Source organism: Gilliamella sp. X-46 (assembly GCF_057063525.1).
In genome coordinates this window covers 1-40,906 of the sequence record NZ_JBXSQH010000019.1, presented here as the reverse complement: position 1 = coordinate 40,906, position 40,906 = coordinate 1, and the positions used below count along the sequence as shown (strand labels likewise).

Annotated in this window: 40 protein-coding genes and 1 other RNA gene; 22 read left to right on the top strand and 19 right to left on the bottom strand. The window is 36.0% G+C overall.

The window, feature by feature from the left end; all coding sequences use genetic code 11:
* The first annotated feature begins 518 nt into the window (after positions 1-518).
* The 4 genes from ACYIAJ_RS10090 to ACYIAJ_RS10075 are packed head-to-tail and all read left to right on the top strand — an operon-like array spanning position 519 to position 2,298.
* Positions 519-995 (top strand): prepilin-type N-terminal cleavage/methylation domain-containing protein, encoded by a 477-nt coding sequence (locus tag ACYIAJ_RS10090; protein WP_483564738.1) that lies wholly within the window; start codon positions 519-521, stop codon positions 993-995.
* Positions 989-1,552, top strand: a complete 564-nt coding sequence (locus ACYIAJ_RS10085; protein ID WP_483558954.1) for a prepilin peptidase-dependent protein — start codon at positions 989-991, stop codon at positions 1,550-1,552. Before ACYIAJ_RS10090 ends, ACYIAJ_RS10085 begins: the two co-directional genes overlap by 7 nt.
* Entirely contained in the window at positions 1,536-1,976 is a 441-nt protein-coding gene (locus tag ACYIAJ_RS10080) for a DUF2509 family protein (RefSeq protein WP_483558956.1), read from the top strand. Before ACYIAJ_RS10085 ends, ACYIAJ_RS10080 begins: the two co-directional genes overlap by 17 nt.
* Entirely contained in the window at positions 1,969-2,298 is a 330-nt protein-coding gene (locus ACYIAJ_RS10075) for a type IV pilus modification PilV family protein (RefSeq protein WP_483558958.1), read from the top strand. The genes ACYIAJ_RS10080 and ACYIAJ_RS10075 overlap by 8 nt, the downstream gene beginning before the upstream one ends.
* Positions 2,299-2,319: 21 nt before the next feature.
* Here the strand turns inward: ACYIAJ_RS10075 and ACYIAJ_RS10070 are convergent, their stop codons facing one another.
* Complete coding sequence (locus tag ACYIAJ_RS10070; RefSeq protein ID WP_483564737.1) at positions 2,320-3,069, bottom strand: alpha/beta fold hydrolase; 750 nt, start codon at positions 3,067-3,069, stop codon at positions 2,320-2,322.
* A 136-nt stretch (positions 3,070-3,205) separates the two neighbouring features.
* On the opposite strand from ACYIAJ_RS10070, the gene ACYIAJ_RS10065 reads away from it, so the two are divergent.
* From ACYIAJ_RS10065 to ACYIAJ_RS10000, 14 genes are all read left to right on the top strand, one after another.
* Positions 3,206-5,152 (top strand): exoribonuclease II, encoded by a 1,947-nt coding sequence (locus tag ACYIAJ_RS10065; RefSeq protein ID WP_483564736.1) that lies wholly within the window; start codon positions 3,206-3,208, stop codon positions 5,150-5,152.
* A gap of 194 nt (positions 5,153-5,346) precedes the next feature.
* Positions 5,347-5,589: a YecH family metal-binding protein gene (locus ACYIAJ_RS10060; protein WP_483559012.1), complete on the top strand. Its 243-nt coding sequence runs from the start codon at positions 5,347-5,349 to the stop codon at positions 5,587-5,589.
* A gap of 196 nt (positions 5,590-5,785) precedes the next feature.
* The gene (locus ACYIAJ_RS10055; RefSeq protein ID WP_483558963.1) at positions 5,786-6,448 is read left to right on the top strand and encodes a hypothetical protein; all 663 of its coding nucleotides are present in this window, start codon (positions 5,786-5,788) and stop codon (positions 6,446-6,448) included.
* A gap of 14 nt (positions 6,449-6,462) precedes the next feature.
* Complete coding sequence (locus ACYIAJ_RS10050) at positions 6,463-8,025, top strand: glucan biosynthesis protein G (RefSeq protein WP_483564735.1); 1,563 nt, start codon at positions 6,463-6,465, stop codon at positions 8,023-8,025.
* Positions 8,026-8,049: 24 nt separating this feature from the next.
* Entirely contained in the window at positions 8,050-10,410 is a 2,361-nt protein-coding gene (mdoH, locus tag ACYIAJ_RS10045) for a glucans biosynthesis glucosyltransferase MdoH (protein ID WP_483564734.1), read from the top strand.
* Positions 10,411-10,473: 63 nt separating this feature from the next.
* Positions 10,474-11,448 (top strand): elongation factor P--(R)-beta-lysine ligase, encoded by a 975-nt coding sequence (gene epmA, locus ACYIAJ_RS10040; protein WP_483564733.1) that lies wholly within the window; start codon positions 10,474-10,476, stop codon positions 11,446-11,448.
* 2 nt (positions 11,449-11,450) lie between these two features.
* A complete protein-coding gene (gene rmuC / locus ACYIAJ_RS10035; RefSeq protein WP_483564732.1) occupies positions 11,451-12,812 on the top strand; it encodes a DNA recombination protein RmuC in 1,362 nt (453 codons plus the stop codon).
* A gap of 126 nt (positions 12,813-12,938) precedes the next feature.
* A complete protein-coding gene (gene xseB / locus ACYIAJ_RS10030; RefSeq protein WP_483558970.1) occupies positions 12,939-13,184 on the top strand; it encodes an exodeoxyribonuclease VII small subunit in 246 nt (81 codons plus the stop codon).
* Positions 13,171-14,046 carry a (2E,6E)-farnesyl diphosphate synthase gene (gene ispA / locus ACYIAJ_RS10025; protein WP_483564731.1) on the top strand — a complete coding sequence of 292 codons (876 nt, stop codon included), beginning with the start codon at positions 13,171-13,173 and terminating at the stop codon, positions 14,044-14,046. The genes xseB and ispA overlap by 14 nt, the downstream gene beginning before the upstream one ends.
* A gap of 27 nt (positions 14,047-14,073) precedes the next feature.
* The gene (dxs, locus tag ACYIAJ_RS10020) at positions 14,074-15,930 is read left to right on the top strand and encodes a 1-deoxy-D-xylulose-5-phosphate synthase (RefSeq protein ID WP_483558972.1); all 1,857 of its coding nucleotides are present in this window, start codon (positions 14,074-14,076) and stop codon (positions 15,928-15,930) included.
* 7 nt (positions 15,931-15,937) lie between these two features.
* Positions 15,938-16,222 (top strand): cell division protein ZapA, encoded by a 285-nt coding sequence (gene zapA / locus ACYIAJ_RS10015; RefSeq protein WP_483558973.1) that lies wholly within the window; start codon positions 15,938-15,940, stop codon positions 16,220-16,222.
* A 64-nt stretch (positions 16,223-16,286) separates the two neighbouring features.
* Positions 16,287-16,468: non-coding RNA, 6S RNA (ssrS, locus tag ACYIAJ_RS10010), on the top strand.
* Between the two features lie 29 nt (positions 16,469-16,497).
* The gene (locus ACYIAJ_RS10005) at positions 16,498-17,043 is read left to right on the top strand and encodes a 5-formyltetrahydrofolate cyclo-ligase (RefSeq protein ID WP_483564730.1); all 546 of its coding nucleotides are present in this window, start codon (positions 16,498-16,500) and stop codon (positions 17,041-17,043) included.
* 163 nt (positions 17,044-17,206) lie between these two features.
* A complete protein-coding gene (locus ACYIAJ_RS10000; protein WP_483564729.1) occupies positions 17,207-18,667 on the top strand; it encodes a catalase in 1,461 nt (486 codons plus the stop codon).
* Between the two features lie 56 nt (positions 18,668-18,723).
* On the opposite strand, the gene ACYIAJ_RS09995 is transcribed toward ACYIAJ_RS10000, so the two are convergent.
* The 14 genes from ACYIAJ_RS09995 to purH all read right to left on the bottom strand — a co-directional run bounded on the left by ACYIAJ_RS09995 (position 18,724) and on the right by purH (position 33,195).
* A complete protein-coding gene (locus tag ACYIAJ_RS09995; protein WP_483564728.1) occupies positions 18,724-19,335 on the bottom strand; it encodes an AAA family ATPase in 612 nt (203 codons plus the stop codon).
* Positions 19,336-19,346: 11 nt separating this feature from the next.
* On the bottom strand, positions 19,347-20,204 hold the full coding sequence (locus ACYIAJ_RS09990; protein ID WP_483564727.1) for a class II fructose-bisphosphate aldolase: 858 nt from the start codon (positions 20,202-20,204) through the stop codon (positions 19,347-19,349).
* Between the two features lie 11 nt (positions 20,205-20,215).
* Positions 20,216-20,623, bottom strand: coding sequence for a tetratricopeptide repeat protein (locus ACYIAJ_RS09985; RefSeq protein WP_483558982.1), 408 nt, complete (start codon positions 20,621-20,623; stop codon positions 20,216-20,218).
* 14 nt (positions 20,624-20,637) lie between these two features.
* Positions 20,638-21,927, bottom strand: coding sequence for a PTS sugar transporter subunit IIC (locus ACYIAJ_RS09980; RefSeq protein ID WP_483558983.1), 1,290 nt, complete (start codon positions 21,925-21,927; stop codon positions 20,638-20,640).
* Between the two features lie 21 nt (positions 21,928-21,948).
* Positions 21,949-22,251: a PTS sugar transporter subunit IIB gene (locus ACYIAJ_RS09975; RefSeq protein WP_091346064.1), complete on the bottom strand. Its 303-nt coding sequence runs from the start codon at positions 22,249-22,251 to the stop codon at positions 21,949-21,951.
* Between the two features lie 26 nt (positions 22,252-22,277).
* Positions 22,278-24,368 carry a BglG family transcription antiterminator gene (locus ACYIAJ_RS09970; RefSeq protein ID WP_483564726.1) on the bottom strand — a complete coding sequence of 697 codons (2,091 nt, stop codon included), beginning with the start codon at positions 24,366-24,368 and terminating at the stop codon, positions 22,278-22,280.
* Between the two features lie 923 nt (positions 24,369-25,291).
* Positions 25,292-26,053: a 23S rRNA (guanosine(2251)-2'-O)-methyltransferase RlmB gene (rlmB, locus tag ACYIAJ_RS09965; RefSeq protein ID WP_483558987.1), complete on the bottom strand. Its 762-nt coding sequence runs from the start codon at positions 26,051-26,053 to the stop codon at positions 25,292-25,294.
* 7 nt (positions 26,054-26,060) lie between these two features.
* On the bottom strand, positions 26,061-28,496 hold the full coding sequence (rnr, locus tag ACYIAJ_RS09960) for a ribonuclease R (RefSeq protein ID WP_483564725.1): 2,436 nt from the start codon (positions 28,494-28,496) through the stop codon (positions 26,061-26,063).
* A 179-nt stretch (positions 28,497-28,675) separates the two neighbouring features.
* On the bottom strand, positions 28,676-28,996 hold the full coding sequence (locus ACYIAJ_RS09955; protein WP_160403626.1) for a hypothetical protein: 321 nt from the start codon (positions 28,994-28,996) through the stop codon (positions 28,676-28,678).
* A gap of 5 nt (positions 28,997-29,001) precedes the next feature.
* Positions 29,002-29,229: a hypothetical protein gene (locus ACYIAJ_RS09950; RefSeq protein ID WP_483558992.1), complete on the bottom strand. Its 228-nt coding sequence runs from the start codon at positions 29,227-29,229 to the stop codon at positions 29,002-29,004.
* Between the two features lie 277 nt (positions 29,230-29,506).
* A complete protein-coding gene (locus tag ACYIAJ_RS09945) occupies positions 29,507-29,818 on the bottom strand; it encodes a hypothetical protein (protein ID WP_160403622.1) in 312 nt (103 codons plus the stop codon).
* A gap of 89 nt (positions 29,819-29,907) precedes the next feature.
* Positions 29,908-30,219: a hypothetical protein gene (locus tag ACYIAJ_RS09940; RefSeq protein WP_483564724.1), complete on the bottom strand. Its 312-nt coding sequence runs from the start codon at positions 30,217-30,219 to the stop codon at positions 29,908-29,910.
* Between the two features lie 22 nt (positions 30,220-30,241).
* Positions 30,242-31,540, bottom strand: coding sequence for a phosphoribosylamine--glycine ligase (gene purD / locus ACYIAJ_RS09935; RefSeq protein WP_483564723.1), 1,299 nt, complete (start codon positions 31,538-31,540; stop codon positions 30,242-30,244).
* Between the two features lie 62 nt (positions 31,541-31,602).
* Entirely contained in the window at positions 31,603-33,195 is a 1,593-nt protein-coding gene (purH, locus tag ACYIAJ_RS09930; RefSeq protein ID WP_483564722.1) for a bifunctional phosphoribosylaminoimidazolecarboxamide formyltransferase/IMP cyclohydrolase, read from the bottom strand.
* 262 nt (positions 33,196-33,457) lie between these two features.
* On the opposite strand from purH, the gene idnO reads away from it, so the two are divergent.
* The 4 genes from idnO to ACYIAJ_RS09910 all read left to right on the top strand — a co-directional run bounded on the left by idnO (position 33,458) and on the right by ACYIAJ_RS09910 (position 38,924).
* Positions 33,458-34,222, top strand: a complete 765-nt coding sequence (idnO, locus tag ACYIAJ_RS09925) for a gluconate 5-dehydrogenase (RefSeq protein ID WP_091346082.1) — start codon at positions 33,458-33,460, stop codon at positions 34,220-34,222.
* A gap of 127 nt (positions 34,223-34,349) precedes the next feature.
* Positions 34,350-35,603, top strand: coding sequence for an MFS transporter (locus tag ACYIAJ_RS09920; RefSeq protein WP_160404078.1), 1,254 nt, complete (start codon positions 34,350-34,352; stop codon positions 35,601-35,603).
* A gap of 130 nt (positions 35,604-35,733) precedes the next feature.
* Complete coding sequence (gene idnR, locus ACYIAJ_RS09915; protein WP_160404079.1) at positions 35,734-36,726, top strand: DNA-binding transcriptional regulator IdnR; 993 nt, start codon at positions 35,734-35,736, stop codon at positions 36,724-36,726.
* A gap of 1,010 nt (positions 36,727-37,736) precedes the next feature.
* Complete coding sequence (locus ACYIAJ_RS09910; RefSeq protein ID WP_483564721.1) at positions 37,737-38,924, top strand: MFS transporter; 1,188 nt, start codon at positions 37,737-37,739, stop codon at positions 38,922-38,924.
* 115 nt (positions 38,925-39,039) lie between these two features.
* Here the strand turns inward: ACYIAJ_RS09910 and ACYIAJ_RS09905 are convergent, their stop codons facing one another.
* From ACYIAJ_RS09905 to ACYIAJ_RS09890, 4 genes are all read right to left on the bottom strand, one after another.
* The gene (locus ACYIAJ_RS09905; protein WP_483564720.1) at positions 39,040-39,912 is read right to left on the bottom strand and encodes a LysR family transcriptional regulator; all 873 of its coding nucleotides are present in this window, start codon (positions 39,910-39,912) and stop codon (positions 39,040-39,042) included.
* Between the two features lie 91 nt (positions 39,913-40,003).
* Positions 40,004-40,099 carry a hypothetical protein gene (locus ACYIAJ_RS09900; protein ID WP_160404082.1) on the bottom strand — a complete coding sequence of 32 codons (96 nt, stop codon included), beginning with the start codon at positions 40,097-40,099 and terminating at the stop codon, positions 40,004-40,006.
* A 15-nt stretch (positions 40,100-40,114) separates the two neighbouring features.
* Positions 40,115-40,216, bottom strand: coding sequence for an IS3 family transposase (locus ACYIAJ_RS09895; protein WP_483564739.1), 102 nt, complete (start codon positions 40,214-40,216; stop codon positions 40,115-40,117).
* A gap of 579 nt (positions 40,217-40,795) precedes the next feature.
* The coding region (locus tag ACYIAJ_RS09890) for an IS3 family transposase (RefSeq protein WP_483564297.1) at positions 40,796-40,906 on the bottom strand (111 nt) is incomplete at its 5' end.

Sequence of the window (40,906 nt, the reverse complement as noted above, 5' to 3'; positions counted from 1 at the left end):
ACTACGGTGAAATTGAAAAAGATTTTGGGCGTAGGTTTGGCAGGCCAGATGCCAGATGCCAGATGCCATGCATGGTAGCGCATTTCGATAATCCTGTCAAGTAATTTATTGTTTTATTTTAATTTTTATAATTATCCGCTCAACTAATGAGCTTTTCCTTGCTTTGAAAGCGCTCAAATTATAGCCGATTGATTGATAATGCGCCAGTTTTTTGTTAAATATTCGTAAAGTTTTGTTAAGTTGATAAGGTTGAGCTTTTGGTGGCGTGTTTTGGGGAGTGGTTTTGGTGGTGTTTTGAATAAAAACCGCAAAATAAAAACTTCAATAAAATCAATACCTTTCCTGACCACTTTTTGGAGTAATTTTTAAATAAACCTTTCATCAAAACAAAAAGCAAAGTATTAACGAAAAAAACACAATTTATTTGAGCAATGTATCACAAATCTAGAACGTCAAATAACCAATTGTTTTATTAAAATATACTCTGTAACTATCGTGATAGTTACCAAGACAATATTATGCAAGATTTGGGATTTTCATTACTAGAATTATTAATAACCATCTGTATTAGCGCTATTTTAACCGCTATTGGCATTCAACATTGGAAAGAGCAACAACTTCGAAATGAGTTGGTATCCACAACTAAGCAGTTGGCTTATTTTATCTACGAAGTTCAAATAAAGGCTTCGAGCAAAAACGAAAATTATATTATCCATCAATTTACATCTCCTTGGTGCATCACAATTACTCACGATGAAAAACCTTCCTCATGCAATGAGGGCGTACTTTATTTTATGAAACCAGACAATTCTGTTGAAATTAGTGAACTATCAAACAATAAAAATGCTTTGATTGTAGGTCGCCGTAATTTAGCTCAAACAATGTCTTTTCAATTAAAAAATAAAATAGGCACCAGCAAGGTTCTCGTTTCTTTGCTTGGGCGAATTCGTTTTTGTGCAGAAAACAGTTATATAACAGGTTTACCACCATGTTAAAAATGTCTGGATTTTCCTTATTTGAAATGCTTATTAGTGTAATTTTATCTAGCCTTATTGTTATGGGAATGACATCTTTTTATATTCAATTGCAAACAAGTATCATGAAATATTACCAAAAGACACGCCTACAGCAAGCTATCGATCTTGGATTAGCTGGCATGAAAAAGGATATAAAACGAGCAGGTTTTATTGCTAACGATCCAAAAAAAATGACTGCCAAAGCAATTGAAATTAATGAAAAGATAAAATGTATTATCATTCGATATGACAGTGAAATCCGCAATTCTTGGGTTTGGAACATAGAGACCCCCATGAAGTCAGATGTTTTTACCTACCGTTATAAAGAAAATAATATAGCTTATAGAACAGGGTCATTAAACTGTTTTGGAAACAAGTGGGAAAACTTATTCGATTCAAACGAAATCAAAGTCACCTACTTTGCAATAAAACAGCTACCTGATGCAATTAGGTTATCAATTACGGCTGAATTGAGGAAAAACAAGCAAATTCAATATCACACAACTGAAATCATCAAAAATGAAAACCGATTTTAACCCAATGCCCGTCCAGTCAGGATTTAGCACGATTATGATGGTGATTATTTTGATGGTTGTGGGATCAGTGCTATTAATTGGCTTCAATCTACTTATTTACTCGTGGCAAAAAGCCATCTTAATGGAAAGCCAATACTATCAGCGATTTAATCAGGCTAATTCGTCTTTAACTTGGGCAATAACCCAAAATTGGCCAACACCAAAAGCCAATTGGCATTGTTTGACCGAACCTACTTATCAACTAAAAGCCTGTATAAAACAATCTTTATTAAAAGTCGATGAATATGTATTAGTCCGCGGCGAAGCCAAAGAGGAAGATTTCTATTTATATACACTTGCACATTTTGATAATAATCGATTAATTGTTGAAAAAGGACATTGGCTCGATTATTGCCCAGAAAAAAGGGCTATTTATTGTGAATAATAAAAATATAGCTGGCTTTAGTTTGATTGAAGTTATGATAGCAACGCTACTATTTTCAATTATTATGCTGGGATTTATTAACTACCAACAAGCGTTGTTCAATAAACACCATTACTTTGCAAACTATTTGCGCGCCAATAAAATTGCTTTTCAGCTACTTGATAACTATCCCTATACCACCAATCACATTATCCCTTCTGGTTGGCGTTATACGATCACCAGTAAAAGATATAATGCCCAGTGTAAAATGGTGGTAATAACGGTTAGTGCACCCAATAAACAAGTCGCCAAACAGCAACGTTTTTTTTGTGATTCACATTGATATTTAAGAGTTAAATATCATTTAGTCGCCTAACCAGTTATGTAAAAGTTGTAAAAGTTGCTGCGTTTTTTCAAAATGAACATTATGCCCAGCCCCTTCAACCACTTCGACTTTTGCATTAGGAAACTGCTCAAAAATAGCTTGATAAGCCTGATTGGTGATATAAGGTGAATTGCCACCACGTATAAATAACGTCGGTTTTAACCAAGGTGAAATCGCTTGCCAATCACAAATATGACCATACTGTTCGTTAATGGCTTGAATATTAAACAACCAATGTTCATTTTTAAACGATTTTAATAAAAAAAGAATGATTGCATCATCAATGCCTTCTTGTCGCATTAAATCCATGATCTGTTTTTTGTCGGTGATCTGGTTCGCAAGGCAATAAGTTAATACTCTTAGAATGATAACATTGGCTGAGCGCTGATATTTTATAGGAGCAATATCTATTACCACCATTTTTTCGATCGAATCAGAGATCACTTGCGACAATTGCAAAGCAACCTTGCCCCCCATTGAGTGGCCAATTAAAATCATATTTTTTAATTGTAAATCATGACAAAGTTCGGCCACATCTTCGGCCATGGATTGATAGTCCATCTTATCAGACCATGGCGAATGTCCATGGTTACGCAAATCAACTTGCACTGTTTGATAATGTTGCATAAAATCCTTTGCTAGCATATTTAAATTATCTAAACTGCCAAATACACCATGTAAAAACACGATCGGCTGTCCATCGCCCTGCAATTTATAGTTTAATTTCATACTCTAATTATACCCATTATTTTAAGTGGCACTATTATACGTCTATTTTCAATGTCATCACCGATTAATTCGATAACCATAATTTGTATAACTATGATAGAATTTAGCACTAATTTTTTAAAAAGTGTTAAGCCATATGTTTCAAAATAACCCTTTACTTGCACAATTAAAACAAGAACTCCATGAACAAACACCTCGAGTTGAAGGCATTGTTCGAGCTCATGAAAAAGGATTTGGTTTTTTAGATACCGATAATAAGAAAAGCTATTTCATCCCTGTTGCTAAAATGAAAACAGTTTGTCATGGCGATAAAGTCTCAGGGTCAATCATCACAAATAACGATAAAGAATCTTTTGATCCCGAATTATTAATCGAAAGTGCATTACAAAAATTCATTGGCAAAATAGGATTTCAAGATCGTGCAATGGTTATTTACCTTGAAAACATGCCTGCTAATTTTGCTATTCGCTGCAAAATAAACGAGCAAGTGAATGAAAAGCTAAAGGAAGGTGATTGGGTTGTTGCAACGCTGGTTTCTCACCCTTTACAAAAAGAAAGTAAACATTTCTTTGCCGAAGTGACTCGTTTTGTTGCTGACGGTAATTCACCTTATCAACTTTGGTTAAAAACCTTAGCACGCTATGATTTAGAAACCCATGCTCCACAAGCCGAAGCATTAACCATTAACGATGCAGAACTTGATAACCGTCAAGATTTAACCGATGTACACTTTTTTACTATCGATAGTGAAAATACTGAAGATATGGATGATGCCATTGCGGTTTCTAAAGATGAACACGGCTATTATCAATTAATGGTAGCTATTGCAGATCCTACCGCTTATATACTACAAAATAGCGAACTTGATAATATTGCCAAAGCTAGGAATTTCACCACTTATTTACCTGATTTTAATATCCCAATGCTACCCGAAGCGCTTGCCAATGAACTATGCTCATTAAAAGCCAATGAAAAACGCCCAGCAATGATATGTAAAATGTGCATAGACAACGCTGGCAATATCATTGCTGATGATACAACCTTTATGCCTGCTTGGATCGAATCAAAAGCGAAGCTAGCTTATAATAATGTTTCTGATTTTTTAGAAAATAATGGCGAATTAGCAACAAATGACCCCACTATTAAACAACAACTTATCTGGTTAGCTGACTTAGCTAAAATCCGCATCACATGGCGACAAACCCATGCATTGCTTTTTAAAGATAATGGTGATTATCGTTTTGAACTGGATGAGAACCGCCAAGTTAAATCCATAATTAAAGAGACTCGTCGAATTGCCAATCATATCGTAGAAGAGGTCATGGTTATCGCTAATCTCGCTTTAACTTTACAATTACAAACTAAAATTGGTTTTGGCATTTTTAATATTCATTCAGGTTTTGATAATAAATATATCGAACAAGCCATAAAATTTTTAAACGATAATGGAATAACTGAGTTTGATAAAGAGTCACTCTTATCTTTTGATGGTTATGTAAAATTGCGACGAATGATCGACAATGAGCCATTTCTAGCCGCCAAACTTCGCAAGTTCCAAAGCCCTGCAGATTTTTCGACTGAACCACAACCACATTTTGGTTTAGGATTTGAAGCCTATGCAACATGGACATCACCAATACGCAAATATGGCGATATGGTCAACCACCGATTAATCAAAGCGTATATCCGTTCACAAGAATTAACCTCGCCTGATAAAGAGCAACTAAAAAGCATGAATGAGAGGCGTAAAATGTTACGCTTTGCTGAACGCGATATGGCTGAAAATCTTTATGCTCAATACTTATCAGATAAAATCGATGAAACTTACTCCGCTGAAATTATTGATATTAATCGTGGCGGAGCTCGCGTTCGTTTATGTGATATAGGTGCTTTTGCTTTTGTACCGCTTTCAATGATTCATTCTGTCAAAGAGGAAATTGCTTCTTTCCCCGATGAAGGCGTTATCAAAATTAAAGGTGAAAGCTGCTATAAACTTGCCGATATAATTTCCGTTGTTATTCGCCAAATTAAAAGCGAAAATCAATCAATCATTGCAAAATTTGCCGATGACAACAAAGAATAAAACAAGTTTATTTTTGCTTGGATTTATTACTTTTATTATCTCTACTTGCCCCATTATAAATCAGGGGCAAGTCAAACAAAAATTAACAACATTTATTTAATCTTTCCCCTTTTTTTTATTAAAAATATCTGCTATCTTTCACTGCTCAAAATGACAAATATTGATTTTTAAATCAACAACAACTTGGGAGGCCCATAATGTCAATTCATGGACATGAAGTTTTGCATATGATGGATGGAAACAATTACACAGAAGCTTCCTTACTTAACGCTATCAATGACAAATTTGGTACCGATGCAAAATTTCATACTTGCTCTCAATCTGACATGAGTGCAGGACAACTCATCGCTTTTTTAAAAGCAAAGGGCAAATTTAAACCTTCTGTTGCTCATAAATATGAATTTACAGTAGATAATAAAAAAATATGTAAACATTAGAAAAAAAAGCATATGATAGTGTGCTTTTTTATAAATGTGATTTAATCTGCTAGTGTTTTTAAAACAATAAGAGTATATAATTTTGCGCTACAGCAATAATCCATTGTTACTAATAACATAATGCGATTAAATTAGCAGTACAGTTATTCACTTTAAAATTACATACACTCAAGAATACGTTCATGGAATTTGATAAATGAAAGTAAGTAATATCCTTATATGCGCCATCGTTTCTATTCTTGTCGCAAGTTGTGCTAAAAAGATTTCACCAACTAAAAGTAAAGAAGCGATTTCAGAGGCAGAACAGATATCTTTGTTAAAAGAACAAGCTGAAGCAAACAACCCTTACGTTGTTACAGCTAAAAATCAATTGCTTCAACTTATTGGTAGTAAAAACTTCGATAATTATGTTACCAAACACGGTATTTTAAATTGTGAAGGTGATAATAACCGATCATCTTGTGTATTGAGTTTCTATTTGAACGAATATTATAAATTAAATTATGATATGAAACTCAAAAAAGTAATTGAAGAAAACCAAGCGCAACTTGATATTGAGTTAAGCAAAATAAGAGCAACTGAATCGAATATTAAAAACTATTGTCAATCCTCGGCAGATTTTATTGCAGCAATTTATACAAAAGATACAGCTAAAATAAACCAATATTTTCAACCGAAATTTAGAATGTCTGTGCAAGATATATTATCCTTACAAGCAAAAATTTCCAAAGATAACTATTCTCAATTCCTGATCGAAGAAAACCCGAGTATTCTTCAAGAAATAAAAGTAGATTATGTTGAAAAGTGTTTGAATAATCCAAAAGATAATATTATCAATTACTTTAATATTTTTAGATAATAATGCGAGTCTTTATGTACAATTTATTACCCAATAATTCGTTTAATAAAATACTAATTTGCAAGGTGCTTTGTGTGGCTTGCGTTTCTTGCATTAGTTTTTCTTCATGGGCTTTTTCGTTTGACGATGTGGTTGCAAAAGCCGAAAAATTATCCAAAAAAGCCTATGTTCAGCCATCTAAAAACATTCCCAATGAATTGGCATCTTTACAATTTGCTGATTATCAGAAAATTCTATTCAATCATCAAAAAGCCTATTGGGGTGATCAAAAAAGCCGTTTCAAGCTTGAGTTTTATCATGAAGGCATGTACTTTGATGTTCCAATCAAAATCAATGAAATCGTCAATAATCAAGTTAACGAAATAAAATATGATCCAAGTTATTTTGATTTAAGCCCACTCAACCTTAATAAGATTAATAGTAAAGACCTTGGTTTTGCTGGTTTTAAAGTTCATTATCCAATTAATAACCCAACAAAAACTGACGATGAAATATTCTCAGCACTGGGGGGCAGTTATTTTCGTGCAGTAGGTAAAGAACAGCGCTATGGCCTTTCCGCTAGAGGTCTTGCCATTGATACTGGCGAAATGTCGGGTGAAGAGTTTCCACGTTTTAAAGAGTATTGGATTGAAAGACCAGAAGCCAACCAAAAACATTTAGTTATCTATGCGCTACTTGACTCACCAAGTGTGGCAGGTGCTTATAAAATAACACTTGTACCAAGTGTTGATACCACAATCACAGTGCAAGCGAAAGTATTCTTCCGCGATTCAGTAAAAAAATTAGGCATTGCACCATTAACCAGTATGTTTTTATTTGGTCCAAACCAACCATCGCCTTTATTAAACTACCGCCCTGCAATGCACGATTCTAATGGACTATCTATTTTAGCCAACAATAACGAATGGATCTGGCGCCCATTAAATAATCCTAAGCGTTTATCATTTTCATCATATAGCTTAGAAAACCCAAAAGCTTTCGGTTTAATTCAACGCGATAACGGTTTTGAAGATTATCAAGATCTGGATGATCAGTACGAAAAACGACCAAGCGTTTGGACCGAAATTTTAGGTGATTGGCACAAAGGACGCGTTGAATTAGTTGAAATCCCAACTGCTGATGAAACTAACGACAATATTGTTACTTTTTGGGTACCAGAAAAACAATATAAAGCTGGTGATATACTTGATATTAAATATCGATTACATTATTCGTTAAATGAAAAACAACGCTATCCTAATGATGTAGCAAGAGCAGTTAGTACTCGTTTATCACTAGGTGATATAAAACAAGCCAATTTAATTCGTAAACTTGATGGTTCTAATGCATATGTGATCGACTTTGCGGGTCCTGAATTATCAGAAACAGCACCAGTCAAAGTGATTTCAAGCATAAGCAATGGCACTATCTTAAGTTCTGACGTGCAATACAATTCAGAAATTAAAGGCTGGCGAGTTATTGTTCGATTTAACATTGAAGATAACAAAAAAGCGAGTGACATACGCGTACAACTAGCTTCTCAAGCAACCAATAAAGTCATTTCTGAAACGTGGAGTGGGCAATATCCCGCACAATAATCATTATAATAATATGATAAAAATATGAAAAAAGATTACTTTGCAAATCTTTCTGACGCCGAAGTTTGGCGTCAGAAATCTGAAAACAATGCAATACCACCTGACGATGTCGATTTTTTAAAATATCGTTTAAATCAAGTTGGTGATACTTCCTCTTTTATTGATGATCGAAGGCAACAGCCAAGTTATCCTGAAGTTGATCGTGTTTCGATTCAACCACAAATCTGGAATCAACGTTATACAGCCAAATCAAAACATGGCATAAATATTCTTGCCATCATTCGGCGCTTTATTATGTTTGCACTTATTTCCATACAAACATATTATGGAACCATTTATCTTGCGTCTTTATTACCTTATCAAAGTTGGCAAAAAATCAATTTTATAGCAAATTGGGATATCAATCCTGAATTAGCTATTTACAGCATAATCCCTTATATTATCCAAGGTGCGATTATTACCTTATTTGCTATTTTGTTTTTCTGGATTTCGATTGGTTTTTGGACCAGCATAATGGGACTAATATTGGCTGTAATGGGAAAAGACCGTTACACTATTTCTATTCCTAATGACCCTGCATCACATATTGACACTAAGCATCGAACCGCACTTGTTATGCCAATTTGTAATGAAGACGTTGCTCGGGTATTTGCTGGATTACAAGCAACTTATCAGTCCCTAGTTGAAACAGGCCACGCCGCTTGCTGTGATTTTTATATTTTAAGTGATACCAATGATCCCGATCTTTATGTGAACGAACTTAAAGCATGGGCAGAATTTAATGCAGCAAAACAACAAAATGGCTGCAATGTTTTTTATCGCCACCGCAAACGCCGAGTCAAACGTAAAAGCGGTAATATTGATGATTTTTGCCGCCGTTGGGGGCATCAGTACGAATACATGATGATCCTTGATGCCGACAGTATTATGACTAGTGACTGTATTTTAAAGATGATTGCCATGATGGAAATGACTCCAAAAGCAGGCATTTTACAATCTCCCCCAAAATCAGTCAGAATGACTACGCTTTACGGACGTATTCAACAATTTGCCAACCAAATTTATAGTGACATCTTCTGCTCTGGCACTCATTTTTGGCAACTAAGCGAAGCACAATATTGGGGACACAATGCAATGATTCGTTTAAAACCTTTTATTGAACATTGCATATTATCACCACTTCAAAAACGTAAAGGGCCAATTCATATCTTATCGCATGACCTAGTCGAAGCAACACTTATGCGTCGTGCTGGCTATGGCGTTTGGATTGCATATAATATGAACGGCAGTTATGAAGAGCTACCTGGTAATATGATTGAAGATCTAAAACGCGATAATCGTTGGTGTATGGGGAACTTAATTAATTTAAGATTAATCTTCAAAAGTGGTATTAAATTGACCCATCGCATAATGTTTGCAACCAGTGGCATGGCTTATATTTCGTCATTATTGTGGCTAGTGTTTTTAATATTCTCAACACTATTATTATTGGTGTTTAATATTTCTGAACCTCAATATTTCTTCCAACCTAACCAGTTTTATCCAACTTGGCCAAGGTGGGATGAGCAATTGGCCATACAGCTACTCTCAACTACGATGGTTTTATTGTTTGCACCTAAGTTTTTCAGCTATGGCATTATTATAGCTAGAACAGGTGCAAAAGATGTTGGTGGTATATTTAAGTTAACCCTATCAATCTTTATTGAAATGATTTGGTCAATGATCTTAGCGCCAATACGCATGATCTTCCATAGTAAATTTGTACTTAAAGCATGGATGGGCAGCAAAATTCAATGGAAATCACCATCTCGAAGTGACGATGCGCTAACATGGGGTGAATCCTTTTATTTTTGTTGGCCACTATCGTTGTTAGGTATTGTGTGGTTATGGGTGATTATCTGGTTAAATCCGCAATTTACTTATTGGTATATTGCCATATTGATACCTTTAACTATTTCGCCTTTAGTCATTCGAATATCAGGACTTTCAAGCATTGGTATGAAAGCAAAAAAAGCAGGGTTATTTTTAACGCCAGAAGAAACTCACCCCGCAAAAGCAATCACACTTACGGGTGAATATTTAGTTAAAACTGAAGCGGCATTTATTGAAAATGGCTTTGTTATGGCGTTGGTCGATCCTGTCTATAATGCACTTGCGTGTGCATTATCGACTTCACGACATCAAGTAAACACTAAAAACCAACAAAAACGCCATGAGCTTATTACGCAATATCAACAAATAGATTTAGAAAAAATCAGTAAAGAAAAGCAGTTAGCCATTTTAGAAGATCCCATTATTCTTTCCGCATTACATCGTCATATATGGCAACAGCAAGAAAAATACGACAATCTATTCACTTTATGGCAAAATGAACGCCAGCAATAAAAAATAGGGCTTTGGCCCTATTTTTCTTTTTTAGTAAATAATCAAATTCCATGGATATTTTTTATGACTTGGCAACCTTCTGCATCTATCAATAATTTACTTAAGCGCGCAAAAATTGTTTCTCAAGTACGTCAATTTTTTGCTGATCGCTGTATTTTAGAGGTTGAAACACCTACCTTAAGCCAATATGCAGTAACAGACGTGCATTTAAGCTCTTTTCACACTAAATTCTTAAAACCTGGGGAGCTCGAAGAGCAACAAGGGCAACAAATGTCATTAATTACTAGCCCAGAATATCATATGAAACGCTTACTTTCTGCCGGCAGTGGTCCTATTTATCAAATATGTAAATGTTTTCGTAATCATGAAGAAGTCAGCCGTTACCATAATCCTGAATTCACCATGCTCGAATGGTATCGAATCCAATTTGATATGATGCAAATGATCAATGAAGTTGATGACTTGCTACAAACTATTTTAGATTGTGAATCTGCTGAACGAATTTCTTATCAAAAGGTATTTCAACGTCATTTGAATATTGACCCTTTAGAAGCGGATCATGCAACTTTAGTCAATGCCGCAAATCAACTCGATATAGGACTTAATACAGACAATTACGATAAAGATGGATTACTCCAATGCTTGTTCACTTTTGGCGTTGAACCGCATATTGGTCAAGATAAACCTATTGCCGTATTTAACTTCCCGGCATCACAAGCTGCATTAGCTGCCATTAGTTCCGAAGATCATCGGGTAGCGAGCCGTTTCGAGTTCTATTACAAAGGTGTTGAACTTGCTAATGGTTTTAAAGAACTAACTAATGCTCAAGAACAACGAATGCGTTTTGAACAAAATAATTTAGATCGCGAAAATCAAAACTTACCGGCACAAAATATTGACATTGAGTTACTCGCCGCCATGGAAGCAGGTCTACCTGACTGTGCGGGTGTTGCCGTAGGATTAGATCGTTTAATTATGCTTGCTCTAGAGTGCAAAAGTTTAGATGAAGTGATGTCATTTACATTTGAAAGGGCTTAATTATGTTCAATGATTTAGGATTAGCCGAATGGATTGCAATTATTATTGGTATTACAGCCCTAATTTTATTAGTGTTAGCGATAAAATATCAACTAACAATTAATAATTTACATCAATTATTTGAGCTACAACTGATTCAAAAAAAGGAAGAAAACCAATCCTTAACAATTCAAATAAAACAGCTGGAGCATGAGTTAGATCAGTACCAACAACAGAATCTAGCGCAAAATGTCAAAATTAGTGAACTCAAAACGCGTTTAGAAGAAACGTTAAGTGCCACACAAGAACGGCAAACGATATTAGAACAGAGTGAACAACGGCTTACGACCCAATTTGAGAACCTTGCCAATCGTATTTTTGAACAAAGTGGCAAAAAGATTGAGCAACAAAATAAACAAAGTCTTGATTTTTTACTTTCGCCGCTCAAAGAACAGCTAGAAGGCTTCAAAAAACAAGTACAAGATAGTTTTGGTCAAGAAGCCAAAGAACGCCACACACTCACGCATGAAATTCGTAACTTGCAACAGCTAAATCAGCAAATGAGCAAAGAAGCAACCAACCTAACTAATGCGCTAAAAGGTAATAACAAAACCCAAGGGAACTGGGGTGAATTTATCCTAAGCCAAATTCTAGAAAATTCAGGATTACGTTCAGGTTATGAATACGAAACTCAGGTCAATTTAACAAACGAAAGTAATCAGCGATTACAACCCGATGTCATTGTTCACTTACCTCAAGGGGGAGATGTCGTTATTGATTCAAAAGTAACTTTAGTTGCCTATGAGCGCCATTTTAATAGTGATGATGAAACGATTAAAGCGAAAGCGATGACCGAACATTTAGCGGCTGTTCGTAACCACTTAAAGCAACTCAGCCAAAAAGATTATCATAAACTCATTGGCATTAATTCATTAGATTATATTTTGATGTTTATTCCTGTCGAGCCCGCATTTTTAAGCGCAATCGATAATGATCCAGCATTAATCAATGATGCCTTAAGAAGCAATATTATGATAGTCAGCCCAACCACATTGCTAGTTGCGTTACGGACAATTCATAATTTATGGCGATTTGAATATCAAAATCGTAATGCAGAGCTAATTGCAGATAGGGCAAGTAAACTGTACGACAAAATGCGTGGCTTTGTTGAAGATATGGAAAACCTTGGTAGTTGTTTAGACAAAGCTCAACAAACCTATCAAAATTCCATGAACAAATTATCAAAAGGTCGTGGTAACGTAATTGGGCAAATTGAACGATTTCGTGAAATGGGTATTGAAGTTAAAAAACCGATTAACCCAGATATTACCTTATTATCAATGGACGAATTGAATAACGAAGATGAGCATGAATCAACAAGTTAGCTAAATTAACTAAATCAAAGGTTAACAAGCATTAACATCTATTGCGCGGTTATAAATAAGTAAAAGCTATGATTCACGATTATTTGAAATAAGTGTATACTCATCAAACGTAAAGAGGAATTGAAGATGGCCAAAACACAAGACAAAGAACCGAGTTTCGAAGACACACTAAAGCAACTCGAAACCATCGTAGCTCAACTAGAAAATGGTGATTTACCATTAGATGAAGCACTAAATGAATTTGAAAAAGGAATTAAATTAGCAAAAGCAGGACAAAAACAGTTACAACAAGCCGAGCAACGTATTCAGATTTTATTGTCTGAAAATAGTGATGCCGAATTGTCAGAATTCTTAATTGATGATAATGAATAGTTTAAAACCATTACAAGAACGAATCGACTCGTTTTTAACTACCTATATTTCGGAAATGGAGGCATCCAAACTCCAACAAGCAATGGCTTACAGCTTGCTGGCCGGCGGCAAACGGATTCGACCTATTTTAGTCTATTTAACAGGGCAAATGTTCAATTGCCCGCTTTCTAAATTAGACGAAGCGGCTGCAGCAATTGAATGCATTCATACTTATTCATTAATTCATGACGACCTACCCGCCATGGATAATGACGATTTACGTCGGGGTAAACCAACCTGCCATATCCAATTTGGTGAAGATCAAGCAATATTGGCTGGTGATGCTTTGCAAACTCTAGCGTTTTCATTACTAGCAAAAAGCGAATTAATTGATGCTAATACTAAAATTAATATGATAAACGAACTTGCCCATGCCAGCGGTGTTACCGGAATGTGCCTTGGTCAATCATTAGATTTACAGGCCACACATCAGCAGATAGACCTTGAACATTTGCAAAAAATCCATTGTTATAAAACTGGTGCTTTAATCAAAGCGTCTGTTCGTTTAGGTGCTTTTGCTTGTAGTGAAATAGCCAAACCATACCACCTAATGCTCGATCACTATGCCGAGGCAATTGGACTGGCGTTTCAAATCCAAGATGATATTTTAGATGTCATTGGCGAGCAATCTATTATGGGAAAACCACAAGGTTCAGATCTTGCTCATGAAAAAAGCACATACCCAGCATTAATTGGACTAGATAACGCAATAAAACTCACTGAACAACTTTATCAACAAGCTATCGATAGTCTAAAACAAATACCCTATAATAGTCAGCCATTGCAGAATCTTGCTGGTTTTATTATTAATCGAAATAGTTAACAACTAACTAAAAGATAACATTATATAATGAATTTAGATAATTACCCTTTGTTAAAACAAATAAACTCGCCCGAGGATCTAAGACGTTTTCCTCAGTCACAGTTATCGGCGATTTGCCACGAGCTTAGGCAATATTTGTTAGCATGTGTTAGTCAATCAAGTGGACATTTAGCATCGGGGTTAGGCGTAGTTGAATTAACCGCAGCGTTACATTATGTTTATCACACGCCGTTTGATAAAATCATCTGGGATGTAGGACACCAAGCCTACCCCCACAAGATATTAACTGGTCGTCGCGATCAGATGCTTTCTATCCGCCAAAAAGGTGGGTTACACCCATTTCCTCATCGTAATGAAAGCGAATATGATGTGCTAACCACAGGACATTCTTCGACCTCGATTAGTGCGGCGCTTGGAATTGCAATTAGTGAACAAAAAAAACAATCGGGACAAAAAATAGCGGCCATTATTGGCGATGGCGCTTTAACAGCAGGTATGGCATTTGAAGCGATGAATCATGCTGGTCATGTTAAACCTGATATGCTAGTGATTGTTAACGACAATGACATGTCGATTTCAGCAAATACCGGCGCACTAAACCAACATCTTACTCAAATCTTATCAAGTAGAGCCTATACGTCTTTTCGGGAAAGTGGCAAACGTGTATTAGCAAATATTCCGCCATTAAAAGAACTGATTAAAAAGACTGAAGAACACTTAAAAGGCTTAGTCACACCCGCGATCTTATTTGAAGAGCTTGGTTTTAATTATATAGGTCCTATTGACGGACATGACGTTGATAGTCTGGTCTCAACTTTACAGAAAGTTCGCCAGCTAAAAGGACCACAGCTACTTCATGTGATTACACAAAAAGGCAAAGGTTATGCACCAGCTGAAAAAGACCCCACTCTATGGCATGGTGTACCTAAATTTAACCCTAATGATGGCATATTACCTATCGCTAAAAAAGCAATCCCAACATATTCGCAAGTTTTTGGAGATTGGCTCTGCGAAATAGCGCAAAATGATAAGCGTTTAATGGCAATAACCCCAGCAATGAGTGAAGGTTCAGGTATGACAAAATTTGCCAATCTTTATCCTGACCAATTTTTTGATGTTGCAATAGCCGAACAACATGCTGTTACCCTAGCTGCTGGATTTGCAATTAGTGACTTAAAGCCTGTTGTAGCTATTTACTCAACTTTTTTGCAACGAGCTTACGATCAAGTTATCCATGATGTTGCCATCCAAAACCTACCAGTATTATTTGCCATCGATCGCGCTGGCATCGTAGGTGCTGATGGCGAAACACATCAAGGTGCATTTGACTTAAGTTATCTACGCTGCGTACCCAATATGGTCATCATGACCCCAAGTGATGAAAACGAATGCCGACAAATGCTCTACACCGGCTACTTACATAATGGACCAGCAGCAGTACGTTACCCACGAGGTGAAGGTACAGGCACACAACTCATGCCATTAACCACAATTCCGCTAGGTCAATCTAAATTATGTCGACAAGGAAAAAATATCGCTTTACTTAATTTTGGCACTTTGCTTCCAGAAGTTTTACAAGCAGCAGAACAAATTAATGCTACAGTCATTGATATGCGTTTTGTTAAACCACTGGATAAAAAAGTCCTTTTGCACATTAGCCAAACTCATAATATACTTGTCACCATTGAAGAAAACAGTATCAAAGGCGGAGCAGGTAGCGGCGTCGGTGAATACTTATTATCGAAAAAAATAAAATGTGATATTTTAAATATTGGACTTCCCGATAAGTTTATTTCGCAAGGTGCTCAAAGCGAAATAAGACAAGAGCTGGGATTAGATCACAAACACATTATCGATAAAATTAATAATTTTATGAATCAATAGGTTAAACATGGAAACTCAAGCTGTCACTATTCAAATTTTTGGACGAACATTAAAGTTCAATTGTCCTGTTGATGAAGTCAACGCACTTAATCGTGCTGCAAAAGATTTAGATGCGCGCTTAACAAATTTACGAGAAAAGTCCCCTCAGGTTGGCAGTGATCAGCTTATTATGACGGCTGCGCTAAATATTTCTTACGAACTGACAAAAGAAAAAGAACGAAGTAACGAATTTGGCGATCGACTAAAAATGTTACAACAATTACTTGATTCTGCCCTAAATACCAACAATTAACTATTTAAATTGTAAATTTAATACAAATGGCATTGTATGATCTGGTAAATTTTGTATTATGTAATTAACTCTGAGATGATCGCGATATGGGTTAGTCCCCTGAGCCGATAATCTTATCTTAAGAACGGAGTGATTTTTAATTGGTGAGTATGCCTTACTTGTAAGGAAACCTAAAAATTAAAACACGATGTTCACCTTGAACCGTGGGTTCAAGGGTTACGACCCTAACGACATCTTGGAGCTTCCTTTCGACCTTGCAACAACAGTGAAAACTGATGAATATTAGGCAAATTATACGTCAAAAAAGACGACAATTATCTCCCAATGAACGTGACATTGCGCAACAAGCTATATATCAAAAAATTGCTCGTCACCAAGCGATTAACACTGCAAAAAATATCGCCATATTTTTATCATTCGATGGCGAAGTTGAAACAAAACCCATTATAGAATATTTATGGCAACAAAATAAATCTGTCTATTTACCCATTATCCACCCTTTTGTCTCAACACATTTACTCTTCTTAAAATACACTAGCCAAACCCGACTTATTAAAAATAAATTTGGTATATTAGAACCAGAATTAAACGTATTAAACGTACTGCCTAACGACCAACTTGATATCGTCTTTACTCCGTTAGTTGCTTTTGATCAACGTGGTTATCGTATGGGTATGGGCGGTGGATTTTACGACCGATTGCTAGCAAATTATCAATCAAAAAAAATCTTACCTATTGGGCTTGCTTTTGCTTGTCAAAAGGTACAACATATTGATAACAAACCTTGGGACGTCAGACTGCCCGAAATTATTTATGCTTAAGTTTATTAATAATAAGTTAAACACATTTTTCTAAGTATAAAAATAATCATATAAAACTTTTTTACTATGCACTACCATTCAAGTTCCTAGTACATATTATTCAAAAGCAATTGAGTCTTTCATCTTTAAAAGCTTTTTTAATATCATATAAAGGAGTGTTGCAATGTCAGACAAAAAAGTACTAACCACTAATAACGGCGCACCAATAGCCGATAACCAAAACTCTCGAACTGCAGGTCCCCGTGGTCCAGTTTTGTTAGACGATTTCCAACTTATCGAAAAACTTGCCCATTTTAACCGTGAAAATATCCCTGAACGACGAGTCCACGCCAAAGGCTCTGGCGCACATGGTATCTTTACGGTAACAAATGATATCACTCAATATTCTCATGCTAGCCTATTTGCTAATGTTGGTAAACAAACCCCAGTTTTTGCAAGGTTTTCAACTGTTGGTGGAGAACGAGGCTCATCGGATACAGCGCGAGATCCGCGTGGGTTTTCAGTCAAGTTTTATACCGATGAAGGTAACTGGGATATTGTAGGCAACAATACTCCTGTCTTTTTTATTCGTGATGCACTCAAATTTCCTGACTTTATTCATACCCAAAAACGTGACCCTAAAACCAATTTAAAAGATCCACAAATGATGTGGGATTTTTGGTCTTTATCACCAGAATCACTTCATCAAGTCACTATTCTATTTTCTGACCGTGGTATTCCTGATGGTTATCGACATATGCACGGCTATGGCAGCCATACCTATAGCTTAATAAATAAAGATGGCGTTCGCACTTGGGTAAAATGGCATTTTAGAACCGAACAAGGTATCAAAAATATTCATCCCCAAAAAGCAGCAGAGATGGATGGAGCCAATCCAGATTCAGCACAAGAAGATTTATTTAAAGCCATTGAACGTGGCGACTACCCAAAATGGCGTCTTTACATTCAAGTCATGACCGAAGAGCAAGCCAATAACCATCCTGAAAATCCGTTTGATGTCACTAAAGTGTGGTCACAAAAACAATACCCATTAATCGAAGTCGGCGTAATGGAACTGAATCGTAATCCTGAAAATTATTTTGCAGAAGTTGAACAAGCGGCCTTTGAACCAAGTAATGTGGTACCTGGAACAGGTTTATCACCTGATAAAATGCTTCAAGGTCGAATCTTTGCTTATGCCGATGCTCACCGCTATCGTATTGGAACTAATTATCAACAATTACCGATTAATGCTCCAAAATGCCCTGTGCATAATTATCAACGTGATGGCGCAATGCGTTTTTATAGCCCAGATAATGCCCCTAACTATGAGCCTAATAGCGTAGATAGTGCACCAAAAGAGCAACCACAATATGCCGAACCGCCAATGCATGTACCTGCTGGTACAATGGATAGGCATGATCATCGTGTGGATGGCGATTATTACTCACAGCCACGCGCATTATTTAATTTAATGAATCCCGATCAAAAGCAACTGCTTATTGATAATATCGTTGGCTCAATGAAAAATGTAAAGCGTGACATTCAAATTAGACAGCTCAAACACTTCTACAAAGTACATCCTGATTATGGTTCTGGCATTGCAAAAGGATTAGGTATCGATATTGACCTAATAAAAAACTAGTACTCCAAACAACAATGCCGACTAAAATTTAGTCGGCATTTTTATAATAGGGCTATTTATAACTTAACCATTTGCTTCAACTCATTTAATAATCCTGAGTAATTCACTTTAGCAAAGTCAGTAACATCAACTTGAATCAAGTTACCTAAAACAAATTGATCATACTTCCGCATTTGACAAACTTGGTAGAATTGCTCCTTAGTAATTAAATCATCAGCAAGATTTCGATTTTCTAACGTATCGCCATAATGATAATGTTGCATAATATGGCATAAATGACGCTCAGGTGAACGATCACGCAGGTAACGACGTTGCCATATCACATCAAAATCAGCAACTAAGCGAATGGTTATCACTTGGTAGTGATATTGCTCCGCAAATTCACTCAGTTGTTTTTTTTGCTTATCACTAAATGGGTATTCAGAAATAATCACCCTTTTACCTGCATCCATATACAGTTGTAAAACACCGTAATAAAACTGCCAAACTTTGTGTTCTAACGCTTCTTTTTCAGCTTTACAATTAAAGCCAACAGACTCAGCATATAAAATTTTGGCTTCATCGGGTGTTATAACAAAGCTATCTTTAAATTGCTGTTGCAATTGATTAACTAGATAGGTTTTTCCCGTACATGGACAGCCTGCCAGTAAAATTAAATATTTGTGCATACTAACGCACCTTAATTAATCCGACTATTAACATTAAGAAACAAACTCATTTTATGCTTAACAATTTCTTTAACCGCTTGATTAGCCGGAATAATATTGTGCCGTAATGATTTGTTGACTTCAGTACCAGCAAACTTATCTTTAGCTACTTGCGTCCAATTAACTAATAGCTCTGTGCCAACATTAAATTTACGAATACCGTTATTAATGAGTTCTGGGTAATCCTCTTCTTTAACACCGGTACCGCCATGAATAACCAAAGGAATATCAACCATAGCATGAATCTCTTTTAATAGTGGAATATTCACCTCTGTTTTTGATTTGAATTGTCCATGATTAGTACCAATAGCAACAGCTAATGCATCAATCCCCGTGGCTTGAACAAACTCTAACGCATCTTTCGGTTTGGTATAAATTCGATCATTAGGATCAACATGAATGCCCTCTTCTGTTCCGCCTATCGTGCCTAATTCACCTTCGACCGATACGCCACGCGCATGCGCATACTCAACCACCGCACGTGTTTTTAAAATATTTTCTTTAAATGGCAAAGAAGAGCCATCAAACATCACCGAGGTAAAACCACTATCAATCGCTTCTTTAATATCATCAAAATTTTTTGCATGATCTAAATGTAATACAGCATCAACAATTTCTTCATCGGCAATGGCTTTTACAGCATTAACAACCACTTTAAAGCCAATATAGCGTGCGGTATCAACGCTGGTTTGTATAATAATTGGTGCACCCACTTCTTTCGCTGCTCGTAGCATATCAGGAAGCATTTCTAAGTTATGCGTATTAAACGCACCAACAGTAAAATTGAGTTTTTGAGCTAATAATGTGACATCTTTTAGTGTGGTATACATAATAATTTCCTTTAATCTCGTTGAACCGTAACTTGTTTGGCAATGTTGCGCATGAAATCCATCTTATTCATCCAAAAATCAATATCGTCCATTGAACCATGTTGTGCGGCATCGGCACGTTTATGGTTGTACAAATTCATTAATGCTTTATACCCCTCTCCAATTGATTTTTTATGTTGTAAACTCTTTTCTAAATACTCAATCGCAAAATCAATACGATCTAATTGGCAATAAAGAAGCCCTGTTTTTTCACATAATGTGGCTAAAGTTACCGCATCATCTGTATGATCAATTTGTTGTAACAATTGACTAATTGATTGTTCAATTTGGTCAATTTGTGCTGATGTCAGGCTACTTTTTATGTCTGGTTTATCAACCGACTCTTTTTGGGGCTTACTTCTTTTAAAAAAGTTAAACATAGCAAACTCCTATCCTAAAAATGCTTCAATAGAGGACTTAAAATCCATGCATAGAGTAACGCCGCCGTAACCGTATCAACATCGGTTGCTGTTGCATTAATAAAGCCCATTTGGTTAAAGATAGTCACCAGTAATGCAGGTAATAAAGTAATAAAGAAACCATGCGCAATACCACCAATGAGCGCACCACGGCGACCACCAACAGCATTACCGAATATGCCTGCGGTACCACCAGCAAAAAAGTTAGTTAGCATTCCTGGTAAAATCATGGCTAATCCAAAAGCTGGCAACGTCAACATCGCAATCACAGTACCAATTGATGTGGTAATAAAACCTAAAATGACTGCATTTGGGCTATAAGGAAAAAACACAGGACAATCAAGCGCCGGTATAGCATTAGGAACCACTTTCATCGCAATACCTCTAAATGCAGGTACAATTTCGCCGAGCAATAACCTAACCCCAGCTAATAACACATAGATCCCCACAACAAAAATAATGGCTTGCGTAAAGGCATACATCACATAATTTTGGCTACCCGATAATGTTGAAGCATACTCCTCACCGGCAAAAAGAACCGTAATAATATAGAGTGGGATCATAACGACCATGACTGACAGATAGGTATCTTGCAAAAATTCAAATGATTTAGGTAATTTCATTTCTTCAATTGAACGTTTGTTTTCACCTCGCTCCCCCACAACATAAGCAACACCCGCTTCAAACAAATAACCAATTGTACAAAAGTGACCAAGCGCAATGTCATTAGACCCCGTCACTTTACGAATAATCGGCTGTGCAATAGCAGGCATAAATACCGCAAAAAGAGCACCAACAAAACCGCCGACTACAATTAACGCGATTCCTGAAAGTCCAGCAAAACTACCAAATACCGTGGTCATGGTTGCCATCCAGAGAATAGCCTGACCAGTTAAAAAGATATATTTCCAGCGAGTAAAACGGGCAATTAGAATATTAAAAATAAAAATCATCAAAAAAGTCAGAGCAATATCACGACCTAAACCTAACTGATTCATGGCTTGACCATTAATCGCTTCAATAGACGGGATAATCCCTTGCATATCAAACCCAGCGGTAAAAATGTGCCCGAAATAGGTCAAACTGCCAACAATGATACTTGACCCTGCATTGAGCACTTGAAAGCCCAATAATGTTTTAAGCGATCCTGAAATAATTTGACCTACTGATTTACGTTGCAACATCAAGCCAAACATAGCAATGAGACTAATTGTTATCGAGGCTTGCGTTAAAATATTATCGATAATAAAGTTAATTACGTTCATAGTATTCTCCTATTTGGCAATTTAAAGCAGCCCTTTTTGTTGCAATACTGGACTTAACTTCTCATCTATTTCTGTTTTTGAGACAATATTTTTGAGATAAACAATTGAGGTCTGTTCACGAATATTAAACTTAGCAAACTGTGGACGAAAATTTTCAGCCGTGATAATAATATCGGCGTTCATAGAAGCAGCAGATGAAATATCCGTATGATCCAACTTGGCATCAATTCCTTTGGCTTTTAGCACGTCTTCAGTTGCCATTTGCGCGGCAAAACTACTGCCTAATCCCGCACCACAAACAAATAAAATGGTTAAATTACTCATTTTCAATCCTCCTATAATTTAATGGTTCAATCCGAATTAGGTTCATTAAATAAAATGTTCTTAAATTGTTGTACCGAATGACACATTGTTAAGCTTTCAAGTTTTTGCTCATCGTTAATCAACTCAATCAAACTACGCATAATATTGAGATGAGAAAACGAATCGATAGCTGCTAAACAAAATATGATTTTCACAGGTCCCATTTCTGAATTACCAAAATCCACGGGATGACGCAGAGTAACAACACTCACCCCTAACTGGTTTACGCCATCTTCAGGGCGAGCGTGTGCCAACGCTAAATTTTTGCCTATAACGATATACGGACCATATTGCTCGACCGACGTAATCATGGCATCAATATAAGATGGTAAAATAAATTGTTTTTTTAATAATGGCTCAGCAGCAATTTTGATCGCTTGTCGCCAATTTGAACTATCTTGCTGCAATATAATGTCATTATCGGTAAGAATATCTTTCAACATAGGCTGGATTTTCCTTTTATTGATTTTAAGATTATTAATCGCTAAACACTGTTCGAGTTGGTTGTAGATAGGTGCTGACACGATGCCACCACTTTGTTGAATTAAATCAACCAATGAATAGAAAAGATCGGTCGCATCAACCAAATGATTTACAACGCGTTGATTAGCCCTGTGCTTAGCTAAAAAATCAGTGATAATAGGATGATTTTTCTCTTTTAAAATCGGTTCTAACACCAATACTGGATGAGCTAAGTGCGGTAATGGAAAAGTAGAAAATATTAAGTCAAAATCGAGTTGAGCTAATAAATTTTGATCATTACGTCCTAAAATGGCTAGTACATCAATATTAAAAAATTCTTTAAGTGTTTCTGCTAATAAGTTAGAAGTTGCTATACCATGGTCACAAAAGACCACTGCTTTAAAATAGTAGCTTCGCTCTTGATTAATTGCGCTTGCAAAGGTAGAAAAATGGATAGTTAAAAAGGCAATTTCGTCATCAGATACTTTATGACTTAAAGTGGTTTCAAGTTCTTGCATAAACATAGCAATAACTGAATAAATTGCACCATAGTTTTGTTTGATGTTATCAAGTAATGGATTAATAATATGAATATTATTACTCACCCTCGCAATAAGTCCTGCTAAGTGTTTACATAAATTTTCGTACAACTGCTCTTGTTTGGTTGAAAAAGGAATTTGTGTTTTTTCTTCGACATAATTAACTAACTTAATCGCTAATAACTGCGCATTTACCCACTCTACATAGTTATTAATATCCTTAGTATTGAAAGCTTCTAACATATAAATAATGTATTGTTGTTCTTGTCGATTAACTTGCAAAGCAACATGCTGACAAACCAAATGAATAAATTTTGCTATTTCACCCAAATCATTATTATTAAAATTCGGTCTTATCATCGTAAGATGATGTTGCTGTTGGTTACGAACCACCCAAATAGAGGTAAAAATCACAATTTGTTGAACATAAATTTCATCATGAATTTGACTAATAGTTTGGTGGGCTAATTGTAATAAGTCACAGATAAGAGATTGAGGAATATAATTAAACAATAACTGTTGTATCAAGCTTAATTCATTTAATGGTTTATCAAATTCTAAATTACCTGCGAACTGATTAATAGCTGCATACATCATCAAACGAATAGAGCGTTCTAAACCAACAAACTGCATACCCGATTTAGGCTGGCTACTTAATTCAATATCATATTTTTTCAGCCGAGCTTTAAGTTTTCTAATATCTTCATCTAAAACACTTTTTGATACAAAATATACATCTTCTTTATGACTTAAAATGGTTGGAGACGCAGAAAAAGCAATAGATAGCAACAAGTCAAACTGACGCTCCTCTTTACTTAAAACCGAAGAAATAGGTACACCCAACAATGCATCATGAATTAACAGCTTTTGATCTTGAGTCGCATTAATTACAAAACCTTTATTACGCACTGTTGAAATTAAAGGAAATTGTCTTTGCGTTAAAAACTCATTAATTTCTTGAATTTCATTGCGAATAGTTCGCGCACTAATTTGAAACTCTTCCGACAACATCTCGGAGGTGATCGGATAGTCGATTGAAATCAATTTTTTAAATAACTCAATGGTTCTTGTTCGCATAAGCTCATTCACCTATTTACTTCATAAATTAAGTATAAGTGAGATAGATTTGCTTACCTAGTTGGTATTTTTGCCAATAAAACTGGCAAAAATTACTAGTCAAAAAGGAAAAAAAGATTGAAAGAAGAAAATAATATTAAATAACACACACAAAATAATGTTAATAACCTAATGATTATAATTACTTTTTAACAATAACAGCTGAAGATCAGCGACCTGTTCTGCAAACTAGTAGTCTATATGAAAAACCGCTTTGCAAACCCGTTTTTATTGTGTATTTTCCCCATCTCAAAGGCATTAACCATACCCAATAATATTCATAGTCTGAAATGGCTATACAAAAATTTTTAGAATTTATTAATATATAGGGTGAAAGAGTGTTATTTTTCCTTCATGTTTAGGTAAAATAATCAAAGGATTAAAGATAAAAAGGACTAACCAATGAAAATCATTAAGCTAGTTGTTATATTGTTGTTTAATTGTGTCGGAGGATTGCTAAGTTATCAATGGTGCTATCGCTTTATCAAAAAACAATACAATACACCTGAATATTATTATTTAATATATTATGGCTTGTGTTATTTTTGTTTTATTCTTATTTCAATCTTCATTTTAAACAAAATAAAAAAACCGTTAGGATTAGTCATTTGCGGTTTACTTATTGGCATTTTAATTAGCCTCATTTTTATGATTACCCGTCAGCTAATTCAAGATCCTTATTTATATCAGCGTTATTTAATTAATCTAATTGGTATTGATTTGCTGATATCATCATGGATTACCCTTAATTTTATAATATACCCTGCTATTTTATTATGTTGTCATTACTCGATTTTTTGGATTGAAAAAATATATAGCAAAATTACTTATAGAATTAGGCCATAACCGTATTGAAATAACCAATACGGTTATAGCCATTCAGATTAGGTTTTGATGGCTGATTTTTGCCGAACAATTTCAAATAAACAAACACCAGTTGCAACCGACACATTAAGTGATGACACAATACCGGCCATGGGAATGCTGACTAACTCATCGCAGTGCTCTTTAGTTAAACGGCGCATCCCTTCACCTTCAGCCCCCATCACTAAAGCAAGCGAAGTTGCTGTTGATGTTTTATAAAAATCGGTTTGATAAAGCGTACGATCAGCTTCGCCAGCAGTACCCACAATCCAAACTTGATATTCATCTTGTAACATTCGCATCGTGCGTGCCAAATTGGTCACTCTAACCACTGGTACACTTTCAGCTGCGCCACAGGCAACTTTTTGTGCGGTGGAATTAAGCGGTGCTGAGCGATCTTTTGGCACAATAATAAAATCGACTCCAGCGGCATCAGCGGTACGTATACAGGCGCCTAAATTATGCGGATCGGTCACACCATCTAAAATCAAAATAACGGGGTTTGGTTGCTGTTCCATCAATAACGGGATATCATTTTCTTGATATCCTCGGCTCGGTTTTACCATAGCTAAAATGCCTTGATGCACACCATTTTTTGACTTTTCATCTAACCATTGACGATTAGCTATTTTCACTGGCAAGCCAAGTTGCTCTAATTGACGCACAACGGCAATAAGGCGCTTATCTTCGCGCCCTTTAATAATAAATACTTCGATGATTCTTTCTGGCGAACGCGCTAATAATGCTTCAATGGCATGCAGGCCATAAACTGTTTCACTCATTTATCTGCTACTCTTTTATCTTATTAACTGATTTGGTTTTATTGACTGATTTTGGTTTCGATTTGTTACGTTTTTTACTTTTAGCTTTCGCTTCAACTTTCGTGCTTGATTTCGCACTCGGTTTAGCCTTTTTTTTAGTACTTGGCTTAGCACTACTTTCGCTAGTTGATTTTTTACCTTTTCGCTTAAGCGGCAAATCGGCATGTTGATCGGTTTGGGCTTGTTTAGACTTCTCTTTTGCTGTTTTACCTTGACGTTTTGGCTTATTATTACTACCCACTAGTGAAAAATCAATTTTACGTTCTTCTGGATTGACGTTATCAACTTTCACTTGCACTTTATCGCCTAAACGATAAGTAAAGCGGGTATTTTCACCAATTAAACGATTACGCGAACCATCAAAAGTATAATAATCATTTTCAAGCGATGACACATGCACTAAACCATCAATAAATAGATCGTCTAACCGCACAAAGAAGCCAAAATTAACTACGCTCGAAATCGTACCGTTAAAAACCTCGCCTACATGATCTTGCATATAATCACATTTTAGCCAATCAACCACATCACGCACAGCTTCGTCGGCACGTCGTTCGGTCATAGAACAGTGCTCGCCAAAATAGAGCATTTCGCTTGTATTATAACGGTACCCGCCAGTCTTACTAGTCTTTTGTTGTTCATCGGCTAAAATCCATTTAATAGCACGGTGCAAAAGTAAATCAGGATAACGACGAATTGGCGAAGTAAAATGTCCATATTCCTCAAGCGCCAAACCAAAATGACCTCGATTTTCAGGATCATAAATGGCTTGCTTCATTGAACGCAAAATAACGGTTTGCAACATATCATGATCAGGGCGTGTTTCAACCACGGTCATTAATTCGGCAATATCTTTAGGTTTAGCATTAGCCCCACCACCAAGTGACAATCCTAGTTCGCTTAAAATGCTACGCAGATTATTTATGCGATCTTCATCGGGTCTATCATGCACACGGAATAATGAAGGAATATCAGCTTTAATCACTAATTTTGCCGCAGCCACATTAGCTAAAATCATACACTCCTCAATGATTTTATGAGCCACATTCCGCTGTGCAAGCTCGACGCTTTCAATACGCTTATCGGCATTAAAGATAAATTTAGGCTCTTCTGATTCAAACCCTATCGCCCCACGGGCAACACGGGCTTTATCAAGCACACTATAAAGCCCGTAGAGGTTCTCAAGATGAGGAACCAAATCATGGTAATGCTCACGAAGTTCCTCATCACCCTCTAAAATTTTAGCCACTTTGGTATACGTTAACCGAGCATGCGAATTCATCACCGCTTCGTAAAACTCGTATCCTGTCAAACGGCCTCGATTAGACACCGTCATTTCACAAACCAAACACAAACGATCCACTTGCGGATTTAACGAACATAGTCCATTAGATAAAACCTCGGGCAACATAGGCACAACTCGTGAAGGAAAGTAAACCGACGTACCACGCAAACAAGCCTCTTTATCTAACGCTTTGCCCGGCCGAACATAATAACTCACATCGGCAATAGCCACCCACAAACGATAGCCACCACCACGATTTTTTTGACAATAGACCGCATCATCAAAATCACGCGCATCTTCACCATCGATGGTAACTAAAGGTAAATTGCGTAAGTCTTTACGACCTTTTTTGGCACTTTCGGGCACTTGATCGGTAAATTTGCTAACTTCGGCTTCAACCGCTTGAGGTAATTCATAAGGGATTTCGTGATTACGCAGGGCAATATCAATAGCTAAATTCGTCCCCATCATTTCGCCAAGGACTTCTTTAATCACACCCACCGCTTTTTGGCGACGCTCTGGTCGCTGTTGTAGCTCAACTACCACAACCGATCCCATACGTACGGTGCGATCAGGTTTACCCGTTATTAAAATATCAAAGTTCAAACGGCTATCATCAGGCACCACAAAACCAACACCTTGCTCGATAAAATAGCGACCAACAATTTGATTACTACGCGGCTCTAAAATTCGCACTACCCTAGCTTCGGTTTTACCACGATATTGTGTACCGATAGGCTGGGCTAAAATCACATCGCCTTGTAACACCTTTTTCATCTGTTCAGGTGCTAAAAAATAGTCCTCAGGGTTCCCCTCTACCCGCAAAAAGCCAAAACCATCACGGTGGGCAATAACCTTACCTTTGACCATGTCAAACTTTTCGGGCAAGGCATAACATTTGCGACGCGTAAACACCACTTGCCCATCACGCTCCATTGCGCGCAAACGACGGTGCAATGCCACTTTTTGCTCTTCATTTTTAATGTCGACAGCTTGGGCTATTTTTTCTAAACTTGCTGGTTTTGCTTCTTGTTTAAGGTAATCTAAAATAAGCTCTCGACTAGCAATTGGGGAATCGTACTTCTCGGCTTCGCGGTCAAAAAATGGATCTTTTATCATAAAGGGATATCCTGTGACTAATATTAGCGCTAGCATAACATAGAGTGCTATAACTTAAAATGAAGATTCAATTTATAAACAAGCGTCAAAGTGTTGTTAATGTTTTGAGAGTTATGATTGACAAGTATTTTACATAAATAAGGATAAAATTAATTTTATCCTTATTTAAATTCAATTAATCATTTCCATTTTTTCTTTTTTCTAAAAGGTCTAGGGCTTTCAAGCCAGCCAATTGCAAATAGATAAATATAGATAAATATTCCAGCGGATAATAGTAATAGGTCAAACTCAGATGAATATCCTCTGATTGTTTTTTTTTCTCCTAAAATAATGATCAGCATTAATATGACAGCATAGTTTAAGATTAATACTATTCTTTTTTTCCACTTTAACCCATTATCGTATCTATAATCTCTGATGGAATATTTTTTAAATCGATAAGAAATAATAAGAGGTATAATAGAAAAAAAATAAAATAAGATATAAATTAAAGCAACCATATTTATTATTCCAATTCTTCCGGATGTTCATCATATTTGCGATATTGCGAACCATCAGGACGAGTACATAAATAATATTCGGAATTTTTTGTTGGTTCAGAACTTATTGCCATAATAAACTCATAATTTTCAACTATTTTACCTACATTATCTATTTCTGCTGGCTGCGGTACATATAAATTTATTTCACTACTTTCTTCGTCTTTAATGAAATAATTTAAATTCTCAGACAAGGCATAACATTTACGGCACGTAATAACCCCCTGCTCGTTTTGCTTCTTGTTTAAGATAATCTAAAATAAGCTATCAACTAGCAATAGAATAATAATGCTTCTCGGCTTCGCGGTCAAAAAATGGATCTTTTATCATAAAGGGATATCCTGTGACTAATTGAAGATTCAATTTATAAACAAGCATCAAAAAGTTGTTAATGTTTGGAAAGTTATGATTGACAAGTTCTTTGCATAAATAAGGATAAAATTAATTTTATCCTTATTTAAATTCAATTAATCATTTCCATTTTTTCTTTTTTATGTATCTACGTGGGGTTTCAAGAAAACTAATAAAAAATACATACAATATAAAAATTAAAACAGCCGACCAGAAAAAAATAAGTTCTAAAAAAAGCCCTTCTCCTGGCTGACTTATCATAAACAGGCTATATAAAAAAATAAAATAAAAATAAAGAAGAGCTAAACGTCGTTTACGATTTAAAGTTTTATCATTATCATAGTCCATTGCAATATATTCCGAAAAATAGTGCCGAATAAAACACCCAACAATAGCAAAAAAATAATAGCTAACCCACATTTCAACAGCCATGCAAATCTACCTTTTAATTTTTCATGTAGTTGATAAAAAGACATATGATTAATATAAAATATCAACATCTTCTATTTAAATTCAATTAATCATTTCCATTTTTTTCTTTTTATGTATCTACGTGGGGTTTCAAGAAAACTAATAAAAAATGAATACAATATCAAAATAAAAACAGCCGACCAGAAAAAAATAATATTTGAAAAAATACCCTCTCCTGGCTGACTTATAATTAACACGCTATATAAAGAAATAAAATAAAAATAAAAAAGAGCTAAACGTCGTTTACGATTTAAAGTTTTATCATTATCATAGTCCATTGCAATATATTCCGAAAAATAGTGCCGAATAAAACACCCAACAATGGAAAAAAAGTAATAGCTAATCCATATTTCAATAGCCATGCAAATATCCTTATTTTATAAATTAAGATTTGTGGCAGTTTTTTTCCCTCTCAATAGCACGATAACCAATATCATGGCGATAAAAACAACCATGCCAATAAATACCTTTGATGTGCTCATAAGCACGCTGTTGCGCCTCAAGTATGGTATTACCTAATGCAGTAACGCACAGCACACGCCCGCCATTGGTGTAAACGCGACCTTTTTCTAGACTAGTACCTGCGTGGAAGATTTTGCAATCATCACTTGATTCTGCCGGCAATCCAATAATCACATCTTGAGTATTATATTCACCAGGGTAACCGCCGGCTGCTAGGACTACGCCTAATGCAGGTCTTGGATCCCATTTTGATTTGACGGTATCTAATTTCCCCTCCACCGCTGCAAGGCAAAGTTCAGCCAGATCCGATTGCATTCGCATCATTATTGGCTGGGTTTCGGGATCGCCAAATCGGCAATTAAACTCAATAACTTTTGGATTACCTCCTTTATCAATCATTAAACCCGCATATAAAAAGCCGACATAAACATTACCTTCTTGTGCCATGCCATTGACCGTTGGGTAGATGATTTCATCCATTATTCGTTTAAAAACAGCATCACTCACCACTGGTGCAGGCGAATATGCCCCCATACCACCAGTATTTAAGCCTGTATCACCGTCGCCAACACGTTTATGATCTTGGCTTGTTGCCATGGGTTCGACATTTTTGCCATCCACCATGACAATAAAGCTAGCTTCTTCGCCATCGAGAAACTCTTCAATCACTACTCGGTGACCGGCATCACCAAAGGCATTACCGGCGAGCATATCACGCACAGCATCTTCAGCTTCTTCCACTGTCATGGCAACAATCACCCCTTTACCAGCCGCTAGCCCATCAGCCTTAATCACAATCGGCGCACCCTTTTCACGAATATAGGCAATGGCTGGAGCAACTTCGGTAAAGTTTTGATATTCTGCGGTGGGGATTTTGTGGCGAGCTAAGAAGTCTTTAGTAAAGGCTTTTGACCCTTCAAGTTGTGCAGCGGCTTTAGTTGGTCCAAAGATTTTTAACCCCGCTTTTTGGAAGCTATCAACAATACCTATCACTAACGGGGCTTCAGGTCCCACTATAGTTAAATCGATTTGTTCTTGCTGAGCAAAGCTAAGCAGACCACTTACGTCGGTAGCTTTGATGTTGATATTTTCTAAGCTAGGCTCTAGGGAAGTACCGGCATTGCCTGGTGCAACAAAGACTTTAGAAACCAATGGTGATTGTGCGACTTTCCAAGCAAGTGCATGTTCGCGCCCACCATTACCAATGACTAAAACTTTCATAAAAGATCCTTTAATGATGTCTTTTTTAATAATAAACAAGGTCGCCCTATTAAGGCCTAAAATTAGTGCCTAAAATGGCGCATATGCGTAAATATCATTGCAATATTGTGTTCATTCGCAGCTTGGATCACTTCGTCATCACGAATCGATCCTCCGGGCTGAATTACACAAGTCACCCCTGCAGCGGCAGCAGCATCGACCCCATCTCTAAATGGGAAAAATGCATCTGATGCAACAACAGAACCAGCAACGTCTAGATTTTCGTCTTGCGCTTTAATGCCAGCTATTTTTGCGGAATAAACTCGACTCATTTGCCCTGCACCAATACCAATTGTCATTTTATCTTTTGCATAAACAATGGCATTGGATTTAACAAATTTAGCCACTTTCCAACAAAATAGCGCATCGGAAAGTTCTTGATCTGTTGGCTTACGTTTGGTGACTACCGTTAATGCATCTGGCGATATCATGCCTAAATCACGATCTTGCACTAACAAACCACCATTGACACGTTTAAAATCTAAACTTGCTGACGCTGATGTTGACCACTCGCCACATTCAAGCACGCGCACATTTTTTTTAGCTTGAATGATGATGAGTGCTTCTTGGCTGACTAAAGGTGCAATAATCACTTCAACAAATTGTTTATCAACAATCGCTTGAGCGGTTTTAGCATCTAACGGTCTATTAAACGCAATAATGCCACCAAAAGCTGAAGTGGGGTCTGTTTTAAAGGCTTTTTCATAAGCGTTTAAAATGTTATCGCTAACGGCAACACCACAAGGGTTGGCATGTTTTACAATCACACAAGCGGGCTCGTCAAATGATTTTACGCATTCAAGTGCAGCGTCAGTATCAGCAATATTATTATAAGAAAGCGCTTTACCTTGCAGTTGCTTTGCCGTTGCAATCGAGGCTTCTTTGGCATCTTGCTCAACATAAAAAGCCGCTTGCTGATGAGCGTTTTCGCCGTAACGCATATTCTGTTTTTTAATAAATTGTAGATTTAACGTTCTAGGAAACTCGCCCGATGGCTCATTGGTTTCACCCATATAAGGGGGGACTAATTGCCCAAAGTAGTTGGCAATCATGCCGTCATATTTAGCCGTGTGTTCAAAGGCTTTAATAGCAAGGTTAAAACGATATTCAAAAGAAAGGGAATTTTGGTTATCATCCATCATGTTAATGATATTGGCATAATCATAACAATCAACCACAATAGCGACATCTTTATGATTTTTAGCGGCAGAACGCACCATTGTTGGACCACCAATATCGATATTTTCAACGGCGTCTTCTAACGTGCAATTGGCGTTAGCTACCGTTTGAGCAAAAGGGTAAAGGTTGACAACCACCATATCGATGGGCGTAATTTGATGTTGTTGCATCACATCATCATCAATCCCTCGTCGCCCTAAAATGGCGCCATGAATTTTGGGATGTAACGTTTTAACTCGCCCATCCATCATTTCAGGAAATCCAGTATAGTCAGACACTTCCGTTACCGGTATCTGGTTTTCCATTAACAATTTTGCCGTTCCCCCTGTTGAAAGAAGTTCCACATTTCGTTCTGATAAGGCTTTGGCAAACTCTAAAATACCGGTTTTATCGGACACACTAAGTAAAGCACGGCGGATAGGACGAAACTGCTGCATGAGGGAAGCTCCGAGGTTGATATCTAAATTCAAATGGTTAAGTCGACATTATATATAAATTAAGGATAGATGTTTAGTATTAACTTTTTAAAAAATTTTATTAAACAGGGTCAAAACAAGTAAATCATAATATTTGACGTTGATCACAGAATTAACATTTTCATGGAAAATCACGCATTACTATCTTTCTTTTTTTGTTTTTCCATAATATTGTTACGCGTAACTGTTATGCATAACAATTTAAAATAAAAGGGAGAAAATAATGAAATCTTTATTCGAACTAAAGGGAAAACGCGCTTTAATTACTGGGTCAGCACAAGGTATTGGTAATTTACTTGCTACAGGCTTAGGTCAATACGGGGCAAGTATTGTTATTAATGATATTACCCAAGAACGCGCTGAAAATGCAGCAAACCAATTAAAATCACAGGGCATCAATGCTGTTGGCATCGGTTTTGATGTAACCAATTACGATTCGGTCAAAAATGCCATTGATCGTATCGAAAAAGAGATCGGCCCCATCGATATATTAATCAATAACGCCGGTATTCAACGTCGTCATCCATTTACTGAGTTTCCTGAAGCAGATTGGGACGCGGTGATTAATGTTAACCAAAAAGCGGTTTTTTTAGTTTCACAACAAGTGGCTAAACACATGATCACGCGTAAGCAAGGAAAAATCATTCATATTTGCTCAATGCAAAGTGAACTAGGTCGCGACACTATTACCCCTTATGCCGCATCAAAAGGCGCGGTCAAAATGCTTGTAAAAGGGATGTGCGTTGAGCTTGCTCGTTACAACATTCAAGTTAATGGTATTGGACCTGGCTATTTTGATACTGAAATGTGTAAAGCACTGGTTGAAAACAAAGAGTTCACCCAATGGCTATGTCAAAGAACACCTGCTGCACGCTGGGGTAAGCCAGAAGAACTCATTGGCTCTGCCGTGTTTTTATCCTCTGCGGCATCAAACTTTGTCAATGGACACATTCTTTATGTTGATGGCGGAATGTTAGCCGCAGTTTAAAAAAACATATCGCGACAATTGTATTTTAGTACATCAAATGTAAGGAAGATAAAACAATATATAAATAAAAATAGGGATAAAAATTGTCGCCAAAATCACTTTATTATTAATTTAAAGCGAGAAGAACATGAATATAAAAAACAAACTGGCGCCATCTCGTTGGTGGCGATTAATGCCAATCATTTTTATTACTTATAGTTTAGCCTATTTAGATCGTGCAAATTATGGCTTTGCAGCCGTTGCGGGAATTAACAAGGACTTAAACATCAGTCTAAGCACATCATCATTAATTGGAGCACTTTTTTTCCTTGGTTACTTCTTCTTCCAAGTGCCAGGCTCTGTTTATGCAGTTAGACGAAGCGTTCGTAAACTCATTTTTGTGTGTTTAATACTATGGGGATTATGTGCCGCATTGACAGGAATGGTCAGTAACATCCCATCTCTTATGGTGATTCGCTTTGTACTTGGTATTGTTGAAGCGGCTGTTATGCCATCAATGCTAATTTATATCAGTACATGGTTTACTAAAGCCGAACGTTCAAAAGCCAACACTTTCTTAATTTTAGGCAATCCAGTGACAGTATTGTGGATGTCAATTGTATCTGCGCACTTAATCGACCTTTATGGTTGGCGCGAAATGTTCATTATTGAAGGATTACCGGCTGTATTATGGGCAGTGATTTGGTGGATCCTTGTACGCGACAAACCATCGGAAGTTAAATGGTTAACTGATGCCGAAAAAGCGGATTTCCAAGCTGCTATGGACAAAGAACAACAAAACATCAAACCAATGCGCAACTATGGCGAAGCGTTTCGTTCAGGCAATGTCATTAAACTTTGTGCAGTGCACGCATTGTGGAGTATTGGCGTATATGGATTTATGATGTGGATGCCATCAATCATCAATTCAGCAGGTAAAGTTGACATCATATCTGTTGGCTGGTTTTCTGCCATTCCTTATTTTGTTGCTATTGCTATGATGTTAATGGTCTCTTTCTATTCCGACAAACTACAAAATCGCAAACTGTTTGTTTGGCCATTATTACTTATAGCAACTATCGCATTTTTTACTGCTTATTTGCTTGGAGCTGAACATTTTTGGATCTGTTTTGTGCTTTTATCACTTGCAGCAGGTTGCATGTACGCACCTTATGGACCTTTCTTTGCCTTAATTCCTGAACTATTACCAAGCAATGTATCTGGCGTGTCAATTGGCTTAATTAATAGCTTTGGGGCACTGGGCGCATTTATTGGTGCTTGGTTAGTTGGTGTTATCAATGCAGTAACTGGCAGTGCGGGAGCATCATATATCTTTATGGGGGTATCTTTAGTTTTATCAGTTATTTTAATGGCTAGTGTTAAAGCACCTAAAAATAATTAATAATATAACCAAAATAAGAAGACAATAGACATTGTCTTCTTATTTATTGTAACGAATATTATTTCTTTTCTTGTTTTTGCTGTTAAAATGCCACACATTCAACCGGCATTCCCTTCTAAAATAACAGGCTATGAAAGATAAACGCATTAGTTTACAAGATATTGCCAATTTAACTGGCGTGACTAAAATGACCATTAGTCGCTACCTAAGAGATCCAAAACAAGTCTCTGAAAAAAATCAAGAAAAAATAGCAAAAGTACTAAAAGAAATCCAATACATCCCCAATCTTGCCCCCCAAATAATGCTTGGTTCACGCAGCCATTGTATTGGTATTGTTATACCGTCTTTTAAAAATCAAATATTCACCGAAGTGCTTGCTGGAATTGAATCGGTCACATCAGCTCATCATTACCAAACAATCATCACTAATTACAATTATGACAAACAGCTAGAAGAAGAAAAAATCATTAATCTACTATCATACAACATTGATGCACTTGTCTTGATGGAAAAGGACCACACCGAAGCCACCCTACAATATCTAAAAACAGCCAACATTCCTGTTGTTGAACTTATGGATATCACCCAAAGTTTTTTTGACATCCAAGTCGGCTTTGATAACGAACAAGCTGCCTATGATATGACATTGCAAATGATTGAATCTGGTAAAAAAAATATAATCTATTTTAACTCAGTCGCCAGTGCTAGAGATACTCAACGCTACCATGGCTATCAGCGAGTCATGAAACAAGCAGGACTCACGCCACACCAAATCATACCTGATGCGATATCATCAATAGACTTAGGCAAAAGCCTATTTCACCAAGCCATTCAAAAATACCCTGATATGGATGGTGTTTTATGTACTAACGATGATATGGCAATTGGAGTCCTGCTTGAATGCCTAAATTATAATATCCCCGTACCAGAACAAATTGCCATTGCTGGCTTTCACGGCTTAGAAATCGGCCGAGCTAACCCCCAAAAAATCGCCACCGTCATCACGCCACGATTTGAGATTGGCAAAGTTGCGATCGAGTTATTGTTAAAAAGGTTGAATGGAGAGAAGGTTAAAAGTAGTGTTAATTTAGATTATAAGATTGATAAGGGGCAGACTGTTTAGGGGATGTTTTTTTTAGAAAAAACAGCAAAATAAAAACCCTAATAAAATCAATACCTTTTCTGACCACTTTTTGGATATAATTGTATTGCTTTTTAACACAAAAATAACTCAAAAAAACACTAAAGGCTATGTTGTTTGTCTTGCTCCAGCTTCGGGTAGCCACAGGCCACATTCGGTAGCCAAAGCGTGGAATTGCAAAGGTAATTCGCTTTAATTCCCTTTGCTCGGACGTGATCACTGTGGCTATCTTGTTCACCCAAGGTCAAAACGTCCGAAACCTCTGCACAATTTATTCTATTCACCAACTCCAAAAATCCTGATTTTACGTAAAAAATCAGTCAGAAAAGATATTGATTTTATTTAAGTTTTTGTTTTTTTCATTTGGCTAATCAAAATAGAAAAGTTTTTTTAGGACTTATTTTGATTTAGTAATATGAGTAATAAATGCGCTATTAATATTTGGAGCGGGAAACGAGGTTCGAAAACAGCGTGGTAACCTGTTGGACTAGTTCCTAGTGGACGCTTATGGACTTCTATGGATTCAAAGCGCAAAAAAATACTTTTTACTAATCCTATAATCCTCATTTTATGGCACTAAACCATTCATTGACAAGTTATTGAATAAAAGCATCTAACATTTTGTATGGTTCAGCTTATCTAAATTGATAGTTAATTGTGATAAATATTTTTCATTATGTAATAAATGATTGGAATTATACAGCTATAAAATTATTTGTTAGCATGAATTCATTGTGTATTACTTACCTAATTATTTAGTAAATCTAAGAATATTTTTCCTATACCTGGCACAAGGAGGTTAAGTTATTTACTTGAAAATATTAAAGTTGTAAATATCACATTAAGTCCAAAGGACATTGCCTTTATTGATAAAAGCATGGCTAATTTTGTTATTCATAGGGAACATTATCCTAAGAAGGATATGGTTAGCTATGGCTTTGATGAATAAATTCAATTTAACCCCAAACAAATTTATAATATGAGCGAATTACATGGAAAGAACAAATAATACATTTCCCACATTGAGCCTTCTTACCTTAGCAACAGCACTGTTTATTTCAATTATGACAGAAGCTTTGCCTGCTGGTTTTTTACTGTTAATAAGTCAAGATCTAAGTGTTACAGAAGCTCAAGCGGGTCAATTAGTGACACTTTACGCATTAGGTTCTCTACTATCAGCTATCCCATTAACAATTGCAACACAAAGTTGGAATAGAAAAAAATTATTAGTAACAGTTATACTTGGTTTTGGCATTACTAATTTTATGACTGCATATTTTCTGTCTTTTACTATGGTATTAATAGCTAGATTTTTAGCTGGTATTTTTGCCGGTCTTTTATGGGCAATGGTGGCTGGTTACGCAACAAGAATGGTTAGTGATGATAAAAAAGGAAGAGCAATAACTATAGTTATGCTAGGGGTTCCGATAGCCTTATCTATAGGTATTCCATTGGGCACATTAATAGGTCAGTTAGTCGGTTGGAGATTAACTTTTCATATAATTACAATAATCTCTTTGTTGTTGGTCATTTTGATATGCCTAAAACTACCTAATTTAGAAGCATTAAAAACGAAGAAAAAGAATGCCATGTTTTCTGTATTATCTATACCTTATGTAAAATCGATTTTAGTAATAAATTTTATTTTCGCTTTTGGTCATAATATTTTTTACACCTATATATCACCATATTTACAACTTTCAGGAAATGAAATGAATGTCGATGCTGTTCTATTTATTTTTGGTATTTCATCGATTATCAGTATTGCTATTGTTGGGATATTTATTGACAAATATTTACGTAAGTTGATTATTTTATCTCTCAGTTTTTTTGCTATCTCCGGATTATTATTTTATGCTTTTGATAACATTTATTCGTTAATCTTAGTCTCAATTGTAGTATGGGGATTGGCTTTTGGCGGTGGAGCAACATTATTTCAAACAGCATCAGCCAAAATAACAGGAGAATCTGCTGATATTGCACAGTCTTTACTTGTATCACTTTGGAATTTGGCAATAGCTGGTGGTGGTTTTTGTGGCGGAATGCTGCTAAATGTTTTCGATGCAAGAGTATTACCAATCATGATGTGTATTTTGTTGATATTAGCTATTTTTATAGTTTTATATGCTAGTAAACTTGGTGTTGAAAACGCAAGCGGAGACGATAATGCATCTCATTGATCTGCATGTTCACACTTTAGCAAGCTGTCATGGATATAGTTCAGTATACGAAAATATAATGTTTGCTAAATACAAGTGGAAGCAAAGTAATCGATTTTTTACCCTGTAAATAAATTTATTTATTTTTCATCTCATTAATAAAAGTAAGAGCATCAGCACCTGCTCTTTCTTCATTCCAAGACATTCCTATTTTCCATTTTGATCCTTTTCCCATGAGTTCATGATATTTAATTTTTGATTTAATATTATGAACTAAACTATTAGGTAATATCGTTACATTTGAATGTAAATTAGACATAGATATACTATTGTAAATATTATTTGTGTAATATACCTGTGGAAAATTTAGTGAGTTTCTTGAAAGAAATTTCGAAATTTTTTGAGATAATTCAAAATGCGAATCACAATTTGGTAAACAAAGAGTATTTTTATCTAAAATTTGATTAATATCATTAAAATTATTAATCTGAAAATTGTCTTTGGGATTGGATATAATTAATAAATGATCTGTACCTATCTCTTCATATTTTATTTGTTTATTGACAGGCTTTTCCATAAAAGCTATATCTAACTCTCCAGATAATAGCCTTTTTTCCTGCTCTGCTGAATCCAACTCATGTATTTGAATTTTTATCATTGGATGGTGTTCTGTATATCGATTTATCATTTCTGGTAATATATTTATAAAAGAAAATGTATGTCCGATATTCAAAACACCCGTTCTACCTGTTTTTATTTTTTTTACTATACATAAGAATTTATCTAATTCATCGGTTAAATTAAGTGCGTATTTATATATTATTTTACCTTCATCAGTCAGGTAACAACCATGATTATCTCTCAGAAATAGTTGAAAACCGAATATTCCTTCAAGAAGTTGAATTTGTTTTGTAAGTGCTGGTTGAGTTATATTAAGTTTCTCAGCGGCATCGCGAAAACTATCACTTGTAGCTAATACAATGAATGATCTTATTTTTTTTACATACACAGGGAAATCCTTCTAATTAGCTATTAAGTATTATACTTAATTATTAGATTTTGAAGTTCTAATAATTACACTTGTTCTAACAAATAAAGAGCTAACTTGCACAGATAGCTTGCTGATTACTATGAGATATTGATCCTAAATAGTCTTCAGGCCATACGGGTTCTCCATGTTTTAAACTACACCCCAAAAGTTGTACAAAAAATTAAGCTGCTAGAAAATAATACTCCTGATATTGAACAGGACTCTTTTTGTCCAAGTTTAATTTAATTCTTCTATGATTATAATAATGGATATATTCCTCAATATCCGCTTTTAACTACTCAATAGTATCATACTTATTTAAGTAATAGACTTCGGATTTTAACAATCCAAAGAAATTCTCAATAATAGCATTATCTATGCAATTTCCTTTTCGAGACATACTCTGTACGATATTTCTTTTCCTTAGTTTTTGCTGATAATGACACATATGATAATGTCAACCTTGGTTTGAATGTAAAAGCTGTATGTCGGCGCTTTGCTTAGGTTGTGTAAGTGATTGATTTATCTTAAAAACCAAAAAATAAAAACTTCAATAAAATCAATACCTTTCCTGACCACTTTTTGGATGTAATTACATTGCTTTTTAACAAAAAACAATTTACCAAAAAACACCTAAGGCTATGTTATTTATCTTACTCCGGCGTCAGAATGTGCCGACAACAGAGCGAGGTTAGCACGCCAAACAGGGATGTTTGGCGAGGCTATGCTTCGCCGGGAGCGAATCATAGCCGGTGCGTTAAGACCGAGCGGCGGCGGAGGGCAGCCGTAGGCCACATTCTGCAGCCAAAGCGTGGGTTGTCAGGGAATTCGTGAACTGCACCCCAAAAGTTGTACAAAAAAACTAAGCTGCTGGAAAATAATACTCCCGATATTGAACAGGACTCTTTTTGTCCAAGCTTAATTTAATTCTTCTATGATTATAATAATGGATATATTCCTCAATATCCGCTTT

Coding starts and splice junctions, on each gene's coding strand:
- ACYIAJ_RS09995 (WP_483564728.1), bottom strand. CDS start 19,335: ATGCACAAATATTTAATTTTACTGGCAGGCTGTCCATGTACGGGAAAA.
- ACYIAJ_RS10070 (WP_483564737.1), bottom strand. CDS start 3,069: ATGAAATTAAACTATAAATTGCAGGGCGATGGACAGCCGATCGTGTTT.
- rnr (WP_483564725.1), bottom strand. CDS start 28,496: ATGATAAAAGATCCATTTTTTGACCGCGAAGCCGAGAAGTACGATTCC.
- ACYIAJ_RS09910 (WP_483564721.1), top strand. CDS start 37,737: ATGGAAAGAACAAATAATACATTTCCCACATTGAGCCTTCTTACCTTA.
- idnO (WP_091346082.1), top strand. CDS start 33,458: ATGAAATCTTTATTCGAACTAAAGGGAAAACGCGCTTTAATTACTGGG.
- zapA (WP_483558973.1), top strand. CDS start 15,938: ATGGAAACTCAAGCTGTCACTATTCAAATTTTTGGACGAACATTAAAG.
- ACYIAJ_RS09985 (WP_483558982.1), bottom strand. CDS start 20,623: ATGTTTAACTTTTTTAAAAGAAGTAAGCCCCAAAAAGAGTCGGTTGAT.
- ACYIAJ_RS09970 (WP_483564726.1), bottom strand. CDS start 24,368: ATGCGAACAAGAACCATTGAGTTATTTAAAAAATTGATTTCAATCGAC.
- epmA (WP_483564733.1), top strand. CDS start 10,474: ATGACTTGGCAACCTTCTGCATCTATCAATAATTTACTTAAGCGCGCA.
- ACYIAJ_RS10055 (WP_483558963.1), top strand. CDS start 5,786: ATGAAAGTAAGTAATATCCTTATATGCGCCATCGTTTCTATTCTTGTC.
- ACYIAJ_RS09945 (WP_160403622.1), bottom strand. CDS start 29,818: ATGGCTGTTGAAATGTGGGTTAGCTATTATTTTTTTGCTATTGTTGGG.
- xseB (WP_483558970.1), top strand. CDS start 12,939: ATGGCCAAAACACAAGACAAAGAACCGAGTTTCGAAGACACACTAAAG.
- ACYIAJ_RS10065 (WP_483564736.1), top strand. CDS start 3,206: ATGTTTCAAAATAACCCTTTACTTGCACAATTAAAACAAGAACTCCAT.
- ACYIAJ_RS09975 (WP_091346064.1), bottom strand. CDS start 22,251: ATGAGTAATTTAACCATTTTATTTGTTTGTGGTGCGGGATTAGGCAGT.
- ACYIAJ_RS09940 (WP_483564724.1), bottom strand. CDS start 30,219: ATGGCTATTGAAATATGGATTAGCTATTACTTTTTTTCCATTGTTGGG.
- ACYIAJ_RS09955 (WP_160403626.1), bottom strand. CDS start 28,996: ATGGTTGCTTTAATTTATATCTTATTTTATTTTTTTTCTATTATACCT.
- ispA (WP_483564731.1), top strand. CDS start 13,171: ATGATAATGAATAGTTTAAAACCATTACAAGAACGAATCGACTCGTTT.
- ACYIAJ_RS10050 (WP_483564735.1), top strand. CDS start 6,463: ATGTACAATTTATTACCCAATAATTCGTTTAATAAAATACTAATTTGC.
- mdoH (WP_483564734.1), top strand. CDS start 8,050: ATGAAAAAAGATTACTTTGCAAATCTTTCTGACGCCGAAGTTTGGCGT.
- ACYIAJ_RS10000 (WP_483564729.1), top strand. CDS start 17,207: ATGTCAGACAAAAAAGTACTAACCACTAATAACGGCGCACCAATAGCC.
- idnR (WP_160404079.1), top strand. CDS start 35,734: ATGAAAGATAAACGCATTAGTTTACAAGATATTGCCAATTTAACTGGC.
- purH (WP_483564722.1), bottom strand. CDS start 33,195: ATGCAGCAGTTTCGTCCTATCCGCCGTGCTTTACTTAGTGTGTCCGAT.
- purD (WP_483564723.1), bottom strand. CDS start 31,540: ATGAAAGTTTTAGTCATTGGTAATGGTGGGCGCGAACATGCACTTGCT.
- ACYIAJ_RS09980 (WP_483558983.1), bottom strand. CDS start 21,927: ATGAACGTAATTAACTTTATTATCGATAATATTTTAACGCAAGCCTCG.
- ACYIAJ_RS10090 (WP_483564738.1), top strand. CDS start 519: ATGCAAGATTTGGGATTTTCATTACTAGAATTATTAATAACCATCTGT.
- ACYIAJ_RS10080 (WP_483558956.1), top strand. CDS start 1,536: ATGAAAACCGATTTTAACCCAATGCCCGTCCAGTCAGGATTTAGCACG.
- rlmB (WP_483558987.1), bottom strand. CDS start 26,053: ATGAGTGAAACAGTTTATGGCCTGCATGCCATTGAAGCATTATTAGCG.
- dxs (WP_483558972.1), top strand. CDS start 14,074: ATGAATTTAGATAATTACCCTTTGTTAAAACAAATAAACTCGCCCGAG.
- ACYIAJ_RS10005 (WP_483564730.1), top strand. CDS start 16,498: ATGAATATTAGGCAAATTATACGTCAAAAAAGACGACAATTATCTCCC.
- rmuC (WP_483564732.1), top strand. CDS start 11,451: ATGTTCAATGATTTAGGATTAGCCGAATGGATTGCAATTATTATTGGT.
- ACYIAJ_RS10085 (WP_483558954.1), top strand. CDS start 989: ATGTTAAAAATGTCTGGATTTTCCTTATTTGAAATGCTTATTAGTGTA.
- ACYIAJ_RS09990 (WP_483564727.1), bottom strand. CDS start 20,204: ATGTATACCACACTAAAAGATGTCACATTATTAGCTCAAAAACTCAAT.
- ACYIAJ_RS09920 (WP_160404078.1), top strand. CDS start 34,350: ATGAATATAAAAAACAAACTGGCGCCATCTCGTTGGTGGCGATTAATG.